Source organism: Paenibacillus sp. FSL E2-8871, from assembly GCF_038000345.1.
Taxonomy (GTDB): domain Bacteria; phylum Bacillota; class Bacilli; order Paenibacillales; family Paenibacillaceae; genus Paenibacillus_AQ.
Genome location: NZ_JBBOBV010000001.1, coordinates 2,595,215 through 2,652,885, shown reverse-complemented (window position 1 = coordinate 2,652,885; position 57,671 = coordinate 2,595,215). Strand labels below are relative to the sequence as shown.

Here is a 57,671-nt window from a genome sequence, read left to right as displayed (position 1 = left end):
AGACAAATACCATCTTGCATATCTGGTCAATAGATTCATGAATCCAATTGAAAAGGGATTCTTTCAACAGTACGATGTTCAAGTTGATGAAGACACTTGGGCATTGTCTGAACTCATTCAGTGGGTTTGGCGTAGTAGCATTCGGGACGGTAAACCAATAGTCATCTACATTCCAAGTAAGAGGATGCGTGATCTGTTCAAACAGTATTTGACCTCAGACAAGTTCGAGACTCTTCCCGAGGAAGCTGTGACAGATCAACCGCCAAGTGACTGGAATCTGTGACTCATAATGCAATGGAGTGCATTATGACATCAAAAAACATCAATAAAATACAGTCTTTTTTTTTAACTTCCTTAAAGAAGAAGTACAAAAAAACTATGCTACATTGAGTATACGCCAAACGATTCGAAAAGCAGAGCGTTCGAATCGTGACAAGGACAAAAGCGAAGCGTAGTCCGCGTCAGGCACTTTGTTATTAAATTTGGAACAGTACTTATATTTTATATTTAGGAAATAAAAGTACAATACAAGTAATTAGTTCTATTTAATAAATAGATGTAATGATGATTTGGTTAAAAACCTAATTATCTCAAAGGATTCATAAAACGATCTTAGAAAAAGTTATGTCATAGTTTTGGCATTATAGGTTATCTAGTATAAGAGTAAGTATTTTAATATGAAGGATTACTGATAAACTTTTTGTTAATTAGCAATTCGCTTTCGCTCATTGCGGGCTAACGCGGACACCGCTTCGCTCCTGTCCTTGTTTATGATTCGAATCGCTTCGCTCTTTCGAATCATTTTGTGATACTCCATGTAAGTATATTAAGGAGAAATCAAACGATAATTCTAATTATATAAGTGGAGAAACAAAATGATACTTTTTTCTTCACTATGTTCTTGTTACTTGTTAAGAAGCAGATTTAAGGAAGAATATTAAATAGAATTCTTGTAACGCACATAGTACACATCCAGCCCGAAATCTATATTAATTATTGCGCGATACGATAACATAAGAGGATCACATTGCCTTGTTATTCATTAGCTATAAGTGTCAATGATAGGCTTCAACTGCTGTACTCTTAGCTTTCAGGAACAGGATAAGAAAGCATTTTGGGCTTTACGTAGAAATGCAAATATGGATTGGTTAGCTATGGTGGGGATTCAGTTAAACGGAGTATAAGGCAAAAGGCTAAGGAGCCATCAGTTAATCTGTTTGATCTCTTTGTCGCTCATGGTGCAGAGAAGGATATGATATAGAAAGCAAAGACACCTATCTCATTATGAAGTGGGTATCTTTGTTTGTAACTCATATTATTGAACTATCGTTCCCCGTTAGCTTAATATGATATGCTTCAACGCTCGGAAAGCGGCAGCTAAGAAGCTTCCTTCAAAAAACTAGTGTAAAATCACTTTTCAAACACATCCACCCTTACAGATTCATTTCTCGATAATCACTGTCCAGTATACTGTAAAAGAATTGATTTACCCATTTGCCTTGCCAGGATAGTTCTTCTCTAAATATCCCTTCTCTGACCATTCCTGTCCTTTCCAACACCTTGTATGAAGCGATATTGAATTCATTGCACATAGCAACCACTTTATGCGCATTCCAATCTTCAAAAGCATACTTCAACGCTATTTTTGCAGCTTCTACAGAATATCCATGCCCTCGATATTCAGGAAAGATACAATAACCAATTTCCCAACTTTCACGCTCTTTTACATACCAATGAATATGCAGTTCTCCTATAGGTGTTTTTTTTGGATCATCAAACTTTATTATGTATTGTTTATACCAATCACTATTAATTTTTTCTACTACATTCTTCCTAACTGCTTCCTTATCGGATGAAATAGAATCTTCGAAGTGCCATAAGGAAGTGCAAGTTTTTTTATCAACAATGAATTCTACATCGTCTAAAGTTGCCTGAGATAATATAATTCTTTCTTTCAAATCTTTTCACCATCCAATTTGGTTTTATTGTGATTTCATATAACGGTTTATTAACGAACTTCTTAAATAACTCTATATGTAGAGTATTCGTGAAATTATTGAGCTATCCTGCCCCGTTAGCTCAATAATGGTTCCTTGATTTGATTTATTACATAATGCCTTAAATTATTTAAATCTGTCTCTGAGAAGTCTTTTTTCTTAGCTTTATCGTTATAAACATCTACAAGATTTTCAATGATGTCACGGTATTCTGAAGGGACTAACCCAACAGCCCACTCACCAGCTTGTGCTTTTGAATATATCGCTTTTTTTTCTTTATAAGACCAAATTCTCAGAAGTGTGAGGATTCCTGTAGTTAAAAGTTCTCCATCTAATTTGCGGAAATATTCTATTCCCCAAAAAATAGAATCCCAGAAATCTTTTTCAGGTACTACTGGGAATATTTCACTGATGGCTCGACCATAGATACAAATACCACTTTGGTTGATTAAAGTTACATGACAAGCAATATCTCCATCTGTATAAATCTCCTTAATATCCCAGAATGCCAAATCATTTTCACTAGAAATGACCTCGAATTTTGGTCTCCAATATTCACTGAAGTGAAACTCATAAGGGGTAGGGTGTGTCCAAGGATTAAGGTCTGAATAGCACAGAATACTTATCTCGATTGGTGACGGCTTTTTATGTAAAGCTAAGAACCCATTCATTAAATGTAGCCTTTGAGGAGCGGTTAATGGTTGTTTAGTGATTACAATCATGTCTAAATCACTGTGGGAAGGCTGAAAGCTACCTAAACATAATGACCCGTGAAGGTATGTTCCAATTAAGTTTTCACCCAACGCATGATTTAAAAAATCTGATATATTTGTTATCTGAAGCTTTATTTCTATAGGGCAATCATCCCAGCGATATCCACTCAAGAGAAATCCACTCCTTGTCTTAAATATTCTATATTTGATAATAACATGCTCTCGCATAATAATGGTAATAATAATCATATATAACTATTTTATCCTAATTAATTATAGTTGCGTTTATTAAGCTAACCTGCCCGTTCGTATTATGAGATCAACCAGTTCTTTCTGGTTGATCCTTTTTTCATTTGCATAGAGGATTAAGGTAGCCTGGTCGAACGTACCTGCCCGTGGGACTTGATCCTGAGCGCTATAGCTTAATGAACAATAACAGAGTTACGTGGATGATACCTCAATGATAATAGTTCCACCCAGCAAGAGCATACTAATTATAAGCGATACGATACGGCTTAGAACATCATAATGTAATATATTAGTTGTCAATTACCCATTAATTGGGGGTTCGTAAGTGGAGATAACGATGTTAGTGAATGCCTGTGAATATAATGTGTAATTTTATATGCTTGAAAATTACCGATAGAGTATCAATACATCTACGAAAAGGATAAATAGTGTTCAACTACAGCTACTATGCTTGGTGTAGTTGAAATAATGGTTTCTAGAGAGGATTAATGTGATTGACGATCGTACTCTTTAATTTGACGATAGAATGTATTAGGCTTCATTTCATCCCTTCGCACCTGATTAAGAATAGGATCATTTAGACATATAATAGCTCATAATGGAATCGAGAGCGTTATCCCAAATGAGTAGACTCTCTTGGGACATAATGGACTCTCAGTGTTATCAACGGTTTACAATGTCCCATATACATGTTTCAAAAATGATGCTACAATATGGTTAATTAATACATATTGGGACGAGGTAGATACAGATGAAATATGGATATGCGAGAGTAAGTAGCGTTGGTCAGAATTTGGATGTTCAGTTTAAGCAATTACAAGACTATGGTTGTGGAAAAATATTTAAAGAGAAAGTTAGTGGTAGGACTAAGGAGCGTAAGGAGCTACAAGCGATGTTAAAATTAGCAACTAAAGGAGACACAATTGTAGTTCCAAAGCTTGATCGTCTGGCACGAAGTACAAGAGACGCACTCACAATCATAGATGATCTTAATAACCGAGAGATTGCCCTAGTCATATTAAATATGGGTGGAGACGTTGTGAATACGTCAACTGCTATTGGAAAGCTTCTTATAACAGTACTCAGCGGTATTGCAGAGTTTGAGGCTGATATGACCAAGGAACGACAAACTGAAGGTATTGCTGAAGCGAAATTGAGAGGTGTCTATAAGGGTCGTCCTAAGAAATACACAGGGAAACATAGCGGTTTAAACCATGCTGTAGATTTATTTGTGAATAGAGATACTAATAAATACACCGTAAAGCAGATATGCGAAATTACCAAAATAGGACGCAGTACACTTTATCGAGAGTTACAGGAACGTGGACTACAAGAAGCAGTGATTTGAATAGGAATATAACATGTTAATGTATCACTCGAAAGATAAGGATCATGAATGTTATGCGAAAGGCAATCCTTGCGAGGAAGGCTTCTGTTCGTATTAGCTGCTAGGTGAATAGATATACATGCTGTTTATTCTGGAGCCATGTTCAGCGGATATGATTCTACGTTACAGTGTGCCAAGTGAAGAAGATAAGCATAAGGCTGTAAAAGCAATATATAAGGATCTGCCACTCAATATGAGTAGTTTTTTGTATTTGTATCAAATTACATAAAGGTTAATTGACACATTTCATTTGTGGGTATGTATTATTCATATTTGCCGTGGACAACGTGACGCTAAAACTGACTTAGAGTGTGTCTAGGGTTGAGCGAAAGGGAATTTTGTAATCTTAAAATGCTGATAATATAATTAAAGTGGATTAAAACTTCATCTTTTAGTTGTTAACCGAACTTTGTCGAGCAATAAAAAAAAGTAGTTGCCGTTTCCTTGGTGGGGAGTTAGGAGATTACTTTTTTGTTTTCTCCATATCGGATATAGTATATTTGAAATAGAAATTATATATGGATCTCCGAGGAGTGAAATTATGAAGCCCAAAAAGTTTGAATCTTTTGATGAAGAGTTTCTGAAGTATAAACGCCAAGTTGTAAAACCTGCATCCTATGAGAAAATCAGAAAAGCAATAGGTTCATTGACGAAAGAAGAGGCTGATGCACTCAGAGAAGATGTTCGGCGTTCGAGAGAGGAAGACTGGAGATAATTCAAGTGCAGATATGTATTAAGGTATTCGATCCAATTGAAGAAGATAAGCAGTAAGTAGTTGAACACATATACAATGATTAGCCACTCTATATAAGTGGCTTTTTTGTTATGGAAAATCGGGAGGGGGATGGTTTACAGTTGAAACTAGACTTGTATATGGGAAAATGGCAGATACACATACAGCCAATAATTTGATGATGAGTTGGAGTGATCAGTAAAGACAATCTGACGTATTACCCATTTTCATTTTGAAATGATCGCTTCGATAATGATATAGGTCGTAGAATAGGCGCTATTAAAATATAATCATCAATGTTAAATTGATCTAGGCTTCTCGGAAGCTTCAAAATGTAAATTGTCCGTCAAGAATCTCACAATGATATCTTCTGCAAGCAAGTCATTGACAGTGTTGTGCAGGTCGATGATGGAACGTGCTAGGCGTTCTATCTTGGATACGACAAGCGAAGCACCTTTTGACATTGCTTCTAATAGTTCCTTAGTCTCTGTGGATGTTCCAGTCACTTGTTCATGGTAGATGTTAGCACAACCTGCTTCTTTGAGCAGGTGCTTCTACGTCTTAGTCCGTTGTCCTGACCTACTGTCGATGTTCTAGGGTATTCGTACATAGTCATTGTCGATCACTCTATATAGTCCAGATGTTTTTAGACTTTTACACAGTTAATTCCAGACTATCTTTTATACAATGAACAGTCTAAATGTTAAAGACTTCTAAACTCCTTTCTAGCTAGGGCAGAAGTGGAAACTTCTAGACTTAGAAACTGAGGTTAAAGGCTTTGAAGCACACTATGAGCGTTATATGAAGCGAGAAGTAAGCAAATCAGCTTTGGCTAAAGAGTTGAACATATCAAGACCCACTCTTGATAGATTAATCAGCGAGCAACAGAAGTCCTTATAAGGGTTTCTCATACAATCTTAGACACTAAAGAGAGGACTCAGATTAGAGTCCTCTCTTTTCACTTAGTTGATTTAAAGACATAAGCTACATTTATAGAAAAGTATTTCCAAAGTCATATGAAACATCAAGAGTTTTATCTTTGGTTATTTCAATTTCTTTAACTTCATGTTTATTCATATGTAAATTGAACTGCACGAAAATGTCCCAATTCGGAATGATTGGTTTCAGTGTCGAAACCACATAATCACTTAAATCTTCTTGAAAATTCCTAGTCGTATTTTTCGATGAAATAACAAGATAATATTTCCCAGCTTGGATTCCGCTCAATTCGTAATCACCATACCCATTTGCCTTGACATATTGAAGCCCCGAGTCTTTCGGAACAGAACCAATCGTAGCAAACAGTTCACCATCGTTTTTTGAAATCTTACTTTTATCGAAATTCTTTGGTATCAAGAATATTTTCGCACCAACATCACCTTTTGTTCCAATAACCTTGTTATATTGCCAAGTAATAGTCCCTTTAAGATTCCCTACTCCAACATTTTGTGTAGGCGCAGGGGCTTGTGTAGGCGCAGGGGTTTGCTTTTGATTGTTTATACTATATGTCTTTGTTTTTTCATCATATTTCGTTGTATACCCAAAAAGCGTAGCCACTTCTTTTAGAGAAACATAATCTGTTTTATTAATATTTACTGGCTTTGAATTAAGTTGTTTTGATTGCCCATTTACTACTAACTTAATTTGGGAAAATACACCTTGAACTGTATTGCTAGCAAATGCTACTGTAGTACTTGCTATAGTTACTCCAAAAACTAATCCAATTGCTAAACTCTTGAAATGTACTTTCATCACTTTTCTCCTCACGATGTGTTTAGTTGAATAAACTTAATACCTCCTAATATGTTAACTGTACTTCATAAATATTACCAACCAAATAATGTAAAATAACTTATAAAAGCTTACATTTTGTACAGTTCATGTCTGGCGCTTTTCTCAATGGAAGATTGATTTTATTTATACCTAGGAAGCCCTAGAAATCAATGGTTAATGCCCTGTACAAGAATTCTAAGGTCATGAATCGGAAATAAGAAAAGCCCAAGGATGCTTTCCTTGGAATGTTTAGATATAATTTTAAGACATTCAATGCGATATGAAGAAGATAAGCGGAAAGCTGTAGATACAATATACAAGGACTAGCCACTCAATAAGAGTGTTTTTTTTTATTATGTTGGAGCGGGTGGGGATGGTTTACAGTTGGAAAGTGATTTTTATGTGGTGAAATGGCAGGTACACATACAGCCAATAATTCGATGAAGATTTGGGAGCGAGCAGTATTTACTTTTAGACGCGCTGAACAATTCTCAATTTTCATTTTGAAATAATCGCTTTGATAGTGGTTGAGATCCTTAGAAAAGGCACTATTAATACATACACACTAATGGTACATTGATGAGTAAAAGGAATGAGTCTGCTAAAGTGTTTTTTTCTATTATTAAATTAATCAACTCGCAGAAATGATAGGAGTTCAATTTCAATCAATGATACTGGTGAGACAGGAGGAACTATAATGGCAAAGAAAAATAATACATTTCAATATGAAGTAGGAGAAGAGTGGGCGAATGAGTTTTTCTTAGGAAAAGAAAATCAAGGATATATTGTTAGGACAAGAGCACATTTTAAAGAAGAAGAAGAAGATATAACGTATAATAAAGAGCGTGTTGGAAGTCTATTCAAGCAGTTACAAAAACTTAATAAGACTTCTGATAACTATCTTATCATTGTTCGAACTCATGAGAAACAAAATGAATATTCACTAGACTATAGTTATTTCATACACGTTTCTGAAAAATTAATTGAAAAATACGCATATAAGAAGAGTCTGACATTTTATCCAAGGCGTAAAGGTGATTTTGGAATTGACTATTGGGAAAAAACGGGGTTAGTGAAGTATTATCCTATTAATAAATCATATCTTACAAAATCAGTTAATTATAAAATTGATGAAGTTAAAAATGATAATCAATTGTCAGTAGTAGACAAAAAAAGTAAGAAGCGTAATCCTGTTTGGCATCGCGATGAGTTAATATTAGCACTTGAATTATTTTTTAGACATAATCCTTCAAAAATTAATAAACATCATCCTGAAGTTACTAAATTAAGTGAGTTACTGAATAAGTTACTGATACATACTGATAGACCTGATAAGGATACATTTAGGAATAACAATGGGGTTTATATGAAGTTATCAAATTTTCTTCGATTAGATGCTTCTTATTCAGGTAAGGGATTAACTGGTGGAGGCAAGTTGGAGGCAGAAATTTGGAGTGAATTTGCTGATGATTTGAATAAACTTAAATTGGCTTCTCAATTAATAAAATCAAACATAGAAATAAATGAAACTACAAGGAAAGTGAAGGATTTGGTAAGCCAGAATGTATTGGATAACCTAAAAAAACAAACTATTATTTTTGGTGAAAGAGAACTGGAAAATGCAATCTCTAACATGTCTGATGAAGAATTTAAAGAATATATTAATACACTTGATGAAAATTCAAGTTTAGAAGTTAAAGATGGTCTTCTGAAAATAAGAAAATACAATAAAAAAATAATTGATGATTTGAAAAAAAGAGCAGGCTATTGCTGTCAAATATGCGGGGTAACTAGTATTGGGGATTATGGAGTTCCTGTTGTTGAAGGTCACCATATAGAGTCATTCTCGCTAACCCAAAACAATAAACCTGAAAATATTATGATTTTATGTCCAAATCATCATCGACTAATTCATAAAGCAAAGGGGATCTTCAATAAATCAAACTTAACCATTAAATATGCAAATGGGAAAGTTGATATTATCTCAATTCCATTACATTTAATCTGAGCGTACTAATACCTTTTATATGAAGTGTAAGTAAATTTGGAATTGAGAAGGCATCCATGTGATGTCTTTTTTTATTGCTTAACGATCCAATAGAATAAGGGGGTATGAAATAAAATAAAATTATCCGATAAGACTGAATTGTTGAGGGGTATGTACATAAGGCACTCGACAATATTATAGAAGGCAATGATCAAACGAATTTACTTAATGTATAGTTCAAGGTTACTCTACAGAAGAGCAAGTTCTTTTTATTGTGATACCAGTCTTGATATCATAGAGTATAATAAACTGTAAAAAATTTCAAAAGGGGCGTATTATTTTGAATTGTTTTAATTTGGCATCTTTAATTCAATCTAAAAGGAATTTGAGAGTTATTGCTTTCGCTGATACAGTCGAGCATATAGGGTTGAAGTATAAAGAAAATGAGCTTGAATGCTTAGAAAGGTTATACGATAACTTAGCAAGTGTAAGAGATTTAAGTAATTTTTACTTTGGTTATATAATTCCTCAGATAGGTAAAGAGTTTGATCTTCTGAGATTTAGTATTGAAGATATAATAAATATTGAATTGAAAAGTGAAAGTAGTAGTGAGGAAATTAAAGAGCAATTGAGAAAAAATAGATATTATCTTAAAGCACTTGATAAAAAAATCTATACATATTCTTATATATTATCAGAAGATATTTTGTACTGTTTAGATGACGACGAAGAAGAAATGAGAAAAGTAGAATTTGAAGAACTAGTAGATTTATTGGAGGCACAAGAAATTATTGAAAAAATTAATTTAGATGAACTGTTTCTTCCTAAAAACTATTTGGTATCTCCATTCAATTCAACAAAGAAATTTATGGAGAAGAATTATTTTCTCACAGATCATCAACTAGCTATAAAAAAATCTATATTATCAGATTTCAGTAATTCTAGTTACTGTTTTTCAGGAATAACAGGAGAACCAGGAACAGGGAAAACTCTTTTAACTTACGATATAGTTAAAGAATTGAGAAATACGAAGAAAGTAGCTATTATTCATTGTGCAAAACTAAATCGAGGTCAAGAAATTTTGAAAAATGAATATGGTTGGAAAATATATTCTGTAGCATCAATAGATGAATTATTTCATGATAATGAATATGAAGTAGTTGTTGTTGATGAGGCTCAAAGAATTTATACAGCTCAACTAGATCAATTACATGAATACGTAACAAATAATAATATAAAATGTCTATTCTCATATGATGCAAAGCAATGTTTTAGTGATTTCGAATTCAATAGGGCTAATCCTAAAAAAATTGAAGTCGAATTTAAAGCGAAAAAATATAAATTGACAAAAACTATCAGAAGTAATATTGAAATTGGAACGTTTGTAAATAATTTATTCAATCCTAGACAGTCTAGGCTAGGTGGTGAATACAACAGTGTTAAAGTGGAGTTTTTTTCTGATTCGAACTCTGTTTTGCGATATGTAAATGAACTTAAGAATAGAGGATGGCGAGGCATTAATTATACCTCATCTAAATATAATCAAGTAACATACGACAGCTATCAAACATCTAATAATCCTAATGCACATGAAGTAATTGGTCAAGAATACGATAAAGTAGTAGCTGTAATAGATAGGAATTTTTATTATGATAGTCAAAATTACTTAGCTTCACAAAGAGTTAAGGGTGCTCCAGGATATGATTTAGATAAGATGTTATATCAAATAGTAACTAGAGCGAAGAGTGAACTGTTGATACTAATTCTAAATAATCATGATGTATTAAAAAGATGCTTAAATATATTCAACTCAAAGTAAAAGTGTATAACACTATGTAATTTAGATTAGTAGTTTCAAATTGAGAATTAGTATTATCATCCTGATAATGTGATTTTACGAAATGACTAGCCACCTCAGAGGTGGTTTTTGTTTTGTTGGAGCGACTGGAGCGTGATTTACAGTTGGAATTGATAGTTATAGTAACAAAAAGCTGTGACACATTCAGCTAGAGATACGATAATAATTTAAGTGAAGCGTGTGTTTTATGATGTCACCATATACCACTTAATAACTCATATGTTGCATTCCCCACTCTCGTTAGAGTGTGATGGGGAATATGTGTTTGGTTTCCTGATCTTGGGAGAATAGGTATAATGATAGGTGATATTATGTGTTTGTTGAAGAGTTTTTTTCCTGATAGGATATCTGTTTGAATGGAATTTCAATAATATTGGATTAGTCTTAGTATTGACATGTCTATACCTGATATTTTTGCGTATAAAGTATCAGATAGTTAAATTGGGGGGGACAGATGTGGCTAATCAGTTTATTTCAGATAATGATTTAAAAAGTGTAGAACATTTATTAACACATACTGAATCGTTTATGAATCATGTACATATTATTAATCAGAGCTTTAACCTTCTTCCAGACAAAATTCATATTGGGACTACTATAAATTTCGTAGATATGGAGGAATATAGGGAGGAGTTTGTAGATGAACTGGTAAACACTATATGTGATTGGGTGTACAGTAATGAAAAAGCCCAAAAAATTATTGATCAGTTCATTTCGGAAGAGAATAGATCATTACAAAATGCGCATTCAAAACTAAGGAGAATTGCTATTAAGTACTTCAGGGATCGAGATGGTAGAGATTTGAATTTGCAGGGTCAATTTGGAGAGTTGTTACTATTCAACTACATTCAACATTTTTTTCGAGCTGTTCCATTGATTAGAAAGATGCCTATTACTACTTCTACTGGGCATGAACGATTTGGTGCGGATGCAATACATTATAAATATGAGGATAATAAAAATATAATATACTTAGGTGAGTCTAAAGTTTATACCGCCTCATATCGCTTTAAAGCAGCCTTTGAGAATTCAGTGACTAGTATTATTTCAACATATCATTCTCACAGAAAAGAATTAGGTTTGTATATTATAAGTGATTTCTTGGATGAGGAATTAGTGAAAATAGCCCAAAAATATAAAAGAGGAATCCTAACCAATACTGAAATTCATATGGTTTGTCTTATAGGTTACAACGAAACAACTGAAATTACTAGAGACAGCGAAGAAGTAATAAAGAAAAGTATTGAAGAAGTATTAATTGATAAGTGTACGAACCTAGACAAGGCGTTCTTTGACGATATAGCAGTAAATCTCCTTACCAGAATTAACTACATCTTATTTCCTGTATGGAAACTTGATGAGTTAGTTGAAGAATTTCAGAATCAGATTAGATAGGGGGTTAGAAAATGGAATTCATTTTAAATCGAAATGATAATTTAATTCTAAAAAAAATGCTGTTAGTTGAACACGAGAATGTAGCAAGTAAACTCGGTCTAATTAATAGAGTTCCTTCCGATATAGAAGATGAAGAACTACCCGATATCATTGGATTAATAGATGATTTATCAAGGGAGAAGGATGAAAAAGCTCAGAAATTGACAACACTTTTATGTGCTTTGCTTTGGAATTACAAGAAAAGCAATTGGAATGGATTAAGAGAATTCTTCTTAATTATTCTTTCTCGAATAGGTTTATCACCAACAGCTATTATGGTAGATGATGAGTATGACTATGAGAGTAAATTGCATTTCAGATTAAACAGTCTTTTTTCAGAGATGTCAGTAGCACTCAATAAAATGCAGTATGAGGTGACTGTAGGGCTAGAAAATTTCTCGCTTACGAAATTCCAAAAAAATGTTTGGGATAAAATAGATGGTAATAAAATTGTAGGAATTTCAGCTCCTACCTCAGCTGGAAAATCCTTTGTAATTCTTTTGAAATCAATTGAGATATTATTGGAAAATAAAGGCATACTCGTATATATTGTCCCCAATTTAAGCTTAGTATCTCAGGTGTCAACTGATTTTCGAGCACTTTTAAAAAAGTTCGATATGAACGAATATAGAATCTTGAATACATATAATTCTGAAAGAAATGAACAGGAAAGAGTGATTTATGTTCTTACACAGGAAAGAGCAATAGGAGCTTTTGCTAATGAAGAAAATCCATTCAAAAATTTGAGGTTGCTAGTAGTAGATGAAATTCAAAATATTGAGAGGGCATCAAGCGAGAATGAAGAGCGTTCAAAAATACTGTATGATACATTAACAGAATTTAGAATTAATGCAAAACCCGAAAAAATTATTATTTCGGGTCCTAGAATAAACAATATAGAAGAATTAGCAGAAGAATTATTTGGTGAAGAAGCGGAACAACAAGAAACTTTACAGTCTCCCGTAGTTAATTTAACGTATGCTATTTATAAAAATGACCAAGGTTATTACTTGAGACAATATTCAGATGTACTAGAAGAACCTAATTCGATTCCTTTGTATAATTCTGAGGAAATAAAGGGCATAGGACAAGTGAGGTATACTGAGCCATTCCATAATTATTTAAAGTTTATTCTTAATGGGCTTGGTAAAAACTCTATAAATATTATATTTTCTCCCAATCCTAATCAATCACGTAAGACTGCGTTAGCGATAAAAGATGAATATCCGGAAATTAATGGAAAAGAATTAAATGATTTAATTAAATATATTGAATATTCCGTTCATCCTAAATACGATCTTGTCGATACACTACAACGAGGGGTAGCTTATCATAATGGTAGATTACCTCACCATGTTAGAAGAGTGGTTGAAAGAGCAATTAATGATAGAATTATTAATAATATAGTTTGTACAACTACATTAATGCAAGGAGTAAATTTACCGGCTCAGAATGTAATAATTAGGAATCCGAATTTATTTATTCAGAATAGAGAGAATAATTCTCCGAAATTATCCAACTATGAATTTGCAAACTTGAGAGGGAGAGCTGGTAGATTATTAAAAGATTTTATTGGTAGAACATATATTTTAGATGAGGCTTCCTTTGAACATGATGAAGTAGAACAGGCAGTTTTTTTTGAAGATTCACATAAAGAACTAAACGCTGGATACTCTGTTCGTTTTAATGAAAATAAACAAACTATCCTCAGATGTTTGTTGGAAAATAAAACTCCAAGTAGTGAGATAAAACATGCTTATTTTTTGCCATACATAAGAAACTGTATATTGAGGTATGGTGTAGATGCTAAAAAGAATTTGGGTAAAGTTGGTATAACAATACCTGAAACAATCTTTAATGCTGTTAGGATATCTCTTAACGCGCTCACAATTCCATTAGAAATATGTATTAAAAATCGATATTGGGATCCTCTGGTATTAGAGAGTTTATATAAAAAAAGAAATAAATTCAAACTCCCAAATACTATTTTTCATCCTAATCTTGTGAATGAATTAATCGAAGTAATAGTTTTTATGAGGAAGGAATATTATTATTACTTTGAGAAACACCTTAATGTTGAAAACGACTCTTTGATCTACTCAATGTGCATCAATGCTGAACAATGGTTGCAAGAAATACCTCTTTCCAAGATATTAAATACTTCATATCACATTAATTCTGAAAAAATAGATTCTACTATTAATACCTTACAGAACACAATATCGTATAAACTGCCAGCGTTGCTTAAGCCTTTATATGATATTAAACATCCTGAAAGTAATATACTATCATTTATTGAAATGGGTGCATATAGAATTAAAACAAGGAAATTAATTGAAATGGGGGTACCCAGAGAGACTGCGATAGAAATAGCTACCTATTTCCTAGATGGATTAAGTGAGAATGATGAAGAATTAGAGAAAAGGATTATTCAAAGGATAAGGAAGGAACGTAATAGTTTTCCTTATTGGATAAAGGTTCAATTAGAGAGTATTTTATAAGTACATTAAGAGGGAGACACGTTATAATTTTTAGTTGCTAATATTGATAGTTTTTACTATTGTCCTCAGGCATTTGCCGCAAATGTGCATCTAAAATTGATTTATTGAATAAAAAGGCGACAGTTTCTCCTGCTGCCTTTTTATTTTCCGAATTATAGGTCTGCTTCTGTATCCGAGTTATTAATTTCATGAGCTTTTAGGCTTTGAACTTATCTTCATATTTAACTCATAATACAATATTCACAGACATCTGAATTATGGTCATTAAACCTATAAATACCTTGTGAGATGGGAAAAGCATATGGTTTGAAAAATCCCCTAAACCCTTACGGCTCTAAGCGGCAACATCGACTCCATCAGTCATCTATTCAGCTATACGATTAACATCAACAAATCTAAAACTATAGATACGATTTAATTGGAATTTTGTAATATACGCAACGAACGAGCATGTATTGCTCTAGAAAAGTGGCAGTCTTTGACTGCCCTTTTGTTATGTCGAATAATCCAATAAATTGATATATTTCCAAGAGGGATATGGTATGATTTTACTAGTTTGTAATTGGAGGTAGCCCTAATGGTATATATTTTGTCTGTATTAATTGTTGTAGTGATTGTAGTATTTGGTTTGTTACTCTTGAGTTATCAACGTAAACAAAAGAGATCAGTAGCTTTTACCGAAGAGAACTATGATATAAAAGCTGTCTCCATAGCTGAAATAGATAAAATGGAAGATGGTTCAGGCTTTGAAATGTACCTATATAGGCTGTTCATGGAACTGGGCTATTCAGGAGTCTATAAGACTGTAGGGAGCCGTGATTTCGGGGCGGATGTTGTTTTCACTGATCGTGAAGGTGTCAGGAATGTCGTTCAAGCAAAGCGATATTCCATTAGCAATCCAGTGGGTATCAGCGCTGTACAGGAGGTTTTCTCTTGTATGCGATACTATAAAGCTAAGAGAGCCATTGTGATCGCTACAACCAAGTTCACGGAGCCTGGTGAGACGCTTGCTGGTATCAACCATGTCAAGCTACTAGATCGTGCTGACTTAATAAACGTGATTGAGGCGTTCAGAATCGGTGACATCATAGCGGCACGTGACATCATCGAAGGGGAGCCTAGGATGATACTGGAGTCGTGGTCAGAAGCGAATAGTGGTGTACTCGGAGAAGTTCGAAAAGATTACAAGGCTGAGAAGTATGTAAAGAAGGTTATGGGAAAGTGAAGTTGATATATTTACTTTATTAATTATTCTATTTAAAGGTGAGAATATGATAAAATATGAGTTTTCTAATTTATCTCCTGTCGAATTTGAAGAGCTAAGTCGAGATTTATTACAAAAACACTTGAGAATAGTGTTTGAAAGCTTTAAAGAGGGAAAAGACCAAGGTATTGATTTGCGTTGGTCATCCAACGATGAGAAAAATATAGTCATACAATGCAAAAGATATAGTGATTATAAATCACTTTTTGCAAATTTGAAAAAAGAGGTTTTAAAAGTAACAATGCTAAATCCTCAAAGGTATATTATTGTGACTTCTGCGGGGTTAACCCCAAAAAATAAAACAGATATTAAAAAGCTATTTAATTCATATATAGTAAACACATTTGATATTTATGGGAAAGATGATCTCAATAACTTAATTGGTTTATATAGCGATATTGAAAAAAAACACTATAAATTATGGATGTCAAGTACCAGTATTATGAATAAGTTACTACACGCGAGTGTAAGTAACCGCTCGAATTTTCTTACAAATAATATAAAAGAAGACATTAAATTATTTGTTCAAAATAAGAGTTTTTTTGATGCAGTAAAAATCCTCAATGAGAACAATTTTGTTATTATTTCCGGAAATCCAGGAGTGGGGAAGTCAACATTAGCGAAAATGTTAGTTTATCAATATATAGCTGAAGATTTTGAAGTGGTAGAAATCTCAGAGGATATTGAGGAAGCTTATAATGTTTGGGTGGACGAAAAGAAACAAGTTTTTTTTTATGATGATTTTCTAGGTAGTAATTTCTTTGAGCAATCAATTGCAAAAAATGAAGACAAGAGACTTTACAGTTTTATGGAACGTGTAAAAAGAAGTAACGATAAAAAGTTAATTATGACAACAAGAGAGTATATCTTGAATCAAGCTCGTTATAAGTTTGAGGTTTTATCCAGAAATGACGTTAATTTGGCAAATCAAATTCTTGATATAGAGGTTTATACAAAAGTAGTAAAAGCAGAAATATTATATAATCATTTATTTTTTTCAAGTATTCCAAATAATTTTAAATATGCTGTACTTAGAGAGAAAAATTACAACAAAATAATAAATCATAAAAACTATAATCCTCGAGTTATTGAATCTTTAACATTAAGATTAAATACTAAACTAGTAACATCAGAAGTGTATGTAGAAAGAATCTTAACCAGTCTAGAAAATCCAAGCGAAATTTGGCAACCAGCCTTTGAAAACCAAATAAGTGAATTGTCAAGGTATATTTTATATTTCTTAACATTAAGCAATGGTGCTGTAACAGAAGAACTATTAATTGAATCGGTACTTAATATGATTAAAAAAGAATCAAACCTATACTTCACAGCTGCAAGTAGAGGTGATTTCATAAAGTCATTTAAAGAATTAGATAATACCTTTGTTAGGATTTATAAAAATTATAAGGGGGCTACTCTCTTCCAGTTTCAAAATCCATCAGTAAGAGATTTCTTAATTCATTACATTGAGAGAGATAAACAATTGCAAGTGATATTGATTGGAAATTTAAATATCTTCAATTTCATGTTTAATCTTTTCAAAGTATATAATAACAAAAAAAATTTAGCGTATTATTATTCCAAAAAAGATACTTCACATAAGATTGATATGCGTGATAAAAAGAATCTTTTTGAAGATAAAATAATAAGAGAATTTGATAAGATGATCTATCTTGATAGTAATGGAGAAGTCATTGTCTCGGAATCAATCAATGAAAAATTGATTTATCTTCACGATTACTATGATTATAGTAATTCTGATTTAAATGAATTAATATCAAATAAGCTTAAAACGATTGATTTAGAGAGTTTTGAGTTTGATGAACGTGAGACCTTGGTTGATGTTATTAAAAGCGTTCAGTTACACTTAACAATTGATACCTATCAATTTTTCGATTCATATATGGATTGTATAAATTGTTTAAGTGATGTCAGGGGTTTAATAGAACTGAGTAAATTATTTCCTGATGATTTCCAGAAATATCTCTCGAAACACAAGGATTATTTCGATCGAAGTGTCGCAGATGCGGTAGATATAGATATATCCGAAATATCTAAAAATGAGGATGAAATTCTTGCTCTAATGGATGAATTAAATGAGGTGGAAAAGTATTTTAATGGGACTATGGATAAAGCTATGGACGATTTAAAAGAAATGCTAAATGAGTTGGAACAAAAAGAGGAATCGGTAGAAAGATCTAAATTACGACCCGTTGTTAATAATAATAATAATGACCTCGATATTGATATTAAAATAGATAATATGTTTAGTGCTTTACTACATCAATTATGATTAAGTAATTGATTGACCGCAGCATAATAATAAAGTATCTTTATGTAGCACACAGAATTACCAAAATTTAGACCGAATTTCATGACATCAGTCCTGTGTGGCTAGAAACGACAATCACTGAAAAACCCAGTGTTATCAACACTTTGGCGAAACAGGCAGACGCACAGGACATAAAATCCTGTGGAAGTTGAGTAATGAAATCAGTAAGGAATTACTCATAAATCCGAATACGTTGTAACGAAAGCACCTTCTCATTTAGAGTAAGGTGTTTTTTGCATACTTGTAACTATGATTGAAATAACACTTCCTATGGTGATGCAGAAGTTCTCTTAACCTCCTTTCTACTAAGCTCAATATATAGGTCTGCTCTTGCATACGAGTTATTAATTTAATGAGTTTATAGGCTTTAAACTTGTGTTCAAATTCATCACATAATACAATATCCATAGACCAATAAATTCAGGTCATAAAACCTATAAATACCATGTGAGATGGGAAAAGTATATGGTTTGCAAAATCCCCCTAAGCCCTTACGGCTCTAGGTGGCAACATCGACTCCATCAGCCATTTATTCGGCTACACGATTAATATCTCCAAATCTAAGCCTACTAACTCGGAATTTATTGCCATGGTAGCAGACAAGCTGCGGATTGAGCATAAGGTTAGTTGAAAGGGTTAGGGGCAGTGCGTGGTAAGGGATTGTGGGTTGCTGGTAGGTGTTTAGGCTGAAACGATTTTGCCTATAAACTTCTTTTTGGGTAATTTAAAGCCAATCAATTTCTTATTTGTATATGTATAAATTTCACTCCTTTATTGGGTTGGTAAATCCAATGGAGGAGTGTTTGTTTATGACTGATTTTTAATTTCAGATTGATAATTTTATGTTGTATTGTACTTCGCAGGGAATATCTTATAACACATCTTGTGTAAAATGAATTAGAAGCAGATGAACAGTTAACTTTCTTCAATAGAGTTGATTATAGAGATTATCTATTGGAACAATTTAGCATCTGATAAAACAAATATTTTATCTAAAAGGAGACATATGAACTTGAAAAAATAGTGGGAGTGTGGAATATGAAAAAAATATTATTGGTTTGTATTATGATAATGTTGATGCTAGCATCGGCTTGTGCAAATGTTGAAATGACATCAAATCCAAATACTTCTAGTGAGCCTAAATCTGAAACGGATGAGTCTATTATTCCAAAAAACAAATCCGTATATTGTGCTCAAGAAAGTATAAATTTGAATAGTGAAACTGAAAAATATTTCTATGGAACTTGGAAAGTTGAGAAGCTTTTAGGATTTGCAAATTCATATAATGATGCTTCTGAATATCCAACAGGGCAAAAATTTATTGGAGATGAAATTATCATCAAAAAAGACTTTTTTTCATCAAAAGGACTTAAAAACTATAGTGTTTATCAATATGAACTAAAAAACCCATTATATGAGATTACAGCGACATGTTATAACTCTGACTCTTTATATAGATTATATAAAATAGATATCCCAGACTTAAATATAAATGATGTAGTAAAAGTAATAAATATAAGTGACCCTTCTACAAACCTTGGAATACCTTTAAGTTTTTTTGTTGTTAATAACGATAGGCTTATCTTGTTATCAGAGGCAACTATTTTTGAGCTTAAAAAATACTGATTAAATGAATGCGATTCTGAAAATGCCTGTGAAAATTTAAGGTTTACTTAAAAGAGTTAAAGGGGAATTGAGTCTTTGTAGAATATTAGGTCATTCCTCAGTGGAGGTTACTCAAAATGCATATCTTGATTTTTCAGACGAAGAGATTGGGAAATATCAACTACATAGTCCTCTGGCTAGTATGGATATATAATTATTCAAAAAGACAGCTAACTCTATTGTTTAGAATTAGCTGTCTTTTTGTTGTTTTATATCCTATTCCATCTGAAACCAAACTTACATACTCTCGAACTATTCATGTGGTGAAATAATGAAAATATTCTATAATATAACGATTATTTACTCAAAATAATAGTTAAATATTAATGGCTTCTTAACAAAATTGGAGGGTGTAAACGTGAATCGATATGTAGTTGGTGAAAATGTTACAACGCCAGATGGTAAAGGAAAGGTTTATGCCTATAGTAATAACTGGTATACAGTAAAGTTAGAAAAGCATGGTGAAATTAAATATTACACAGAACCGCAATTAAGCAAAGTATAATAACACTGCTAATTAAAAAATGAATCCGAAGGAGATTACATAAAATGGGCCTATTTAAAGCGAACCCTGAAAAGGAAGCAAAGAAACGAGAGGCAAAAGAGCTGCGTAAGGCACTTGAAGCCGCTGGTCGCACCAATTACGTTATGATTCATCACATTTCTAGGTCCCCAAGTCTGAAGCAAATGTAGTAATGGGGATTGGGCAGGGAGTCGAAAAGAACACACTTAGAATAAACGGTGAGACTGTAACTGTCACAGGTTTGGAGTGGCGTATAACGAACTATGACAAGCATTTAGAAAGCGTAAGGAAACACGATTCTCAAGAAAAAATAAGAAAAAGAATTAGTTCGAAAACAGAAGGATTAATGGAAAGTTTAAGAAATGGACAAAGGAAAACAAGGATAGGTTAAGGGTATATAGAGATAAAAGGACTGCTAAAAATTATAATAATTATTTTGATAATTCGTGTGCTTACTCTGGATTAAAAGCAGATGATCATTATATTTCAAGAGGCGCTACCATGCAAAAACATGATCTACACAAAGAACATGTGAACGACGATGGAGCAAACGATTTATCCAACTGTGTACCAGCTTGTTATAGTTGCAACAGCCAAAAATGGAAATTCTGTTTTGAGGACTGGTACAATGAAAGCAACAAAAGCTATACTGAGGATCGGATTAATAAGATACATATTTGGTTAAAAATTGACTTTAGAAGATATCTGGAAAGTTAATAAATTTTTTGTTTTACTAAGATATATATAAACATGGTTAAGTTGAAAAAGCTAAAGATAATTAAACTTGAGAGAGCATTAAACATACATAAAAAATCAGGCGCGTTACAGAATTTACTGTATAGTGCCTGATTTTTTCCATGAAATTAACTACTCCATAGAATTCCATTAGTATTAATAAATTCTTTTATTTCTTTTCTGTATTAAGTAGAGAATTCCGCCAAATACGAATCCACAAATTACTCCAGCCAATAATGATTTAAGTACAGCGAGAGCAATTTCTTCAGTTGATGAATCAGTTACTGCAATATTAATAATAAATATTAAACTGAATAGTACTGTCGATACAAGGAAAGACTTTGATTTTAGAAAATTAATCATTTTTTCTCCTCTATTGTTTTTTAGTTGACAGTTTTATCCCAAAGTACTCATCCACTTTTATCGCCTTCTTGGAATACATTATAAAATTTATCCTGAACAGTTAGTCCATAACCTGCGATTTCAAGTCCGAAATGAAATTTACCCTTTCCGAAAATTCTCACTTTTCCAGTCATTTCATAGGTAACTCCTTCTTCCCAATCGTCAACCTGCCAAATTGACAAAGTGCCTTTGTTATACCAAGCATCGACTAGATGAGGATTAACTGCTGTACCATTATAGGTAAAGTACCCTTGTACACTAATTGAAAAAATTGTGTTTCCCAGTATACTTTTAACATCGAGAGTATATGTTTTTGTTGGTGTTGCTTGACTTGCTGCTAATTTAGCCATATCGCTCGATAATAAAGCACTATCAATGACTTGTTCATCATCAGTTACTGTCTCGACAATAAAGAATGGGGAATCAGTTGATGTAATTTTAACATTATCTGAGATAATATGTTCTTTGAAATTTCCATTCTCAATGTTAGTTCTTAAATAACTTTTGAGATCCATGTCGCTATCAGCTTCAGTTTCTGGAAGAACAGTTTTTTGGTTTGTATTAACAAAGTAATCCGTTATTAAGGATTCATTCACAGGATTATTTTGAAAAAATGAATTGATTGCTTGATTTGCTTCTTTCGTATTGTCAACATCAGCCTGTTCCAAATTCTTGATAAGATTATCTTGAATACTTTGTATTTCTTCAAGATATTGAGTGTTCACTGCTGTAGCACCCACAGTAGCTGAGAATAAACTGAACAATAGTAAACAAGAGAATAAAGACATTAAACATTTCTTCATAACATAATCTCCTTTGTGGTATATTTGGAATAATATGGAGTGTATGGAAGCCGAATCTAAAACTAAAGAGTAATATTAAAGCCCTTGAGGATTATCTCAGGGGCTTTAATATATGTGTCTATTTCATATACTTTATTGATTAGTTCTCAGTAATCACCACAGTTTAGATTTTAATCTCCTGGCTATAATTGTTATATGCAATTACGAGGGAGAACGTTTCATATGACTAAAAAAACCAACAAGAACGAATATAAACTTGTTATTCATTACGCCACTCCTGAAGCACATGATAAAAAGATCGGTAAAAATCAGATGAGCAAAAGGAACTATAAAATGAATTTGTTAGTTATTCACTATGCTAGCGAGGAAGAATCTAAGTCTATTGAATACCTTGAGGAAGAACTGATAAAGCGGTACTGATGAGGCAAAAAAGTTGGGTTTCGAATGGGGCGGAGATTGGACTTCGTTTAAAGATTATCCACATTTTCAATTGACGTTTGGACTGTCTACTGCAGATTATCGTAATGGTAAACAGCCAACTCAAACACAAATAGTTTTTGCCTATGCTCTTATTAGTCCGAAACCAGATAAATCAGTTCAAAAAGAGGATGATAATGTGGTAGCAGTTAAGGACGTTCTAACTAAAGATAATAGTGTACATAACGGATTTATTAAAGATAATGAGAACTATGTTCCAATTAGTGTATTGAAAGCACTAGGTCATAAGGTAAGCTGGGACAATGTTAATAAAAAGCTGTATATCAGCTAATTTATAGGTGTGATGCGAAAATGCATTGCACCTATTTTTTTTATTTATATCTGGCTACGTAGTATAGTCACAATGTAATGTCATTGTTAACTCTAGATGCTTACGACATAATAAAATATGTAAACAATTTTGCGTACTAATGTCTAACCGTATGCCAATAAAGTCTATGAACAATTAACATAACCAAGATGTGAAATCCCTTACCCCATAAGGGCTACACTATTAATATCTCCAAATCTAAGCCTGCTAACTCGGAATTTATTGCCATGGTAGCCGACAAGCTGCGGATTGAGCATAAGGTTAGTTGAAAGGGTTAGGGACAGTGCGTGGTAAGGAATTGTAGGTTGCTGGTAGGTGTTTACAGTCAGTATAGTATATAAGAGCCAATAAACTTGTTTTGAAACCGATAAATTTTTTCCATCTCACCCGATAAACCTATATGGTTTATTGGGTTTTGTTTTTTGTATTAGGCAGTATGTTGCGGCATGAGCTATCAACAAATCAATGCAGTAAAAAGACACTGAGATCTTATTCATCAGTGTCTTTTTTATAGACATTTTTCACCAGAGGATTGTAATTTTTAAAGCAGCTTAATCAGCTCTTCTAGCTCGTCAACCATACCTTTTGCAAGTTCAAAATTATTGTCTTTTAAAGCTAATTCTATTTTCATTTCAACTGCTTTTTTATTTTGTTCATTTTCTAAATAATCTTTATCAAAATGACTGGCATAAATCATCTTTCTGAATTTTCGCATACTCATTTTTCTAATCGTCTTATCGTCAATGATTAATACATAATCCATACCATTTACTACAGAATAGAAATCATGAGAAATCATGAGAATCGCACCTTTATAGTCTTCAATGGCTTTCTCCAGTGCGATTTGTGTATAGGTGTCTAAATGACTTGTCGGTTCATCAAGAAGCAATAAGTTTGCTTTGCTAGCAGAAACTTTTGCCAATTGCAGTATATTTTTTTCGCCACCAGATAAAGATTCTATCTTTTGATTAAGAATTTCTCCTTCAAAGCCATAGTTTGAAAGATGTGCTCTAATCTCGTCATAAGTTGCAAACCCAGCATCGATGAAGTCTTCTAGTATGGTATTAGAATCCTTTAGCACTTCGTCTTGAAGCTGAGAAAGATAAGCTACTTTAATATCAGCATTTATTTCAATTGAATCATGATTATTTTTAAAGATATCTCGGAGTAAAGTCGTTTTCCCGGTACCGTTTGGACCGATAAGGGCTACTTTATCTGTAGGTTTCATCTCAAAGTTAACATTTTCTAAAATCAACTCATCAAAGGAAACACTATAATTATTCACATTTAAAACAGTGATGTCTTCTTCAATTTCATTGTCCACACCAAAACTGATTTTCGGTTGCTTAATATCAACGAATGGCGCTTTAATTTTTCGTGCTTCCAATCTTTCTTGAAACTTAACCCTAGCTTTTAACGCTCTCCCTCTAGATGCTTCTGAATTATAGGTTGCGATCGCTCTAAGATTATCAATAATGTTATCGTATCTCTCAATTTCTTCTTGTTCAGCGACTGCGATTTCTTGTAACTCAATTTTCGTCTGAAGTAATGAGAAGTTATACTCAATATATCGCCCATCGAACTCTTGGATCTCCATGTTTTCAAGGTGTATAATTTTGTTAAAACAATGATTCAATAGATAACGGTTATGCGTAACAACTAGCAATATTCCTTTGTGAGCATTAATAAGATTTTTAAGTGCATTTAGGTTTTCAAAATCTAAAAATACATCGGGCTCATCCATAATCATTAAGTCTGGACTAGTCAGCATTTCCTTCATCACTTGAATAAGCTTGAATTCCCCACCACTTAGATCGGATACCCTAGCATCTTTTAGCTTCAAAAGGTTGGCTAAATTTAGTTTCTTATTAATATTGCTTTCAAAATCATTTCCATCCATTAAATCAAAGGCATCTAGAGCTAATTGATACTTTTCGAGTAATGAATCAATATCTGATGATGTTTCCATTTCAGTGAGAATAGCTGTTATTTCATTTTGTATCTTAATAAATTCTTCTCCTATATATTCAAAAACGGTTGTTTCTTTAGTTCTGTCTACTTGTGAGAACTGACTTACATATCCAATTTTGCAGGTTGGGTCAATTTCTAACTTGCCTTCGAACAAATATTTTTCAGGATCCATCAGTATATCGATCAGTGTACTTTTACCACTGCCACTTGTTCCTATAAAAGCGCAATGTTGTGCTTCTTCAAGCGTAAATGAAATGTTTTTATATAGTTCTTTTTGCGGGAATGCGAAGGATAAATTATCAACTTTTATCATAGTGTTACCTTTCTTTATAACTAAAATAGTGACTATTAATAGATGTATTGAGGAGCATAAGATTTTGAGTTTACCGTTGATAGAGTAACACTGTTTACAAACAACTTCAATCATTTCGAAATAAAAGAGCTTGATATACAAAAAAACACTCCTTTATTGGGTTCGGAAAATCCAATAAAGGAGTGTTTTTTTGATTGAATCTAAAATTCCCAAATCATTGCTCGCCCAATTCTTTTACTTTAAATTATGAATTTATGATTTAGTAGGGCCCACGAATTGATTTCTAGAAGCACCTAGACCAAATATAAAGAGTAAGACAGATGCGCCAACTAATATGAAGAGTGGAAGGGTCCAACTGTTTGTTACATCATGCAAATATCCGATTAACGCCGGGCCAATTGCAGCAAGCAGGTATCCAATGGATTGTGCCATACCGGATAGTTCTGCAGCCTGATGTGCATTAACTGTACGTAAGCTGAAAAACATCATGGACAAACTAAAAGCGAAACCTCCTCCGATTCCGAGTATAATGATCCACAAAAGAATCATACTTGGACTCCCGTAAATTAATCCTAGTGTTCCAATCAAAAGCAGAGTCGATGTAATGGCAACTAAAGAACGTTGGCTAGACATGCGCCCAGCAATGATAGGAACGATAAACGTAAATGGAAGTAGTGCCAGCTGCATAATTGAGAGAAACCAACCCGATTGACTAGAACTGATGCCTTGATGTTTTAGGATTTCAGGTAACCATGCAATTAGAACATAAAATATTGTAGATTGTATCCCCATAAACAAGGTGATTTGCCAAGCAAGCGGGGATCGCCATATATTCATATGATTGTTGACCACCTGCTTATTGCCATCAACAGAAGTTTGTTTCGTCCGATATTTCATTTGTGGTAACCAAAAAATTATGGATACAATGCTTAGAATACCCCAGATTCCCAACGCACCTTGCCATTTCAAACCTAATCCAACTGCAAGAGGAATACTAATACCAGAAGCAATCGCGCCACATAGATTCATGGAAATGGCATAAACACCTGTCATCGTACCAACTTGTTTAGGAAACTCCCGTTTAATAAGACTCGGCAATAATACATTACACACTGCGATTGCAAATCCAATGATAGCCGTTCCGATATACAAATTAACCGCTCCAGTTAGGGAACGTAAAGCAATGCCAATGGTTAAAAAAATGAGGGAAATCAGAATGATGAGTTCCGCTCCAAACTTTCGACCTAATTTAGGCACAAAAGGTGATAACAAGGCAAAAGCAAGCAGAGGGACTGTGGAGATCAAGCCTGCTAAAGTATTGGAAATATGAGTGTTGTCCCGGATGAGACTTACTAAAGGTCCAACCGAGGTTAGGGGAGCACGTAGATTTGCCGCAATAACAATAATCCCCAGTATAATTATCCATCTTGCAGATTGCATGTGGTTTTTATGACTTGATGTTTCATCTTTACTATTAATAAATTGGTTTTGCGAACTCATGATGTCTCCTCCTACATAATTATCTTAAAAATAAATCAATACTTGTACTATCTTTTTATCTTTTCTTCTGATCTTTAAAATCTCAACCATTCGCGCGAATAAAATAAGTATATTATAATTAATATATTATAACAACTGGTATATTATAATATATTAATGTGAATTCAACTTCTTTATATTCATTAATCTTTAATTAGTTATTTTTAAAATGAGCAAAAAAATTACACAAAGAATCCTCGTTGAATGAAGATTCTTTGTGTAATTTGATAATAAAACAAACCGGAATTTTCCGAATATTAAATTCCATATTTTAAGGTGATATGTAGAACAACTTCGCTGTTCGTATGATTTGAATATGAATGTGAACCATCTGCACGAAAACTAATCGAATCATATTGATTCAATGTGTAGATTTCTTCATTAACATGAATGGTAATGGTGCCTGTCATTACCGTCGCAATTTCGGTTGTATTCATATGATGAACTTCCGGATGGTAAGAGCTGTTAGGTTGTAAATATGCACGGTACATTTCGATATCATGGCTTGCATTTTTAAATATTGGTTCAACGACCCAATTCTTTTGATCACTAGCAAATCGTAGTCCTTCACCGGCTCGGTAAAGATTTACAGGATTTTCTGATGAGAACAAAGCCATAAACGGTAAAGATATGCCTTTTGAGATTTTCCATAACATTCCAACCGTTGGATTTGTTTCTCCGCGTTCAATATTTCCAAGGGTAAGTTTGCTCACACCCGTCAGTTCTGATAATTCTTCAAGGCTCAGTTGTTTTTCTTTTCGAAGTTTTTTGAGTGTTGAGCCAACCTGTAATATAATTTGTTTTGGATCATCAACTTCCACTTGATTTCCACCTCATTCGTAGCAAATATATTGTTAAGTATATTAGTTTTCAGGATTCATTACAAAGTCAGTTTGTCATCCTAACTGAAATTTGTATTAGTTCAAATTAAGTTTCAAAGCATAGTCCATCAAATAAACTTTTTGAAAATAATGAAGTGAATATTCTTTCGCTTGACCATGATCTAGGTGAAGACACTGAGGGAAATGAGCTGAAGAATGGGTATGATTTTGTGAAATACTTTTGTGAGCATGGTTTAAGAGCAAATAAAATTTATCAACATACGGATAATCCTGTAGGCAGAATGAATATGTACGAGACCTTGTTGGCTGCTCAACGAAGAAGTTTTATAAATAAGGATATAGAAATTTATTATTATCCCATAACAGTTAATAAGTATAGTGGAGATTGATAAAAGAGGATTCAGAGGTTAGATTTGTTATACTTCATGTAAAGATGTCCTAATTACTACATAACTTTATACCCTAAAAGCGAGGCGTAACGAAATGAATACATCTGAGTTTCAACAGTATGTGAAGAAGTTCAGTGAAACCAAAGGTTTTGACACGAGCTCCATTGAGCAGAGAATGCTGTACTTAATGACTGAAGTAGGGGAATTGTCCAAAGAGGTGCTATCCGTATCCTTCGACCCCGGTGCAGAGAAGAAAGAAAACTTGGGATTTGAGATGTACGACGTGGTGTGGAATATTTTTGATCTAGCCAATAAACTGGATATTGATCTAGAGCAGGCATTTAAACGTAAGCTGGAAATCAATGAACAGAGATCATGGGAGTAATACAAAACAATCCAAGGACATCCCGCTCGGGAAGCCTTGGATTTTTTGATCTATAATTTTTTATTTAAATGAAGCATAACCTTCATCAGCCATTACAACACTACCGTTAATTGCACTAGCTTCTGGCAAGGAGAGCAAGTATACAGTGTCTGCAACTTGTTCAGGCAATGTTAATTTGTTACCCATTACTTTGCTCTTCATCTGGTCGACCATTCCTTGATCTTTATATCCTTGGATAATTGGCGTATCTACAGCACCTGGAGCAACGGCAAGCACGCGGATGCCATGAACGGACATTTCAAGTGCTGCGGATTTAGTCATCATAATGACCGCACCTTTGGAAGCGTGATACGCGAATGTACCTGGGGAAGCTAGGAATCCAAATACAGAAGCTGTATTGATGATGACCCCTTTGATGCCGAGCTCACGCATTTTTTTACCTGCTGCGATAATACCGTGGGCAACACCATGCTGATTGACATTAATAACACTATGATAATCTTTAAGGTCTTGGTCTAGTACAGGAGTGACGCGGCCGATCCCGGCATTGTTGAACATAACGTCAATTCTTCCATATGTGGCAACGGTTTTCTCAACCAGTGCTTCTACCTCTTCGTATTTTGAAACATCCGTTTTGACGAAAATAGCTTCGCCACCATCCTTGATAATCTGTGCGACCGTTTCTTCACCTAATTGTTGATTGAAATCGGCAACGACCACTTGATCACCTTTTCTAGCAAATTTAATTGCGGTTTGTTTCCCGATTCCACTGGCTCCACCTGTAATTACGGCTACTCTTTTGTCTGTCATTTGGGACTCCTCCTCGAGAAATATAGTTATACTAGAAATATAGGTTCATAAGGTGAAAAGGTTATTTACTAACTTATTTACATTGTAGCACTTGTCTAAATTAATTAAAATTTAAGTAAATTTAATAGGTGTTAAGTAAATATTAACTTAGGGAGTGATTCAAATGAATTTAGAGCAATGCGAGAATATCGTAGAAGTCGCAAAGATTGGTTCACTAACCAAAGCTGCTCAGAATCGTCATATCACCCTGTCTGCCATAAGCCAGTCCATAACACTGCTGGAAGCGGAGCTTGGAGTTACTTTGTTCATTCGTTCGCGAGGCCAACGAGCAGTTCCCACAGCAGAGGGACAAGCCATTATCGGCAAAGCAAATGAAGTCTTGATGAAAGTAAATGAATTAAAAGCTGAAGCACAGATCTACAGCGATGCGCTTAGTGGTCATTTGAAGATTGCTACGATTCCGGGACCCATGCATTTAATCGTGAAGGTCATATCCGGTTTTAAAGCGGATTTTCCAAATGTGAAAATAGAGATTTTTGAAAAGGGGCCTAAAGAAATTCTGGATAATGTGCTTCAGGATGAAATGGATATCGGACTGATGGTCTCGCCAGAGGGCTTATCAGAGAAACATAAAGGGGTCGTATTCGAGGAATTAATGGAAGGTAAGATTGTTGTAGGCGTACATCCTCAATCACCACTAGCTTTAAATACAATAATTACGCCCGAACAGTTAGTAGGCCAGACGTTGGTTTTATACGATGATCATTACATACAGGACTTTGTGGAGCGTTATTTACTGAAAGTTGGGCCGATGAATATTCTTTTTACAAGCAATAACACCCGTGCCATTGATAATGCAGTTGCGTCAGGACTCGCGATCACGATTGGGATGGATTATTCTTTTCTAAAAACATTTGAGGGTTCTCAGAAGATCATGAAGACGATCGAGCTACGATCACCAGATCATAATACTCCGGGGTCCATTGTTTCAGCTTCTAAACAAGGATCGAAAACGGTCAGAAGATTCATCAACAGGTTGAAACATGAATTTGAGGAGGGGATTAGAAGAAGTTAACAGTATGCCTTGGTAGATTTTATCTAACCTTTACGCTTCCTAGTTAATATGAACCCTATGATGTTGTCCATTTCAGATCGTAATAAGGACAGCCAAGTGGGGAGGATGTCAACACAGTGAGAAGGTATCTAAGGCAAATTAATGTGGCAGTTATTTTTGTTTTGTTGATTTCGTTGTTGCAGCCGGGAGTATTTGTTCACGCTTCCATTTCTGATCTACCAGCAACAAACTACGGAACCGTTATTGATATACGGCAAACAGAGCTTGCACCTGGGGCGATGTACACCTGGATGGATCTTCAGAATGAACGTGGTTTACAAAAGATACATGCAGTGGAGTTCAACCCAGGGCAAGGCCATTTAGAACTGCGGGCAGGTACGAAGGATGGAAAGGTATACGGTATGAAGGGTGTTACAGAAATGGCCGCTTATGCGGATTCGCCTGGAAACCGGGTGATCGCAGGGATTAACGGTGATTTTTATGAAATCTCCGGTTTTGCCACGGGTGTTCCAAATGGATTATTTATGGATGATGGTGTAATCCTGAACAGTTCGATTTCAGCTTTTACTTTCGGTTTAAAAGAAGATGGCAGCTCGATTTATGGGGTGCCGGAGCTGACCAAGAACGTAACGATTAATGGAAAAACAACTAATTTAACCAGCATCAACCGTTATCGAAATACGAATGAGCTGGTTCTTTATACGGAAGATTATAATACAACTACAAAGTCGACCAATGAGGGTGACGAGGTTGTTCTAGATATTGTCGAGGGAGAAGTGAAGAGCGGTCAGACCTTGAAGCTGAAGGTATCTGAGATTCGCAACAATCAAGGCAATACGCCGCTTACCAAAGGAAAAGTAGTTTTGTCTGCTAACGGAACGTCTCGTGCTGTTCTGCAGGGGTTATCGGTTGGTGATAACGTTACTGCGGCCTTTGCGCTTAGCGGAGAATGGAATGATGTGAAGGTAGCCATTGGCGGCGAAGGGCCGCTGGTAAAAGACGGAGTAGTTCAACAAGGTGTTGGACCTTTAGGAATTCATCCGCGTACAGCCATTGGGACAAAAGCGGACGGAAGTCTCGTTTTATTCGAAGTGGATGGAAGATCGCCAGGTTTTAGTGAGGGCGTAGATACCGATGAGCTTGGCAACATTCTGAAGGATATGGGCGTAGTGAACGCCATGAATCTGGATGGTGGCGGCTCTTCTACTTTTGTGGCCAGAATGCCGGGTGCATCTGGTGTCAAAATGATGAATCAGGGCTCTGATGGCTATGAACGTAAAACCGGCAACGGTTTGCTGGTCGTCAACACAGCCCCAGAGCAATCTACAGCTTCTAAGCTGGTTGTGCAGCCGAATGCGGAACGTATTTTGCAAGGCTCCAGCTTTATGTTCAAAGCAGCAGGAATGGACGAGAACGGCCATCCGGCACCTTATTCGGGTACGCTGAATTGGCAGGTGGACGCTGACCTTGGTACTGTCGATGCGAACGGAGTCTTCACCGCAGGAACCACTGCCGGCACAGGAACGGTAATTGTAGAGGCTGGGGCAGTCAAAGGCAGTGGGGAAATCGAAGTCGTGGATAAGCTCACAGACCTTAGGTTTCCTGATGAGATCAAAACTTATTCTTCAGGTGCTGCTGCGCAATTAACTGTGAAGGCGCTACGTAATGGACAGGTAATTCAAGCTGACAACCATAGTTTTGAATGGCGGGTTGAGGGCGAGATCGGAAGTGTGGACGAGAAGGGTTTGTTTCAAGCGACGAGTGAAAACGGGAAGAACGGGAAGATTTATGCTAAGTACGGGGACGCCCAGACCTCTTTTGAAGTAAATGTGGGGTTGCCGCCTGTAATGCTGGAGGATTTTGAGAATGGCATTGATAAATATATTGCCTCCAGTGCAGCAGCTAACAGTGTGGCAATTCAGGAAGTGACAGATCAGGATTTTGTCCGTAATGGGGATAAAGCCTTAAAGCTGGAATATGATTTTGTTAATAAAACAGGCACATCGGGTGCTTATTTAGCCGCAAGCTCAACTGCCAATCGGATTCAGATTCCGGGGTATCCTGAGAAAATCAGTATGTGGATCTACGGAGATGGCAAAAAGCACTGGCTGCGGGGACAAATTCGTGATGGCAATAATGCGGCAGTGCCCGTGGATTTTACCGATCAGGTAAATGGTGTGAACTGGACGGGTTGGAAATACGTCGAAGTATCCGTGCCTAAGGGAAAAACCACCCCGTTAACGATGGATATGCCTGTCCGCTATATGGAGACAAGCAATCTTAACAAGAGTGCGGGAGCTATTTACGTTGATGATATTCGTGCCATTTATGGTCCGATAGAGGAGGATAGAACACCTCCTGTGCTTAAAGATGCCTATCCTGGCGTGAACGAAATTGTCAAAACAGCTACACCGACCCTTTCCGTTAATGGTGAGGATGATGGTTATGATCCTGTGGTGCATCCGGGAACGACCTTAATCGATCCGGACAAAACACGTGTGTATGTTGACGATCAATTAGTGGAGCATGGCTTTTATCCTCCAAAAGGTCAAATCACCTATAAACCAAAGGTTCCGCTTACAGAAGGCCGTCATAAAGTAAAAGTTGCCATTCGCGATTTGAGCGGTAACCAGACGATAAAAGAATGGTATTTCACAGTGAATTTGGGCTCTCCATTCTATGTGTACAAAACACCAGAAGCCGTTTATGCCGGGAACACTTACACTTTGGATGTAACGGCAGAGAAGGCGGGCAAGCTGAAGGAAGGAAATCTTACGTTTGCTTTTAATCCGGCTGCAGTTAAAGATTTGCAGGTAATTCGAGGGGATAAGGTATCAGAAACGCAAATGGAGTCAATCATTGATCCAGCTTTGGGCACTGTGCGTCTTAACCTAACGAATATCAATTCCTCCAATCTACGAGATACGGATCTCATCGGACAAATTCAATATACGGTTCGAAATGATTATGTGGGTCCCTTTACTCAGGAGCAGCTCGCTGGGGATACAAGCAAACCTTTTGTAATTGAAAATACATCCGGATCTGTAACTTCGACAGAAGGTACCGGGGTTCCTATTTCTTTTATTGGAGCGGCTGTTGAATCTGTTGTAAAGACACAGTTGATGCTCACTTGGAACCATTATGATCTTGCGAAGGGCTTTGATGCGTCTTTTGCGGTAAAAGATCTGAACGGAAGTGTTGTTGAAGGTGCGAAGCTGCTGTTCGATGGATTGGAGGTACAAGGCGCAACTTCAGAGGGAAGTGGGACACTTACTACTGGCTTTGTCACTTCAGCAGAAGGAACTTTTAAATTGCAGGCGGTAAAAGGAAATACCTATAGTCCTGTAATGACGTTCAAGGTTGCTCCATATGACGGTACTGCTGCCCCGCGTAATGTTAATGTTACGATGGGCCAGGATGCAGCGACTTCTCGCCAGTTTACTTGGCAGACAGAACCTTTAACCGTGAATACTGTAGTAGAATTGGTGAAAAAGGCAGAATTCACAAGCTTTCAAGCCGCGAATGTAATGAAAATTACTGGCAACAGTTCAATTTACAACACCAACAATGATGGAACGATGCGAGTTCATAAAGCGGAGGCAGTAGGGCTTATCCCTGGAACCGAATATGTATATCGTGTGGGGGATGGGGAGTCAAATGTAAGTGAGCAAGGAACCTTCGTTACAAGCGGGGGGGAGAGCGCTTCTACAAAATTCTTGTTTATCGGAGATTCTCAAGCAGATTCTAAAGCGGGGTTTAGTCTTTGGGGCAATACGATAGAGGCTGCTTTTGCCTATATGCCGGATGCTGAAATGCTGGTCCACGCTGGAGATATGGTGGATAAAGGCTTTGAACAAGAGCAGTGGAACTGGTGGTTTGATGCAGCCCAAAAGCAGCTGATGAATACCACGCTTGTTCCGATTATTGGGAACCATGAAGTGATGGGAACCAATGGCGATGGGGATTATCTGGCGCAATTCAATAACCCGCAAAACGGTGCGGCGAGCGTAAAAGGTACGAATTATTCTTTTGACATTCAGGATACACATTTTGTGGTTATGAATACAGAGCATTCAGGTGCTCCGTTCACTGAACAGGCAGAGTGGCTGGATCAGGATCTATCTGCTACAGATAAAAAGTGGAAGGTGATTTTTTTCCATCAAGGGCCCTATGGCAGCATCTATTCGAATGAACAGGTGCAAGCAAAGTGGGTGCCGGTGTTTGATAAGCATAATGTGGATCTAGTGATGAACGGCCATGATCATATTTACTTGCGAACTTTTCCAATGAAGGATGGTAAGCAGGTAGCAGAAGGCGAAGGCACACGATATGTTATCGGCGGTTCCTCCGGTCCTAAGTTCTATGCGCTGACGCCACGTTTTTGGCAGGAAAAAATATATGATGAAGATGAGCAAATCTATACGGCTGTTGAAATTGGGAAGAACGAGATTACGGTTACGGCAAGAACGGTAGACGGTGTAGAAATTGACCGTTTAGTGATCGGAAATTTTGTTCCAAAATCCATTAAGCTGGATCAAACAGCTGTTGAGCTTGAGCCTGGTGCTAGTCTGCAATTGCAAGCTAAGGTAGTGCCGGATGAGGCTAATCATCTGACAAAACTTTGGTCCATCGTTCCTGACACGACAGAATCAGTAGTTACCGTAGATGGAAATGGCTTGGTTACAGCGCTAAAACCAGGGACAGCTAAGGTGAGAGTCACAGTGGCAGGTTACCCGAATATTTTTGCGGAAAGTAAGATAACTGTAGATGCGCTGCAAGCGATTAAGCTTCAGGGCAAAGGACAACTTAAACCAGCAGAGGTCAACCAGACAGTCACCGAAGCTGTCTATGCATCCGGTAAACGAATCCCGATATTGGATGGACTTCATTATTCCAGCTCGAATGAGCATATTGCTACAATCAATGAACAGGGCTTGGTCCAGGCTCATCAGGAAGGCTCTACTGTGATCTCAGTAACCTACAGGGAGTTCGCCTCGGAGTATAGTCTCGTCGTAACAAATGATGAGGCTCCTATTCTTACAGAAATAACGATAAAAGGGCCGGATTCGCTGGAACAGGGAAATAAAGGCTCCGTTGTTATTCAGGCGGTATATAGTGACGGAAGCAAGCAAGAATTGGTCGAGGGAGTAAGGTATGATACATCTGATCATTCCATTGCAATGATTAGTGAGAATGGGGAGCTTCATGCATTGAGTGCTGGTATAACAAAAGTCAGCGCTGTTTATAAGGGGTTCAGCACTGAATATATTTTGACAGTGACTGAGAGCACGCCAGGTACGACTCCGACACCAAGCCCAGAGCCAACACCGGAACTAACACCAAGTCCAGAGCCAACACCAACGCCAACTGCTACACCGACACCAACTCCGTCGGCATCTGCACAAACAGGTGTAGTAACTATAACAGCCTCTCAACTGTCAGAGAACAAGAATGCTCAAGGTGAAGTTGTGGTTTCTGTTGACGGATCGGTTACGGAATTGCTTTTGCCAGGCAATGTGGTTGAACTGCTTGGACGCGCACCGCTTAGAGTGGTTATGCAGGATTTATCCGTTACGATTCCTGCTACAGTACTGGCAGAACTTAGTAAGCTAATCTCAGCTGAGGCTCTTGCCAAGAGTACGATTTCACTACGGTTGAACACTTTAGCTAGTAATACAGCCGTGGATCTGTTGGATCGTGCAGGTACACTAGCTGGAGCACAATTGAGAGCGAAAAGTGATCTGCAAGAATGGTCGCTCAGCATCCTCACAGAAAATGGCCAGTCCTTCTCATTAAGACAGTTTGCAGAGCCGATCACGATTTCATATAAGGTCGGTGCGACTGTAGAGCAAAGCTTACTGGGTATTTATTTTATGGATGATGCCGGTAAGTTGGAGTATATGAGCAGTACATGGATGAATGGTTATCTATCTGCTGCTGTCAGTCATTTTAGTAAATATGTTGTATTAGAATATGACAAAACATTCAATGATCTGAAACCGGATCACTGGGCTTACCTTGCTGTGAAGCAGCTTGCGGCAAAACAGCTTGTACAGGGGGTAGCTGTGGATCGTTTCGATCCAAACCGTGCGGTTACACGTGCGGAGTTTACAGCGATGTTAGTCCGTGCGCTTGGCTTAAAAGGTCAAGCAGTAGCTGGTTTCACTGATGTACCTGCTGATAAATGGTATGCAGAAGCAGTAGGGTTAGCAAAACAAGCTGGAATTGTTAACGGTCAGACCGCTTTACTGTTTGAACCGGATGCCAAGACCTCTCGTCAAGAGATGGCAGCGATGCTGGCTCGTGCATATGCATACGCCAATAACAGCGTATCTGTAGCTAGTCTTAACGTTTCAGCATTTAATGATATTGGCACTGCATCACAATGGGCTCAAGAGGCTATCAGCGAGGTGTACAGACTTGGATTGATGCAGGGACGTGCTGTAGGGCAATTTGCTCCGAAGCAAAACGGCACACGTGCCGAAAGTGCACAGATGATCCTCAATCTGTTGAGTGTTTTGGAGTAACGATTATGGCCAGTTCCAGGTTGTTGGGACTGGCTGTTTTTTTAACAAATTGGATTAGCTGGAAGCACACAATGGTTTGCATACAGTAGATGGTTTGGGATCATTATGGACTGTATTGCAGCTATTTCAACTTTTTGGTGGTCTTTTTCCAAGTTTTCGGACATCATAACTCTTATTGTCATACTTTTGCACCGAACCGTAGTATATTTAAATGAACAGTTGCATCTGAGTCCGATAGCTGAGTGAAATGGCATAAATCAGCTTAATAAGATCTCCTCGGTCCGATACGCTGTAATTCCCAACCAACGATTACAATCCAGAGCCTGACAGATGAGTATCAAGTCTTCTCCGATTTTTTGGAAATCTAGTATTATATTGGGTTTTTTGTACTGAGAATCACCCTTCAGAGGCAAGTAATTACTAGTATTAATTGTTATAAGCCAACACAAATTGTTATGTTGTGTTATGATAGTAGGGAGGTGACTCCCATGAATGATTTTGAGAACTATCCCGATGAGCTGGGTAATTTCATTCGGCACATCAGAAAGACGAGAGGGTTAACCTTAAGAGGACTGGAAGAAAAGAGCGGCATAAGTTACTCACAGCTTAGCAAGATCGAGCGTGGAGAGAGCATTCCGCTAAAAGACAATCTGGACAAGATCATCGAAGCACTTGGAACAGATCTGAAGAATCGGATGTATCATTTGGCAGACTATATGCCAGATATTGAATATATCAAGACCTTAAAGCATGGTTATGAGCTGCCACAGCTTAAACAGTCTCAGGACTACATTTATGAGACGGCATTTAACAAGCTTAAGGAATTCAGGGCAAAGGAAGGTAAAGAAACATCTTACGTTTCCTTTGATTCTAATGAAGTCATAGTTTATGAAACGGAATATGGGGCAGGAATGGTAATAGAGAAGATTGAGAAATACAATCTTACCGACGTCCTGAACGATAAGTTTGAGGGTTGCCTCGACTCCTTAAGAAAGAGCCCTCGGAAAGGGCGTCAAGCCTTTCTATTTGGCGAGTGGTTACGGGAGTGCGTTTATGAGCTGAAGGAAGAAGAACAGGATCAGGTCATACAAGCGCTCAAAGAATTTACGCAGTTTAAAGTACAACAGATAAAGGGTGCTTATAAATAATGTGTGTTTCATAAATGATCTCAAAAATGAATAATGTTGCCCTTTCTTGCAGCCATCTATTCATCTTGATCCATAAACTAACAACTAAAAATGGTTTGACAGAAAAGGGGATATTAATAATGAAAATTAACATGAAGTTTACCAGCAAGGGAAAAGTCGCTATAGAGAATTTTAATAACGAGGAATTGCTGGAGATCTTCGCACGATACATCAAGACATTATCCAAAAAGTATGATATCGAAGTTGATGTTCCTCTTGAAGAGAATCAAAATATTGTTGGTGATGGCGCTGTAATTGCGACTGCACAAAATGTGAAATGCGATGTAGAAACATTTTTCAAAGAGCTGGGTAGAGATATTAAAGTTCCTTTGAAGAAAAGACTTGGCGGAAAATTGGAAAATGTATTTAAAACGGAAATTACGGAGTAGAAGATTACTCTATTTCAGGGAGTAGTCCTTACTGAACATAAAGAAGGTAGGGCCTTCAGGAGGCTCTACCTTCTTTATGTTGATGATGTTAACATGAAGACAATCTAGAGAACACTCGCAGTGAAGCCATAGGAAGTTATGTAATTATGTCATAATTTGCGAATTAATTTGTGTATGGGGATGTTATGATTTTTCAGTTTGAATGAGATCTCTACTGTCTAAGATCTCTCTAACAATCTCTATGAAATCTGGTAAAGCTTGTGCCTCAAGCGCTAATTTATAGATGTTAAGTAATTCTTCATCAGATATTGATTCAAGAGATGAGGGGCGTGGTGAGGGATGAAAATAGTAATTCATTTGGTTCCTCCATCATATATTTGTTTTTATTACACATTTATATATATGGTATCATTTGGAATACAATCCGTCTCCTGTCATTCATCCTACGAATTTTCCTTTACATCTTAGGGGAATTATGGCATAATGACTATTTTTATGTGATAATAGATTGGTTTACTTTGAATTTTAATAAACAAAAACAATCCCGACATGTATAGTACATGTCGGGATTGTTTTAATCAGAGTCTTTCTTATGAGTAGATAAGTACTTCTTTAGGCGAGGTTCATTGGATTCCGAAACGGTAGTGAACTGCTTACCTTGATTAAAGCATACAATCTTGCGTCCGGGATCATAGCCTTCTATGTTGTTGATATTAACGACGTTGCTGCGGTCAAGGCGTTCGAATCCCTTACCCTCATACGCTACGGAAAGATCGGAAAGCGTGGTGGGGAGAATAAATTCGCCTTCTTTCGTATGGACGAATATTGTATTCTTATAATTCGAGAAATACAATATATCTTCCTCTAGAATATCACTAGAGGAACCGTCTTTCTGTAAGACACGCATCTTTTCCCCATCCTTGTTTGATTACTTGCGCAGTTCTTTCGGAACTTCAGGACTGTAAAGTGCTGGTTTTAGAATTGTTGCAAAAACAACAGCAGAAGTAGCTAGTATGTTAGATGCATAACGAGCTAAATTTTTCTTCATTTGATTGGCCTCCTTTGTAATGGAATTATAACTGTAAAGGATTGAACTAAAAATGCCAATCCAATGACAGACGAATGGATCCAAAAATTCAAAGAAACCAGAATTATGGAAATGATCTTTAAACCCAAATACCATTCTTTAGGAATCTGAGCATTAGCATCAGGATTTGGAGCACATAGAATCATTACAAGCAAAGAAAAAAGATTAATCCAAATAAAATGGTTATGTATTAAATAAGTGATATGAGGGATCAGTGAACAGATAAAGATAGATACAATATTGCAGGCCCTTGCGGTTTTTAGATGCACACCACCAGAAGACATTCTTAGGAGTATGAAGCTAAATAAGGCTAAGAATGTTTCCTTTAGCTGTCCTGTGAGCCCGCCAATGCATAACGAGGTTATAATGATTAATAAAGTATTCAGAATAATGCTAAGGGCATAATGCATGATTTCAATGGAATGTGTTTGCTCGGGATTACTTTTCTTAATGACCTCAACAATCTTAAGAGTTAAATGATTCATAATTATTTCTATCCTTTTTGTAGGAGAAATAAAGATATCCCCATAATATTATTCCATAGAAAATTGGGATCAAGAAAAAGAAAAAGGATTCAAGAAAGTAGCTGATTGAAGTAATGACAATTAGTGTAGGAAGATTAAGAGCGAATAGTATTTTTTCGCTAGTCGTTGGTTTGATTTTTACATCGGGTTTATCAGGTACAAAGTCAAATCCAATACGTTTATGACCCACATACATACCAATGAGAATCGCGGTTAATGCTGATAAGATCTGCATTGTAATCATGTTTATTGTAATCGGGTTCGAAGTATTTAGAGACATGTTGATTACAGAGTCTAATAGATACATAAGACTGGGTTGAATCACAAAGTATGTTTGATAGACCATCCCGGTTAATATAGAAGCATAGAAGGGATGAATCCGGAATAACAGCCACATAAAACAAAGCATTAGCGCATATTGTGTGAGGATATCTAATTGAAATAACTCATAGTTGATTCTAATTGAATAAGAAAAAAAGCCCATGATAAAACTAGCAAACACCATCTCTTTATGATAAATGTCAATTTTAAAGATTTTGAAAGCCAGAAAGAACATTGCATATGTCTCTAGTCCTGAAAATAATATAAACAGAATAAAATCTATCATGCCGACACTCCCGATGTCTTCTAGTATAACTAACCCTATTATTGCAAGTATCGTATAAAATGGACTAAAATACAACAACTACAGTATAATTTTCCTCCTATTTTTTCAAAAAAATTCAAAATGAGAGGGGTTTAGACATGGATCGACGTCCAAAAAGCAGTGAGTATCTTGAGGAATTATCAAAGTATGTCGATTTAGTGCCAGTTGAAGGGGACATTTGTACTGTTTTTAGAGCGCAGACGGATGAGATTTGTAGCTTTATTTCGAACCTTACGGAAGAACAAGGAGAGCATCGTTACGCTCCTGATAAATGGAGTATTAAGCAAATGGTTGGCCATCTAGCGGATACTGGAAGAATTATGTCTTATCGTTTGTTGCGCGTTGCAAGAGGAGATACGACTCCGCTGGCGGGCTTTGATGAAAAGGACTATGTGCCTACCGCAAATTTTGAAGCAAACACTCTAGAAAAACTACTGGCTCATTACAAGCTTGTCCGAGAGTCAACGCAAGCTCTGTTGGACACTTTGCCGGAAGAAGCATGGACTCGTAAGGGAACGGTTAACAATGCAACCATCTCCGCGAGAGCAGTGGCGTGCGTAATGATTGGGCATGATCATCATCATTTGAATATTCTTAAAGAAAGATATCTGGTTTAATCGAGTTTTATTTTTAAAAAAAGCATTCCTGAGGCCATTGCGGCTTCGGAATGCTTTTTTAGCTAAAGGTATATATTTGGGGCCCCCCGAAATGTACCTGAGTAAGCATCGAAGCAAAGCCTCACTTTGTGGGTATATTTTATAGTGGAGGATTCTTGTGACATTTACGGCATACTGGATAGTAGGCTTCATTGCCGCCAATTTGGATTTGCTTGCCGCTGTATACAGGCTTACCATTTTCTACTCTTAGAGCCATCGTTGCTTTGCGCTCGCAGAACCAGCAAATGGTCTTCATTTCCTCGATTTTATCAGCGTAAATCAGCATGTATTTGCTGCCTTCAAATAGCTGGTTCTGGAAATCATTTTTAAGTCCAAATGCCATAACGGGAATGCCTAGTTCATCTACAATCCGTACTAGCTGTAGAATGCAGTCCTTGCTTAGAAATTGACATTCATCAATTAGTACACAGTGGGGTTTGGGCTGGTTACTGCTGACTATATTATAAATATCGGTATTCTCGTCGACGGGTATGGCCTGTTTCCGCAGCCCAATACGGGAGGAGATAAAACCAACTTCGTCCCGATCGTCTATGGATGGAGTGAAAATGAGCACCGATTTCCCTTGCTCTTCATAATTATGCGCAACCTTGAGTATCTCAATAGATTTACCGCTGTTCATTGCTCCGTATTTGAAAAACAATTGTGCCACTTCCATCTATCCTTTCGTATAAGCCAATTATCTAATCTTAAAAATGCGACCTTATTAGAGTATCATATTCGTGTCAGCTGTATCCAGTGAAAACATTGCGATAGAATTGAATGTGGTATGATAAAAGGAATCATGTGATTGGAAAGGAAGTAATATGTGTGACTGAAAAAATAGACGAATACAAGGAACGGTTAGCTCTGATTCAGCAGAATGAAAATCTTTCTATCGAGGCTGAGGCTTTGCTGGAAGAGATGATGGCAGATTTGGTGGAATTGAATCGAAGCAATAAAGCGCTGCGGCGGGCAATAATGAAAACTGGGCAGGCCTCCACGATGTCGACTCGTTTAAGGGATGCACTGTACGAATAGAAAAAGAGGGTATGCGAATGGGTTTGATTTTCTCTTTTCTCAAAAAATATAAAGTCGCTGCAATAGCTGCCCTAGTGATGATGCTTATTGAACTAGCGGTGGAATTGTCACAGCCTTTACTCATTTCCAAAATTATTGACCAGGGCATTAAAGAACAGAATTCCTCTGTAGTATGGCTCTGGGGCGGTGTATTGATCGGCAGCGCAGTAGTCGCGTTTATAGCTGGGGTATTAAGTTCTTTTTTTGCTGCCCATGCGAGTCAGAGCTTTGCGTTTGATCTTAGGGACAAGTTATATGAAAAGGTACAATCCTTTACATATGAAATATTCAATCGGTTTGCTACCTCGTCGCTGATCACGCGTCTGACCGGCGATGTATCGCAGCTGCAGGACACTATATTTATGAGCCTCCGCTTTATGACACGGGTGCCACTGGTTGTGGTGGGCAGTGTGATTATGGCATTGGTTGTTCATGTGAAGCTGGGATTATTTCTCACTGTAGCTCTACCTTTGTTGCTTCTCTTCCTTTACTTCATCATGAGAAAAGCTTCTTTGTTATTTCGCAACGTACAAAATCGGCTTGACGGTGTGAATGGTGTAATCCAGGAGAATTTAACGGGAATTCGCTTAATCCGTGTGTTCGTGCGCATGGGGCATGAGATTGGACGTTTTACGGTCTTTAGCGGGAATTTGATGAAATCCACGGTATCTGCGCTACGTTTGACGGAGACAACGATGCCATTTGTTATGCTTATTGTGAATGCAGCGATTATGTCGATCCTATGGTTTGGACGGATTGAGATTGCAAATGGGGATGCTACTTTAGGAGAAACTGTTGCAGTTATTAACTACTCTTTACGAACCATAGGAGCGTTGTCAGCTATATCTGGACTTGTCGTTACAATTTCCCGAGCACGTGCCTCCTCACAGCGTATTACAGAAGTGATGTCAGCAGGCGCTGGAGTTAAGGAAGGCGGAACCGCAAAGGGCGAACCGATACAGGGTCACGTCCAATTTGAAGGCATCAGCTTCAAGTATCCTGAGAGTGATATTTCGGTGCTAGAGGATATTACTTTTGAAGTTGCTGCTGGTGAGCGGGTAGCGATTATGGGAGCCACCGGATCAGGAAAGTCTTCTCTTGTCGGTCTAATCCCACGTTTATATGAAGAGACAGACGGTATCATTCGCATTGATGGGCAAAAGAGCACCGATATCGATATTTCAAGATTGCGGCGATCGATCGGTTACGTTCCTCAAGAACTGCAGCTCTTCAGCGGATCGATTCGCGATAATATTGCTTGGGGCAATGAATATGCCACACAGGAACAAATCGAACACGCAGCGGCTGCCGCACAAATTCACGCAACAGTGATGGGTCTGCCCAAAGGTTATGACACAATGCTTGGTCAGCGAGGGGTAAATCTGTCTGGTGGGCAAAAGCAACGGTTGACCATTGCTCGGGCGCTTGTGAGGAAACCTGCTATTTTGATCCTCGATGACAGTACGAGTGCGCTTGATGCTGTGACAGAAGGACTTTTGCTGGAGGCACTGAAAGAGATTTCATGTACAACCTTCCTGATTACTCAGAAGATTAGTTCTACAGCATCTGCAGATTTGATTCTGCTGTTGGACGAAGGACGCTTAATCGGTAAGGGAACACATGACGAGCTTATGACAAGCTCTGCGCTGTACCGCAAGATTTATGAATCACAGGTAGAGGAGGCGAAGCAGCATGTTCAAAGCAATTCTTGAACCCTTTCGTCACCCAAAACCCGTCATTGAGCTTGGAGCAGGAAGAAGCCTTGGCTCAGCTGCTGGAGGGAAGCCAAAAGCAAAGGCGAAGGATTGGGGCGGCACGCTCATGCGGATTTGGAGCTACCTTGCCGAGCGTAAAGCTAAGCTTTTTCTCGTTCTGTTAATGGTAGTCTTCAGCTCGGCTTTAGCACTGCTCGGGCCTTATATGATTGGTAAAGCTGTGGATGATTATCTGGAAGGCACTGGCGGACGATCGTGGACGATTTTTCTGATCAGTCTAGCTAGTGTTTATATCTTCTATTCATTAACTTCTTGGCTGCAAAATATATGGATGATTGAAATTGCCCAGGAGACCGTATTTCGGATGCGCACGGAGTTGTTTTCCCATCTTCATCGGTTGCCCATCTCATTTTTTAATCGGAGACAGCAGGGCGAAATTATGAGTCGCCTCACCAACGATATTGAGAACGTCAGCTCTACGCTGAATAGCTCAGCTATTCAGATCTTTTCCAGTGTTTTGACATTGCTCGGAACGGTGGGGGTAATGCTCTGGCTCAGTCCTCTATTGACGCTGCTCACGTTCCTGGTTGTGCCGTTGATGTTATTAGGCATGCGCTGGATTACTCGGCGTACGGGTCCGCTTTTTAAGGAACGTCAGCGCAATGTGGGTGAGTTAAACGGTTATATAGAAGAGACGTTATCCGGTCAACGGATTATCAAGGCTTTTTCACAAGAGGAACGGGTCATCGCTGGTTTTCATGAACGCAATGAGCGAATTATGCTCTCTGGATACTGGGCACAGTCGATTTCTGGCTTCATTCCTAAGCTGATGAATGGACTTAATAATTTGAGCTTCGCTATTGTGGCTGGAGTCGGTGGTTTGTTAGCGATTCGCGGAGCGATTACGGTCGGTGTGATTATTGTGTTTGTAGAATATACGCGTCAATTTACTCGCCCTCTTAATGACTTAGCGAATCAGTGGAATACACTACTGTCAGCGGTTGCAGGAGCGGAAAGAGTGTTTGAAGTGCTGGACGAAGAGACGGAAGCTAAAGATGAAGGTGCAGCCACTTCGCTGGTTAAAGTTGAAGGTGCAGTGAAGTTCGAAAAGGTATCTTTTTCATATGACGGAAGTTCTAACACACTGCATGATATTAGCTTTGAAGCGAAGCCTGGCGAGATGATTGCCTTAGTAGGACCTACCGGTGCCGGCAAAACAACACTTATCGGGCTGTTATCTCGTTTCTATGATCCTAATCAGGGTAAGATTACGCTGGATGGCTTAGATGTCACTTCGATTCGGCGTGAAAGCCTGAGGAGCCATATGGCGTTTGTATTGCAGGACTCCTTTTTATTCAAGGGCAGCATCCGCGATAATATTCGTTACGGTAGACTGGATGCTTCCGATGAAGAGGTCGAGGCGGCGGCCAAGCTGGCTAACGCTCATTCTTTTATTATCCGTATGCCGGAAGGTTATGATCGAATGCTCTCTGCAGATGGTAGCGGTATAAGCCAAGGACAGAAGCAATTGCTATCCATTGCAAGAGCCATTCTTGCCAATCCTTCGATGCTTGTTCTTGATGAAGCCACTAGCAGTATCGATACGGTGACCGAAATCAAGATTCAGGAAGGACTTCAGGCGCTAATGAAGGGACGGACCAGCTTCGTTATTGCCCATAGACTGGGCACTATCCGTGCAGCTGATCGAATTCTTGTTCTTCAAGGGGGCAGATTGCTGCAGCAGGGCTCCCATGAGGAGTTGTTGAAGCAAGGTGGCTTGTACAGCGAGTTGGTGCAAGGCGGTCGTAGGGAAGTGCTTGATAAGGCTAGGCTTTAAGCTGTGCATAAAAAGGCGGGAGTTTTCAAGGAAGCGCAGGTCGCGTCCATGAAAACTCTCGCCTTTATGTAATGTGTGGATATTCATTATACATATGAAGTGAGCTGTTGGATGGTTTAATTGCAGAATGTGCAATAGATTTCGGTTGTACAATGAGGGGATGATTAAGCTGCTTATGAGATCGTTTCTTGCGCGGCAGCTTGTTTCGCTTTTTGTTTCTCCTTGAACCGAGGGCCAACATAATTACGTTTGCGGTCTCTTGTTAGAATCCAGCCGCCAAGGAAAGTCATACCTGCTGCAAAGAGAAGAAACCCTCCGCCGAAATGCAGCCAAGCGAAATCTGGAACAACGGAGTCATCGCCATGCATAGAGATATAATCAAAAATATCGTCCTTCATCATTAAGAAGCCCTTCATTGCGATTAAACCAGGAAACACAAGAATAAGGATGGCAATGAAGCGTGAAATTAATAGTTTCATAAGTGTCTCCTACCCCTCTTAGCCCATTAGATTCAACCATATGATAACGCTTTAGTAAGAAAAAGTCCATTTGGATATGACGTTTATAAGTTTTGTAATACTCTAAAAAGAGAGTACAATATACAATGTAAAATGAACTTACGTGTAATGACTGGAGGATACATATCATGACAATTTCATGTGACGTGGCCATACTTGGCGGAGGAACCGGGGGATATGTGGCAGCCATTCGCGCTGCACAGCTTGGAAAGTCCGTCGTCGTCATCGAAATGGACAAACTGGGAGGAACCTGCCTGCACCGTGGCTGCATTCCTAGCAAATCGCTGCTCAGAAGCGCAGAGGTATATGCTGAAATCAATGAGAGCGAGAGCTATGGCATTGAGACAAGCGGTGTACAGCTTGTATTCCCAAAAGTACAAAAGCGCAAGGAAGCGGTAGTTGAACAACTTCATCAGGGCGTACAATATTTGATGCGCAAAAATAAAATACAAGTTATTAAAGGCAAGGGGCGCGTAACGGGTCCCTCTATTTTTTCCCCGCGTAGTGGTGCTGTTGCTGTGGAACTAGAAGACGGTGAAATGGAAACAGTGGTCTCTAACCATCTTATTATTGCTACAGGATCTCGTCCGCGTGTATTACCTGGTCTGGAACCAGACGGGAAAGTTATTCTTAGCAGTGATGAAGCGCTCACCCTCGACGAGTTACCCTCTTCCATCATTATTGTTGGAGGCGGAGTAATTGGGGTGGAATGGGCCTCTATGCTGGTTGATTTCGGAGTGCAGGTAACGGTAGTTGAAGCTGCTGGTCAGTTACTGCCACAAGAGGATGAAGAGGTAGCTAAAGAGCTGCAACGTTTACTTAAAAAACGTGGGGTTAAAATACTGACTGAAGCTACAGTGGATGCTGCAACCTGCAAGGTAACGGACGATGGAATTTCGATTGATGCCCGTAAGGGAGAGCAAACTCAAAGTCTATCCGCAGAAAAGCTACTTGTATCCGTAGGTAGAGTAGCGAATGTAGAGAATATTGGTCTGGAAAATACTGATATTCGCTTTGATAAAGGAATTATTGCTGTAAATGCTAGTATGCAGACGGCTGAGCCACATATTTATGCGATTGGTGACTGTATTGGTGGACTACAACTAGCTCATGCAGCCAGCCATGAAGGCATTATGGCGGTCAACCATCTCGCTGGTGAGAAACTTCACCCTTATCATACACATCTTGTACCGCGTTGTGTCTACACACGTCCTGAAGTTGCGAGTGTGGGTCACACTGAGAAGGAAGCTAAAGCATTGGGACATGATGTAGTAACTGGTAAATTCCCCTTCTCGGCCATTGGCAAGGCGATTGTGTACGGTCAGAAGGACGGGTTTGTTAAAGTTGTGGCGGACCGAAGCAGTGGAGATATTCTCGGTGTGCAGATGATAGGTCCGCATGTTACCGATCTAATCGGGGAAGCTGCATTGGCTCAACTGCTGGATGCAACACCTTGGGAGGTTGGCGAGGCTATTCATGCTCACCCTACACTTTCGGAGATCGTTGGAGAAGCAATGTTAGCTGTAGATGGAAGATCTATCGGGATTTAGCTTTTCTTTTTGGGTAAAAAGGGATTATAATAAACTCAAGCCAAGTCTTAGTACCAGGTTTTAAGATCAGGATACAATTGGTCTTAAATCCTGTAAGACTCAGGCTTTATGAATAAGGAGGTATCTCTTTATGGAATCCCAAGATACTGTAGAAACGATTAACAGACATAAGCAGCTTGGACTAAGTGACGGCCAGGTCATCGATATGTACAGATATATGCTGCTCGCACGTAAATACGACGAGCGCAGTCTGCTGCTTCAGCGCGCTGGCAAGATTAACTTTCATGTCTCCGGCATTGGCCAGGAGGCGGGTCAGGTAGCAGCAGCATTTGCGCTGGACCGGCAGAATGATTATTTTTTACCTTATTACCGTGATTATGCTTTCGTACTCTCCGTGGGTATGACTACTCGTGAATTGATGCTGTCTGTGTTCGCAAAGGCAGAAGATCCAAACAGTGGTGGGCGGCAAATGCCAGGTCACTTTGGTAGTAAGCGTCTGCGTATTGTGACAGGCTCAAGTCCTGTAACCACGCAGGTCCCTCATGCGGTTGGTTTTGCTTTGGCAGCCAAAATGCAAAAGAAAAAATTCGTCTCATTTGTAACCTTCGGGGAAGGCTCTAGCAACCAAGGCGATTTTCATGAAGCTTGTAACTTTGCCGGAGTGAATAAGCTGCCGGTTATTATCATGTGTCAGAATAATCAGTACGCGATCTCTATTCCTGCTCACAAACAGCTTGGCGGTAAGGTCAGCGATCGTGCTCTGGGTTATGGGTTTCCAGGTGTGCGTGTAGACGGCAATGATCCACTGGAAGTATATCGTGTCGTTAAGGAAGCTCGGGAAAGAGCACTTGCGGGTGAAGGTCCTACGTTAATCGAAGCCATGATGTACCGTTTATCTCCACACTCCACCTCGGACAATGATTTGGCTTATCGGACCAAAGAAGAGGTTGATGAGAATTGGAAGAAGGACGGCGTAGCAGGATTCCGTAATTACCTGATCGGTCTGGGACTTTGGAGTGACGAGCAAGAACAAGATCTTATTGCCGAATGCAATCTTGAGCTTAAAGCAGCAATCGAATATGCTGACAACGCTCCGTTCCCGAAACCGGAAGATACACTGCTGCATGTTTACAGTGATTCCGACCTGAAAGGAGGAGCATAAATCATGGCTATAATGGAATATATCGATGCCATTCGGCTCGCGATGAAGGAAGAAATGGAACGCGATGAATCCGTGTTTGTGCTTGGTGAGGACGTGGGGCTCAAAGGTGGCGTATTTACCACAACAAAAGGCCTGCAAGAACAGTTCGGAGAAGAACGTGTACTAGATACACCGTTAGCGGAATCAGCTATAGCTGGTGTGGCGATTGGTGCAGCTATGTATGGTATGAAGCCGATTGCTGAAATGCAGTACTCTGACTTCATGCTTCCAGCAACGAATCAAATCATTAGCGAAGCGGCCAAAATCCGCTATCGTTCAAATAACGATTGGAATTGCCCGGTTGTCATACGTGCGCCTATCGGCGGTGGTGTATTCGGCGGTCTGTACCATTCTCAGTGTCCGGAATCGATTTTCTTCGGTACACCAGGATTGAAGATTGTCGCACCTTACTCTGCTTACGATGCAAAAGGACTTTTGAAGGCAGCCGTACGTGATCCTGATCCGGTTTTATTCTTCGAGAACAAAAAGTGCTATAAGCTGATCAAGGAAGAAGTGCCAGAAGGTGATTATACCGTTCCTATTGGCGAAGCTAATCTGCTGCGTAAGGGAACAGATATTACGGTTATTGGTTATAGTTTGCCATTGCATTTTGCGATGCAAGCAGCAGAAGAATTGGAGCGCGAAGAAGGCATTACAGCGCATATTCTGGATCTGCGGACCTTGCAGCCTCTTGATCGTGAGGCGATCATAGCTGCTGCTCGTGAGACAGGGAAGGTTCTTATTGTGCACGAGGACAATAAAACGGGCGGTATTGGTGGCGAAGTGGCGGCGATTATCGCTGAGCATTGTCTATTTGAACTAGACGCGCCGATCTTCCGTCTTTGTGGTCCCGATGTTCCAGCGATGCCAATCAGCCCGCCAATGGAGAAGTTCTTCATGCTTAGCAAAGAAAAAGTGAAGGCGGAAATGCTTCGACTGGCGCAATATTAAAATAGTTGAGTGGACGCAAAGCTTCGTACAACTTAAAGATTATGCTTACGATGCAAGTTTTACTGCGAAGTATTTCTAAGAAGCGAAGCTTCGTAAAACTTAAAGATTATGCTTACGAAGTGAGTTTTACTTCGTAAAACATTTGAGGAGTGAAAAGATGTCTGACAACCAAAAGTTGACTGACGTGATCATGCCGCAGCTGGCAGAATCGCTAGTATCGGCGACGATCGGCAAATGGCTGAAGAAACCGGGCGATCCGGTAGAGCAATACGAACCAATATGTGAGCTTATTACAGATAAGGTAAATGCTGAATTGCCTTCAACGATAGATGGAGTTATGGGTGAACTATTGGCGGAAGAAGGTCAGGTTGTCAATGTCGGTGAAGTCATTTGTCGTATTGCCGTGCCTGTGACTGCACCTGCTGCTGTAAACGTGACTAACACTAATACAGTTGCAGCTAATAATGTTGCAGAACAAAATGCGACTTCAACTGCTAACGATACGATGCGTGCACGCTACTCTCCTGCGGTACAGACTTTGGCGGCTGAGCATAACATCGACCTGACTTTAGTTATGGGTACTGGTATGGGTGGCCGAATTACCCGTAAGGATGTGCTGGCCTTCATCGAAAGTGGCGGAGCTACATCTCCAGCTTCGATTTCTGCTAGTCAACCAACCCCAGTGGTGTCACAACCGCCTGCTCCACAGTTCGTTCAAGCCCAAGAGAAGAAGGCGGAAGAGCCTCTTCGCCATTCGGGTCTACATTTGAGCGAATCTCCTCGTATTCCAACAATTGAAGTCGAGGGTGGACGAGGCAGCAGTTCGGAATACCTGATTGATGTAACACCAATCCGGAATACAATCGCTACAAGAATGCGCCAAAGTGTCTCGGAGATTCCGCATGCTTGGACAATGATTGAGGTAGATGTGACTAATCTGGTCGCACTGCGCAATAAACATAAGGATGAGTTCAAGCGTAAAGAAGGTATCAATCTAACCTATCTGGCTTTCATGATGAAGGCTGTTGTGAGTGCGATTAAGGATTACCCGATTATGAACTCTGTCTGGGCTGTAGACAAAATTATTGTCAAACGTGATATCAATATCTCGTTAGCGGTAGGTACTGAAGATTCGGTTATCACTCCTGTAATTAAGAAGGCTGATCAGAAAAACGTTGCCGGGCTGGCACGTGAGATTGATGAATTGGCACAAAAAACCCGCGAAGGCAAACTGAGTCTGGAAGATTTGCAGGGAGGGACTTTCACTGTAAATAATACCGGCTCATTTGGCTCCATTCTTTCTTATCCAATCATTAACTATCCACAGGCAGCGATTTTAACGTTTGAATCGATTGTAAAAAGACCTGTGGTCATTAACGATATGATAGGTGTAAGATCAATGGCTAATATTTGTCTGTCGCTGGATCATCGGATTCTGGACGGAGTGATTTGCGGTCGTTTCTTGCAACGCGTCAAGGATAACATTGAAGGATATACCCCAGATACGAAACTTTACTAAAAAATAATAACGAGCCAAACTGTGCAGGCATGAGACTGAAAAAGGGGACCTGACGGTATGAATAATTCGGATATTCGTAAGCTGCAGATTTCATATGACCCTATTATGGAGTATGGGGAGGCTTGGGATCTGCAAAAGGAAAGTGTGCACGCCATTGATGCTGGTGAGCAACCGGAACGATTGATTCTTTTGCAGCATCCACCTACCTATACTATTGGTTCACAGAATCATCCCGAACATCTTCTTCTAGATGAAGAGCAGCTCAAAGAAAAAGGAATTGCGCTGTTTGAAATCGACCGGGGAGGAGATATTACATATCACGGACCGGGTCAGCTTGTAGGTTATCCGATCCTTATGCTCGGTGAAGAAGGTAAGGTAGATTTACGCGGGTACTTGCGCAGTCTGGAAGCAGTGATTATTGATTATTTGGCATCCTACGGAATTGTAGGAGAACGGAAGCCGGAGTATACAGGGGTATGGGTTGGCGACGAGAAGATCTGTGCCATTGGTGTCAAGTTTAACAAAAGCAAATTCCGAAGAGGGTTTGTTACTAGCCATGGTTTTGCTTTTAACATTTCTGAAGGAATATCTGGATACGGCTTTCAAGGGATTATTCCATGCGGTATCACTGAATTTGGAGTAACTTCCCTAGAGGAGTGTGCAGGTCGTCGTTTTGAACTTCAAGATGTGGCTAAAGAATTGGTTCCGTATTTTCTAAGACACTTTCCTTATGAAGAGCAGGATGAGTTCTTTGGCACTATGGCTTAAGGTTGATTAACGAACTAACAGGCAAGCCAAATAGCGGCAAGGGGGTCCCTAGCCGCTATTATCAATGTTCCTTGTGTAGATATTAACCTGCAAGGAAAGGCTCGATAACCATAAAGAGCGTAGAGGCAATCATGGCGAACAACATGACGTAGATGAAGATTTTGAACCACTTATTACGTTGCATGAGTAACTCCTTTAGATTTAGTTTAAGTTAATAGCATGAAGATGGATGGTCATTCTGTACAACCATTGTAACGTATTCACGAAAGAGAGGGAAGTCCAGTGATTTCACAAGACAGATTGATTCAAGAATTTATGGAGCTTGTCCAAGTTGATAGTGAAACAAGAAATGAACGGCAGATTGCCGATGTGCTCAAGAGCAAATTTAACGCTCTTGGCTTAGAAGTTACCGAAGATGATTCCCAGGAAAGAACTGGACATGGAGCGGGTAATCTGTTCATTACCTGGCCGGCTGAGAACGGCGGATCTGCGCCAAAGCTTCTGTTCACTTGCCACATGGATACAGTTGTTCCTGGACAAAGTATCAAGCCTACGCTCGGCGCGGATGGATGGATTACAAGTGACGGCACTACGATCCTTGGAGCAGATGACAAAGCTGGGCTAGCTGCACTGTTCGAAGCGATCAGAGTGATTCAAGAGCAAAAATTGCCACATGGTCAGATTCAGTTCGTAATTACTGCGGGTGAAGAATCTGGATTGCTAGGTGCACGTTCGATGGATCCGAGCAATTTGGATGCAGACTTCGGTTTCGCACTCGATTCCAATGGTGAAGTCGGTGCGATTGCAGTTGCGGCACCTACACAAGCTAAGATTACGATGCAAATCTTCGGAAAATCAGCTCATGCAGGTGTTAATCCAGAAGACGGCATCAGTGCGATTCAAGTAGCCAGCAAAGCGATTGCTGCCATGAAGCTTGGTCGGATCGACAACGAAACGACTGCGAATATCGGTAAATTCGCTGGCGGCGGACCTACGAATGTGGTGTGCGATCACGTTCAATTGGACGCAGAAGCACGTAGTATCGTGCAGGAAAAAGTTGGCGATCAAATCGCTTCAATGCGTGAAGCACTGGAGACCACTGTCCGCGAATACGGTGCAGAATGCGAATTCCGCAGTGAAATTATTTATCCAGCGTTCAGCTTTAATGAAAATGATCCAGTGGTACAGCTTGCACAGCGGGCTATCACTTCTATGGGTCTTACGCCCCGTCTGTTCCACTCTGGTGGAGGAAGTGACGCTAACGTATTCAATGGCCTAGATGTTCCGACCATTAATCTCGCTGTAGGATACGAGCATATCCATACCACTAAGGAACGGATTAAAGCCGAAGATATCGTTAAAGTGGCTGAGCTTGTAGTAAATATTGTTAAAGAGAGTGTGAAGGGCTAACCTTCTTATAAAATAACAGAGCAGCGATCCTACCGTAACGGTGGATTGCTGCTCTGTATTTTTTTATGGGGAGTTTAATGCAGCCAGATTTAGGGGGATCCAAAAAAAGTTATTTGAAGCTAAAGGACCCAGATGACGCTATAAGCAAATTTATCGCCTTTTGGGACACCCCTATATTCGGATACACATGTATGACTAAATCCTAAAGGAGAGAGTGAATTTACCCTGCTTTGGTTGGAATGATCTTGGATTGATCCTTTAGGGAGAGAATGTATGAGAGAGGCATATCGGGCCCATACCGCTCTATCCACCTAGCTAAAATGGCCTTGATTTCCTCCGGTTTACCTACCATTGTAACTGCGGATGAGCTTGTACGGCTGAAGATTTCGTTCATCTGAAATTCCTTCTTTCCCTTTAAGTTTGCTATAATACACCGTATGCACAATAGAGAAAAAGGAGACCAGAAACTTTATGGGAGAACAATATTTGCACAGCAAACCCGAGCTTGATGAAGTGACATTGTCTACACAGCCTGTTTTTGATGGGAAGATTATATCTTTACAGGTGGACACAGTGAGACTGCCTGATGGAAATACTGCGACACGTGAAGTTGTGAAGCATCCCGGCGCCGTAGCGGTGCTTGCTTTAAACAACAACAAAATGCTTGTTGTAGAGCAATACCGTCAGCCCATGCAACGCACTGAAGTAGAAATTCCGGCTGGGAAGCTGGATAAAGGTGAAGATCCATTAGTTGCGGCTGGTCGTGAACTTCAAGAAGAGACTGGATTTCACAGTGGAGATTTGAAATTGCTTAAATCCTTCTATACTTCTCCCGGCTTCGCCGATGAGATTATTCATTTGTATGTGACTACTAATGCAAAGCCAGGAGATATGTCCCTGGACGAGGACGAATTTCTAGAAGTTTCGGAGCTTACCCTGGAGGAAGCGTATCAATATATGGCTGACGGGCGTATCGCGGACGCGAAGACGATGATGGCAGTGTATGCTTGGCATCTATACACGCTGACAGGCCAATGGAATTAACAACTGAATTGAAGAGTTTCTATTGCGATTTGCATGTTCATATTGGACGAACGTCGGAAGGACAAGCGGTCAAAATCAGCGGCAGCCGCGAGCTTACCTTTGCGGGCATTGCCAAAGAGGCTGCAGAGCGCAAGGGACTAGAAATGATCGGTATTATTGATAGTCATTCACCAGGGGTTCTACGTGATATTCAGCGTTCCTTGGAATCTGGAGAGATGACGTTAGCTGAAGGTGGAGGGATCGCTTACCGAGGGACTACGATCATTCTGGGAACAGAGATTGAAATCCGCGAGCCTGGGCGAAAAGAGTGCCATGTGCTCGCCTACATGCCGGACGTGGAGCGCATGACCGATTTTAGTGCGTGGATGAGCCGCTATATGCGGAATGTGAATCTAAGTTCCCAGCGCCTGTATGCTCTGGCTAGGGAGCTTCAGGATGAGATTTATGGGCGGGGAGGGATTCTTATCCCTGCACATATTTTCACGCCTCACAAGGGCTTGTACGGCTGTGCAGCGGAGCGTATGGCAGACATCTTTGATCTGGATCGCATAACAGCAGTTGAGCTAGGGCTGAGTGCAGATTCGGAAATGGCGGGTTATCTTTCTGAGCTGGATGACTTCACATTCCTAACGAACTCTGATGCGCATTCACTGGGCAAACTAGGTCGAGAGTATAATGTAATGGCGTTGGCACGACCTTCTTTTGCTGAACTACGACTCGCACTAGAACGTAAGGAAGGGCGGAAGGTAACAGCTAATTTCGGACTTAACCCCCGGCTGGGTAAATACCACCGCACCTACTGCGGAGGTTGTGGCAGTATTATTGACGAAGCTTATGGCACATCGGAACGCTGCCAATATTGTGGCAGTCTTAAATTGGTGAGAGGTGTATTCGACCGGATCCTAGATATCGCAGACCGCAAGACGCCTCTAGTACCCGCAAACCGTCCGCCTTATCACTATCAGGTTCCACTTGAATTTATTCCAGGCCTCGGGAAGGCTAAGATGAACGCGTTACTGCAAGCTTTTGGCACGGAGATGAACATTTTACATGGCTGTGGTGAAGCGGAAATTGCTAGCGTAGTAGGAGTGGATTTGGCGGCTATGATCGTTCGGGCTCGCTCAGGCATATTGGAATTATCAGCAGGCGGTGGGGGAACATACGGTAAAGTCGTACAACCTGGAAAGTAGAGTTATTGTCCTAAGGACAAGTCATATCGCGGGACGTTTTCTCATATGGTGTAACATGTAACCGGAAAGGGGAACGTCTCGATGCGTAATTTAAGGCTGATGATGAAGGAACAGACGCCTCTGTATATTTTTGTCGGCGTATTATTTCTGGTAGGTGTTGTATTTGGAGCTCTTATCGTTAGTGCGCTTACGATGGATCAGCAACAGGAGCTGGGGGATTATCTAGGAAATTTCTTTGTAACGGTTGATCAGCAGGGTCTACCCGCAGCACCTGATTCGTACTGGAGTATAGCGGCCTTAAATCTGAAATGGATTGGGCTGATCTGGATCCTTGGATTATCAGTCATTGGGCTGCCGGGAATCTTGATTCTTGATTTTCTTAAAGGGGTATTGATCGGCTTTACGGTCGGTTGTCTAGTAAGTCAATATTCATGGCACGGAATGCTGTTCGCATTAGTCTCCGTGGCTCCGCACAATCTGGTACTGATTCCTGTGTTGTTAGTAAGTAGTGCAGCGGCGATCGCCTTTTCCTTGCAGATGATTCGTAGCCGAGTGCTAGGACAACGTCGGACGCCAGTGACTCGCCCTTTTACTATGTACACCATATTGTCACTTGTAATGGCACTGTTGATTCTGGGCATTTCTAGTTTTGAGACCTATGTTACGCCGATCATGATGCGCTGGGTTACGCCTTCACTTGTACAAGCAGTGACTACCTTGGGCTTGCAGTAAAAGCGTTTGACTTCTCAAAGCGACACCCCCTATAATGGAAGAAGTGGTTTGAAGACCGGTGAGGTTATTTTCCAAGGGGGAGGGAGACAATGGAAGCTCGGATAGACAAAATTAAGCAACAGTTACAATCCCAAGGATACAAGCTTACACCCCAACGGGAAGCGACCTTAAGAGTGCTGCTGGAGAATGAGGAAGATCATCTTAGCGCAGAAGATGTTTTTATGCTCGTGAAAGAGAAAGCTCCCGAGATCGGTCTTGCGACTGTATATCGTACCCTGGAACTTCTTAGCGAGCTTCACGTCGTAGAAAAGATTAACTTCGGTGACGGTGTCGCCCGTTATGATCTGCGAACAGATACTGCGAAGCACCATCATCATCATTTAATTTGTGTGCAATGCGGTAGTATGGATGAGATTCGCGAGGATTGGTTAGGTCCGCTAGAAGAGCGACTGGAGAAAGAATTTAATTTCACAGTGCTTGATCATAGACTTGATTTTCATGGGATATGCTATCGGTGTAGCGATAAGAATAATTCAAACGGAAATCCGTCCTAAGTCATCTTATAATGAAATTCACTTCATAAGCTCTCCCCGGTTTTTTTGCCGGAGAGAGCTTTTTAAATGATTGGTCTATTGGAGATATACATATCAGTCCG

The 57,671-nt window shown here is 38.8% G+C and carries 53 protein-coding genes and 4 pseudogenes (1 of these 57 cut by a window edge); 39 read left to right on the top strand and 18 right to left on the bottom strand.

What is annotated here, in order from left to right; all coding sequences use genetic code 11:
- Positions 1-283: the 3' end of a hypothetical protein gene (locus NYE25_RS12245; protein WP_341146005.1), read on the top strand. 1,016 nt of this gene lie to the left of the window's left edge; the window shows 283 of its 1,299 coding nt (coding positions 1,017-1,299); its start codon lies off the left edge, out of view; it ends in the stop codon at positions 281-283.
- A gap of 1,150 nt (positions 284-1,433) precedes the next feature.
- Here the strand turns inward: NYE25_RS12245 and NYE25_RS12240 are convergent.
- The gene (locus NYE25_RS12240) at positions 1,434-1,958 is read right to left on the bottom strand and encodes a GNAT family N-acetyltransferase (protein WP_341146004.1); all 525 of its coding nucleotides are present in this window, start codon (positions 1,956-1,958) and stop codon (positions 1,434-1,436) included.
- Between the two features lie 116 nt (positions 1,959-2,074).
- A complete protein-coding gene (locus tag NYE25_RS12235) occupies positions 2,075-2,881 on the bottom strand; it encodes an aminoglycoside adenylyltransferase domain-containing protein (RefSeq protein WP_341146003.1) in 807 nt (268 codons plus the stop codon).
- A gap of 829 nt (positions 2,882-3,710) precedes the next feature.
- Between NYE25_RS12235 and NYE25_RS12230 the strand changes: the two genes are divergently transcribed.
- From NYE25_RS12230 to NYE25_RS12220, 3 genes are all read left to right on the top strand, one after another.
- On the top strand, positions 3,711-4,307 hold the full coding sequence (locus NYE25_RS12230) for a recombinase family protein (protein WP_340010818.1): 597 nt from the start codon (positions 3,711-3,713) through the stop codon (positions 4,305-4,307).
- Between the two features lie 118 nt (positions 4,308-4,425).
- Positions 4,426-4,575 (top strand): hypothetical protein, encoded by a 150-nt coding sequence (locus NYE25_RS12225; protein WP_341146002.1) that lies wholly within the window; start codon positions 4,426-4,428, stop codon positions 4,573-4,575.
- 312 nt (positions 4,576-4,887) lie between these two features.
- Positions 4,888-5,061, top strand: a complete 174-nt coding sequence (locus tag NYE25_RS12220) for a hypothetical protein (RefSeq protein WP_341146001.1) — start codon at positions 4,888-4,890, stop codon at positions 5,059-5,061.
- 317 nt (positions 5,062-5,378) lie between these two features.
- On the opposite strand, the gene NYE25_RS12215 is transcribed toward NYE25_RS12220, so the two are convergent.
- Together NYE25_RS12215 and NYE25_RS12210 are read right to left on the bottom strand one after the other, a co-directional pair.
- Positions 5,379-5,627 (bottom strand): recombinase family protein, encoded by a 249-nt coding sequence (locus tag NYE25_RS12215; protein WP_341147721.1) that lies wholly within the window; start codon positions 5,625-5,627, stop codon positions 5,379-5,381.
- 442 nt (positions 5,628-6,069) lie between these two features.
- On the bottom strand, positions 6,070-6,831 hold the full coding sequence (locus tag NYE25_RS12210; RefSeq protein WP_341146000.1) for a stalk domain-containing protein: 762 nt from the start codon (positions 6,829-6,831) through the stop codon (positions 6,070-6,072).
- A 718-nt stretch (positions 6,832-7,549) separates the two neighbouring features.
- Here NYE25_RS12210 and NYE25_RS12205 point away from each other — a divergent pair.
- The 12 genes and pseudogenes from NYE25_RS12205 (at position 7,550) to NYE25_RS31295 (ending at position 21,133) form a co-directional block, all read left to right on the top strand.
- The gene (locus NYE25_RS12205; RefSeq protein ID WP_341145999.1) at positions 7,550-8,860 is read left to right on the top strand and encodes an HNH endonuclease; all 1,311 of its coding nucleotides are present in this window, start codon (positions 7,550-7,552) and stop codon (positions 8,858-8,860) included.
- Between the two features lie 319 nt (positions 8,861-9,179).
- Positions 9,180-10,658 carry an AAA family ATPase gene (locus NYE25_RS12200; RefSeq protein ID WP_341145998.1) on the top strand — a complete coding sequence of 493 codons (1,479 nt, stop codon included), beginning with the start codon at positions 9,180-9,182 and terminating at the stop codon, positions 10,656-10,658.
- 495 nt (positions 10,659-11,153) lie between these two features.
- Positions 11,154-12,092: a HamA C-terminal domain-containing protein gene (locus tag NYE25_RS12195; RefSeq protein ID WP_341145997.1), complete on the top strand. Its 939-nt coding sequence runs from the start codon at positions 11,154-11,156 to the stop codon at positions 12,090-12,092.
- Positions 12,093-12,103: 11 nt separating this feature from the next.
- On the top strand, positions 12,104-14,632 hold the full coding sequence (locus tag NYE25_RS12190) for a DEAD/DEAH box helicase (RefSeq protein ID WP_341145996.1): 2,529 nt from the start codon (positions 12,104-12,106) through the stop codon (positions 14,630-14,632).
- 577 nt (positions 14,633-15,209) lie between these two features.
- The gene (locus NYE25_RS12185; RefSeq protein WP_341145995.1) at positions 15,210-15,857 is read left to right on the top strand and encodes a restriction endonuclease; all 648 of its coding nucleotides are present in this window, start codon (positions 15,210-15,212) and stop codon (positions 15,855-15,857) included.
- A gap of 46 nt (positions 15,858-15,903) precedes the next feature.
- Positions 15,904-18,189 carry an nSTAND3 domain-containing NTPase gene (locus tag NYE25_RS12180; RefSeq protein WP_341145994.1) on the top strand — a complete coding sequence of 762 codons (2,286 nt, stop codon included), beginning with the start codon at positions 15,904-15,906 and terminating at the stop codon, positions 18,187-18,189.
- Positions 18,190-18,733: 544 nt separating this feature from the next.
- Positions 18,734-18,859: pseudogene (locus tag NYE25_RS12175) on the top strand (sporulation initiation factor Spo0A C-terminal domain-containing protein); the annotation flags it as partial.
- Positions 18,860-19,266: 407 nt separating this feature from the next.
- Positions 19,267-19,854, top strand: coding sequence for a hypothetical protein (locus NYE25_RS12170; protein WP_341145993.1), 588 nt, complete (start codon positions 19,267-19,269; stop codon positions 19,852-19,854).
- A 70-nt stretch (positions 19,855-19,924) separates the two neighbouring features.
- Positions 19,925-20,047 (top strand): annotated as a pseudogene (locus NYE25_RS12165) (tyrosine-type recombinase/integrase); the annotation flags it as partial.
- A 204-nt stretch (positions 20,048-20,251) separates the two neighbouring features.
- Positions 20,252-20,398 (top strand): hypothetical protein, encoded by a 147-nt coding sequence (locus tag NYE25_RS12160; RefSeq protein ID WP_179283815.1) that lies wholly within the window; start codon positions 20,252-20,254, stop codon positions 20,396-20,398.
- A gap of 44 nt (positions 20,399-20,442) precedes the next feature.
- Positions 20,443-20,586 carry a hypothetical protein gene (locus tag NYE25_RS12155; protein WP_341145992.1) on the top strand — a complete coding sequence of 48 codons (144 nt, stop codon included), beginning with the start codon at positions 20,443-20,445 and terminating at the stop codon, positions 20,584-20,586.
- Between the two features lie 331 nt (positions 20,587-20,917).
- Positions 20,918-21,133, top strand: a complete 216-nt coding sequence (locus NYE25_RS31295) for an HNH endonuclease (RefSeq protein ID WP_076284490.1) — start codon at positions 20,918-20,920, stop codon at positions 21,131-21,133.
- A 428-nt stretch (positions 21,134-21,561) separates the two neighbouring features.
- Here the strand turns inward: NYE25_RS31295 and NYE25_RS12150 are convergent, their stop codons facing one another.
- Entirely contained in the window at positions 21,562-22,356 is a 795-nt protein-coding gene (locus NYE25_RS12150; protein ID WP_341145991.1) for a hypothetical protein, read from the bottom strand.
- Between the two features lie 222 nt (positions 22,357-22,578).
- On the opposite strand from NYE25_RS12150, the gene NYE25_RS12145 reads away from it, so the two are divergent.
- From NYE25_RS12145 to NYE25_RS12135, 3 genes and pseudogenes are all read left to right on the top strand, one after another.
- Positions 22,579-22,776: a hypothetical protein gene (locus tag NYE25_RS12145; protein ID WP_076284493.1), complete on the top strand. Its 198-nt coding sequence runs from the start codon at positions 22,579-22,581 to the stop codon at positions 22,774-22,776.
- Between the two features lie 13 nt (positions 22,777-22,789).
- Positions 22,790-23,125 (top strand): M15 family metallopeptidase, encoded by a 336-nt coding sequence (locus NYE25_RS31290; RefSeq protein WP_445667128.1) that lies wholly within the window; start codon positions 22,790-22,792, stop codon positions 23,123-23,125.
- A gap of 212 nt (positions 23,126-23,337) precedes the next feature.
- Positions 23,338-23,433 (top strand): annotated as a pseudogene (locus tag NYE25_RS12135) (sporulation transcription factor Spo0A); the annotation flags it as partial.
- Between the two features lie 272 nt (positions 23,434-23,705).
- On the opposite strand, the gene NYE25_RS12130 reads toward NYE25_RS12135, so the two are convergent.
- The 3 genes from NYE25_RS12130 to NYE25_RS12120 all read right to left on the bottom strand — a co-directional run bounded on the left by NYE25_RS12130 (position 23,706) and on the right by NYE25_RS12120 (position 27,808).
- Positions 23,706-25,448 carry an ABC-F family ATP-binding cassette domain-containing protein gene (locus tag NYE25_RS12130; protein WP_076284494.1) on the bottom strand — a complete coding sequence of 581 codons (1,743 nt, stop codon included), beginning with the start codon at positions 25,446-25,448 and terminating at the stop codon, positions 23,706-23,708.
- A gap of 252 nt (positions 25,449-25,700) precedes the next feature.
- Positions 25,701-26,948 (bottom strand): CynX/NimT family MFS transporter, encoded by a 1,248-nt coding sequence (locus NYE25_RS12125; protein ID WP_340971763.1) that lies wholly within the window; start codon positions 26,946-26,948, stop codon positions 25,701-25,703.
- A gap of 296 nt (positions 26,949-27,244) precedes the next feature.
- Positions 27,245-27,808, bottom strand: a complete 564-nt coding sequence (locus NYE25_RS12120; protein ID WP_076284496.1) for a helix-turn-helix domain-containing protein — start codon at positions 27,806-27,808, stop codon at positions 27,245-27,247.
- Between the two features lie 146 nt (positions 27,809-27,954).
- Between NYE25_RS12120 and NYE25_RS12115 the strand changes: the two are divergent.
- Positions 27,955-28,218: pseudogene (locus tag NYE25_RS12115) on the top strand (cyclic-phosphate processing receiver domain-containing protein); the annotation flags it as partial.
- 94 nt (positions 28,219-28,312) lie between these two features.
- On the top strand, positions 28,313-28,603 hold the full coding sequence (locus NYE25_RS12110; protein ID WP_042190426.1) for a MazG nucleotide pyrophosphohydrolase domain-containing protein: 291 nt from the start codon (positions 28,313-28,315) through the stop codon (positions 28,601-28,603).
- Positions 28,604-28,663: 60 nt separating this feature from the next.
- Here the strand turns inward: NYE25_RS12110 and NYE25_RS12105 are convergent, their stop codons facing one another.
- The gene (locus tag NYE25_RS12105) at positions 28,664-29,413 is read right to left on the bottom strand and encodes an SDR family NAD(P)-dependent oxidoreductase (RefSeq protein ID WP_076299525.1); all 750 of its coding nucleotides are present in this window, start codon (positions 29,411-29,413) and stop codon (positions 28,664-28,666) included.
- Positions 29,414-29,576: 163 nt separating this feature from the next.
- Between NYE25_RS12105 and NYE25_RS12100 the strand changes: the two genes are divergently transcribed.
- The 4 genes from NYE25_RS12100 (at position 29,577) to NYE25_RS12085 (ending at position 38,591) form a co-directional block, all read left to right on the top strand.
- A complete protein-coding gene (locus NYE25_RS12100) occupies positions 29,577-30,488 on the top strand; it encodes a LysR family transcriptional regulator (protein ID WP_076284497.1) in 912 nt (303 codons plus the stop codon).
- Between the two features lie 116 nt (positions 30,489-30,604).
- Entirely contained in the window at positions 30,605-37,015 is a 6,411-nt protein-coding gene (locus NYE25_RS12095; protein ID WP_341145990.1) for a phosphodiester glycosidase family protein, read from the top strand.
- Positions 37,016-37,503: 488 nt separating this feature from the next.
- Positions 37,504-38,163, top strand: coding sequence for a helix-turn-helix domain-containing protein (locus NYE25_RS12090; RefSeq protein WP_042190416.1), 660 nt, complete (start codon positions 37,504-37,506; stop codon positions 38,161-38,163).
- Positions 38,164-38,282: 119 nt separating this feature from the next.
- Entirely contained in the window at positions 38,283-38,591 is a 309-nt protein-coding gene (locus NYE25_RS12085) for a hypothetical protein (RefSeq protein WP_042190413.1), read from the top strand.
- 183 nt (positions 38,592-38,774) lie between these two features.
- Here NYE25_RS12085 and sda read toward each other — a convergent pair whose 3' ends face one another.
- From sda to NYE25_RS12060, 5 genes are all read right to left on the bottom strand, one after another.
- On the bottom strand, positions 38,775-38,948 hold the full coding sequence (gene sda, locus NYE25_RS12080) for a sporulation histidine kinase inhibitor Sda (RefSeq protein WP_081382883.1): 174 nt from the start codon (positions 38,946-38,948) through the stop codon (positions 38,775-38,777).
- A gap of 217 nt (positions 38,949-39,165) precedes the next feature.
- Positions 39,166-39,498, bottom strand: coding sequence for a LytTR family DNA-binding domain-containing protein (locus NYE25_RS12075; protein ID WP_042190411.1), 333 nt, complete (start codon positions 39,496-39,498; stop codon positions 39,166-39,168).
- Positions 39,499-39,519: 21 nt separating this feature from the next.
- On the bottom strand, positions 39,520-39,639 hold the full coding sequence (locus NYE25_RS12070; RefSeq protein ID WP_143759448.1) for a cyclic lactone autoinducer peptide: 120 nt from the start codon (positions 39,637-39,639) through the stop codon (positions 39,520-39,522).
- On the bottom strand, positions 39,636-40,163 hold the full coding sequence (locus NYE25_RS12065) for an accessory gene regulator ArgB-like protein (RefSeq protein ID WP_341145989.1): 528 nt from the start codon (positions 40,161-40,163) through the stop codon (positions 39,636-39,638). The genes NYE25_RS12070 and NYE25_RS12065 overlap by 4 nt, the downstream gene beginning before the upstream one ends.
- The gene (locus NYE25_RS12060; RefSeq protein WP_076299529.1) at positions 40,144-40,809 is read right to left on the bottom strand and encodes a hypothetical protein; all 666 of its coding nucleotides are present in this window, start codon (positions 40,807-40,809) and stop codon (positions 40,144-40,146) included. Before NYE25_RS12060 ends, NYE25_RS12065 begins: the two co-directional genes overlap by 20 nt.
- Positions 40,810-40,946: 137 nt before the next feature.
- Here NYE25_RS12060 and NYE25_RS12055 point away from each other — a divergent pair, with 137 nt between their 5' ends.
- Positions 40,947-41,465 carry a DinB family protein gene (locus NYE25_RS12055; protein ID WP_341060016.1) on the top strand — a complete coding sequence of 173 codons (519 nt, stop codon included), beginning with the start codon at positions 40,947-40,949 and terminating at the stop codon, positions 41,463-41,465.
- A 139-nt stretch (positions 41,466-41,604) separates the two neighbouring features.
- Here the strand turns inward: NYE25_RS12055 and NYE25_RS12050 are convergent, their stop codons facing one another.
- Positions 41,605-42,174 (bottom strand): thymidine kinase, encoded by a 570-nt coding sequence (locus tag NYE25_RS12050; protein ID WP_042129772.1) that lies wholly within the window; start codon positions 42,172-42,174, stop codon positions 41,605-41,607.
- Positions 42,175-42,332: 158 nt separating this feature from the next.
- Here NYE25_RS12050 and NYE25_RS12045 point away from each other — a divergent pair, with 158 nt between their 5' ends.
- From NYE25_RS12045 to NYE25_RS12035, 3 genes are read left to right on the top strand one after another with little or no spacing between them, the layout of a single operon-like run.
- Positions 42,333-42,542, top strand: coding sequence for a hypothetical protein (locus NYE25_RS12045; RefSeq protein ID WP_076299531.1), 210 nt, complete (start codon positions 42,333-42,335; stop codon positions 42,540-42,542).
- Between the two features lie 17 nt (positions 42,543-42,559).
- Positions 42,560-44,293 (top strand): ABC transporter ATP-binding protein, encoded by a 1,734-nt coding sequence (locus NYE25_RS12040; protein WP_076299532.1) that lies wholly within the window; start codon positions 42,560-42,562, stop codon positions 44,291-44,293.
- The gene (locus NYE25_RS12035; RefSeq protein WP_042190395.1) at positions 44,274-46,133 is read left to right on the top strand and encodes an ABC transporter ATP-binding protein; all 1,860 of its coding nucleotides are present in this window, start codon (positions 44,274-44,276) and stop codon (positions 46,131-46,133) included. Before NYE25_RS12040 ends, NYE25_RS12035 begins: the two co-directional genes overlap by 20 nt.
- Before the next feature lie 173 nt (positions 46,134-46,306).
- Here the strand turns inward: NYE25_RS12035 and NYE25_RS12030 are convergent, their stop codons facing one another.
- Positions 46,307-46,612, bottom strand: coding sequence for a DUF2627 domain-containing protein (locus NYE25_RS12030; protein ID WP_060622617.1), 306 nt, complete (start codon positions 46,610-46,612; stop codon positions 46,307-46,309).
- A 167-nt stretch (positions 46,613-46,779) separates the two neighbouring features.
- On the opposite strand from NYE25_RS12030, the gene lpdA reads away from it, so the two are divergent.
- The 5 genes from lpdA (at position 46,780) to lipB (ending at position 52,640) form a co-directional block, all read left to right on the top strand.
- Positions 46,780-48,201, top strand: coding sequence for a dihydrolipoyl dehydrogenase (gene lpdA / locus NYE25_RS12025; RefSeq protein ID WP_076284503.1), 1,422 nt, complete (start codon positions 46,780-46,782; stop codon positions 48,199-48,201).
- Positions 48,202-48,331: 130 nt separating this feature from the next.
- The gene (locus NYE25_RS12020) at positions 48,332-49,363 is read left to right on the top strand and encodes a thiamine pyrophosphate-dependent dehydrogenase E1 component subunit alpha (protein ID WP_042190387.1); all 1,032 of its coding nucleotides are present in this window, start codon (positions 48,332-48,334) and stop codon (positions 49,361-49,363) included.
- Between the two features lie 3 nt (positions 49,364-49,366).
- Entirely contained in the window at positions 49,367-50,353 is a 987-nt protein-coding gene (locus NYE25_RS12015) for an alpha-ketoacid dehydrogenase subunit beta (RefSeq protein ID WP_042190385.1), read from the top strand.
- Positions 50,354-50,510: 157 nt separating this feature from the next.
- Entirely contained in the window at positions 50,511-51,872 is a 1,362-nt protein-coding gene (locus tag NYE25_RS12010) for a dihydrolipoamide acetyltransferase family protein (protein WP_076284504.1), read from the top strand.
- Positions 51,873-51,929: 57 nt separating this feature from the next.
- Positions 51,930-52,640, top strand: coding sequence for a lipoyl(octanoyl) transferase LipB (gene lipB, locus NYE25_RS12005; protein WP_042190382.1), 711 nt, complete (start codon positions 51,930-51,932; stop codon positions 52,638-52,640).
- A gap of 82 nt (positions 52,641-52,722) precedes the next feature.
- Here the strand turns inward: lipB and prli42 are convergent, their stop codons facing one another.
- Positions 52,723-52,824, bottom strand: coding sequence for a stressosome-associated protein Prli42 (gene prli42 / locus NYE25_RS12000; RefSeq protein ID WP_094872112.1), 102 nt, complete (start codon positions 52,822-52,824; stop codon positions 52,723-52,725).
- Between the two features lie 98 nt (positions 52,825-52,922).
- Between prli42 and NYE25_RS11995 the strand changes: the two genes are divergently transcribed.
- Entirely contained in the window at positions 52,923-54,050 is a 1,128-nt protein-coding gene (locus NYE25_RS11995; RefSeq protein WP_341145988.1) for a tripeptidase T, read from the top strand.
- Positions 54,051-54,270: 220 nt separating this feature from the next.
- Here the strand turns inward: NYE25_RS11995 and NYE25_RS11990 are convergent, their stop codons facing one another.
- Positions 54,271-54,444 carry a hypothetical protein gene (locus NYE25_RS11990; RefSeq protein ID WP_179085764.1) on the bottom strand — a complete coding sequence of 58 codons (174 nt, stop codon included), beginning with the start codon at positions 54,442-54,444 and terminating at the stop codon, positions 54,271-54,273.
- A 77-nt stretch (positions 54,445-54,521) separates the two neighbouring features.
- Between NYE25_RS11990 and NYE25_RS11985 the strand changes: the two genes are divergently transcribed.
- From NYE25_RS11985 to fur, 4 genes are all read left to right on the top strand, one after another.
- Positions 54,522-55,094, top strand: coding sequence for an NUDIX hydrolase (locus tag NYE25_RS11985; protein WP_341145987.1), 573 nt, complete (start codon positions 54,522-54,524; stop codon positions 55,092-55,094).
- Complete coding sequence (locus NYE25_RS11980) at positions 55,085-56,284, top strand: endonuclease Q family protein (RefSeq protein ID WP_341145986.1); 1,200 nt, start codon at positions 55,085-55,087, stop codon at positions 56,282-56,284. The genes NYE25_RS11985 and NYE25_RS11980 overlap by 10 nt, the downstream gene beginning before the upstream one ends.
- A gap of 81 nt (positions 56,285-56,365) precedes the next feature.
- Positions 56,366-57,016 carry a stage II sporulation protein M gene (gene spoIIM, locus NYE25_RS11975; RefSeq protein ID WP_076284509.1) on the top strand — a complete coding sequence of 217 codons (651 nt, stop codon included), beginning with the start codon at positions 56,366-56,368 and terminating at the stop codon, positions 57,014-57,016.
- An 89-nt stretch (positions 57,017-57,105) separates the two neighbouring features.
- Positions 57,106-57,570, top strand: coding sequence for a ferric iron uptake transcriptional regulator (fur, locus tag NYE25_RS11970; protein WP_042129744.1), 465 nt, complete (start codon positions 57,106-57,108; stop codon positions 57,568-57,570).
- Positions 57,571-57,671: the final 101 nt, after the last annotated feature.

Coding starts and splice junctions, on each gene's coding strand:
- NYE25_RS12150 (WP_341145991.1), bottom strand. CDS start 22,356: ATGAAGAAATGTTTAATGTCTTTATTCTCTTGTTTACTATTGTTCAGT.
- lipB (WP_042190382.1), top strand. CDS start 51,930: ATGAATAATTCGGATATTCGTAAGCTGCAGATTTCATATGACCCTATT.
- NYE25_RS12085 (WP_042190413.1), top strand. CDS start 38,283: ATGAAAATTAACATGAAGTTTACCAGCAAGGGAAAAGTCGCTATAGAG.
- sda (WP_081382883.1), bottom strand. CDS start 38,948: ATGAATTACTATTTTCATCCCTCACCACGCCCCTCATCTCTTGAATCA.
- NYE25_RS12180 (WP_341145994.1), top strand. CDS start 15,904: ATGATAAAATATGAGTTTTCTAATTTATCTCCTGTCGAATTTGAAGAG.
- lpdA (WP_076284503.1), top strand. CDS start 46,780: ATGACAATTTCATGTGACGTGGCCATACTTGGCGGAGGAACCGGGGGA.
- NYE25_RS12125 (WP_340971763.1), bottom strand. CDS start 26,948: ATGAGTTCGCAAAACCAATTTATTAATAGTAAAGATGAAACATCAAGT.
- NYE25_RS12090 (WP_042190416.1), top strand. CDS start 37,504: ATGAATGATTTTGAGAACTATCCCGATGAGCTGGGTAATTTCATTCGG.
- prli42 (WP_094872112.1), bottom strand. CDS start 52,824: ATGCAACGTAATAAGTGGTTCAAAATCTTCATCTACGTCATGTTGTTC.
- NYE25_RS12035 (WP_042190395.1), top strand. CDS start 44,274: ATGTTCAAAGCAATTCTTGAACCCTTTCGTCACCCAAAACCCGTCATT.
- NYE25_RS31295 (WP_076284490.1), top strand. CDS start 20,918: ATGCAAAAACATGATCTACACAAAGAACATGTGAACGACGATGGAGCA.
- NYE25_RS12065 (WP_341145989.1), bottom strand. CDS start 40,163: ATGAATCATTTAACTCTTAAGATTGTTGAGGTCATTAAGAAAAGTAAT.
- NYE25_RS12225 (WP_341146002.1), top strand. CDS start 4,426: ATGCTGTTTATTCTGGAGCCATGTTCAGCGGATATGATTCTACGTTAC.
- NYE25_RS12230 (WP_340010818.1), top strand. CDS start 3,711: ATGAAATATGGATATGCGAGAGTAAGTAGCGTTGGTCAGAATTTGGAT.
- spoIIM (WP_076284509.1), top strand. CDS start 56,366: ATGCGTAATTTAAGGCTGATGATGAAGGAACAGACGCCTCTGTATATT.
- NYE25_RS11985 (WP_341145987.1), top strand. CDS start 54,522: ATGGGAGAACAATATTTGCACAGCAAACCCGAGCTTGATGAAGTGACA.
- NYE25_RS12070 (WP_143759448.1), bottom strand. CDS start 39,639: ATGAAGAAAAATTTAGCTCGTTATGCATCTAACATACTAGCTACTTCT.
- NYE25_RS12185 (WP_341145995.1), top strand. CDS start 15,210: ATGGTATATATTTTGTCTGTATTAATTGTTGTAGTGATTGTAGTATTT.
- NYE25_RS12100 (WP_076284497.1), top strand. CDS start 29,577: ATGAATTTAGAGCAATGCGAGAATATCGTAGAAGTCGCAAAGATTGGT.
- NYE25_RS12110 (WP_042190426.1), top strand. CDS start 28,313: ATGAATACATCTGAGTTTCAACAGTATGTGAAGAAGTTCAGTGAAACC.
- NYE25_RS12210 (WP_341146000.1), bottom strand. CDS start 6,831: ATGAAAGTACATTTCAAGAGTTTAGCAATTGGATTAGTTTTTGGAGTA.
- NYE25_RS12105 (WP_076299525.1), bottom strand. CDS start 29,413: ATGACAGACAAAAGAGTAGCCGTAATTACAGGTGGAGCCAGTGGAATC.
- NYE25_RS12170 (WP_341145993.1), top strand. CDS start 19,267: ATGAAAAAAATATTATTGGTTTGTATTATGATAATGTTGATGCTAGCA.
- NYE25_RS12205 (WP_341145999.1), top strand. CDS start 7,550: ATGGCAAAGAAAAATAATACATTTCAATATGAAGTAGGAGAAGAGTGG.
- NYE25_RS11980 (WP_341145986.1), top strand. CDS start 55,085: ATGGAATTAACAACTGAATTGAAGAGTTTCTATTGCGATTTGCATGTT.
- fur (WP_042129744.1), top strand. CDS start 57,106: ATGGAAGCTCGGATAGACAAAATTAAGCAACAGTTACAATCCCAAGGA.
- NYE25_RS12010 (WP_076284504.1), top strand. CDS start 50,511: ATGTCTGACAACCAAAAGTTGACTGACGTGATCATGCCGCAGCTGGCA.
- NYE25_RS12145 (WP_076284493.1), top strand. CDS start 22,579: ATGACTAAAAAAACCAACAAGAACGAATATAAACTTGTTATTCATTAC.
- NYE25_RS12020 (WP_042190387.1), top strand. CDS start 48,332: ATGGAATCCCAAGATACTGTAGAAACGATTAACAGACATAAGCAGCTT.
- NYE25_RS12060 (WP_076299529.1), bottom strand. CDS start 40,809: ATGATAGATTTTATTCTGTTTATATTATTTTCAGGACTAGAGACATAT.
- NYE25_RS12130 (WP_076284494.1), bottom strand. CDS start 25,448: ATGATAAAAGTTGATAATTTATCCTTCGCATTCCCGCAAAAAGAACTA.
- NYE25_RS12190 (WP_341145996.1), top strand. CDS start 12,104: ATGGAATTCATTTTAAATCGAAATGATAATTTAATTCTAAAAAAAATG.
- NYE25_RS12155 (WP_341145992.1), top strand. CDS start 20,443: ATGGGCCTATTTAAAGCGAACCCTGAAAAGGAAGCAAAGAAACGAGAG.
- NYE25_RS12075 (WP_042190411.1), bottom strand. CDS start 39,498: ATGCGTGTCTTACAGAAAGACGGTTCCTCTAGTGATATTCTAGAGGAA.
- NYE25_RS12055 (WP_341060016.1), top strand. CDS start 40,947: ATGGATCGACGTCCAAAAAGCAGTGAGTATCTTGAGGAATTATCAAAG.
- NYE25_RS12040 (WP_076299532.1), top strand. CDS start 42,560: ATGGGTTTGATTTTCTCTTTTCTCAAAAAATATAAAGTCGCTGCAATA.
- NYE25_RS12220 (WP_341146001.1), top strand. CDS start 4,888: ATGAAGCCCAAAAAGTTTGAATCTTTTGATGAAGAGTTTCTGAAGTAT.
- NYE25_RS12015 (WP_042190385.1), top strand. CDS start 49,367: ATGGCTATAATGGAATATATCGATGCCATTCGGCTCGCGATGAAGGAA.
- NYE25_RS11990 (WP_179085764.1), bottom strand. CDS start 54,444: ATGAACGAAATCTTCAGCCGTACAAGCTCATCCGCAGTTACAATGGTA.
- NYE25_RS12030 (WP_060622617.1), bottom strand. CDS start 46,612: ATGAAACTATTAATTTCACGCTTCATTGCCATCCTTATTCTTGTGTTT.